The organism is Rhizobium sp. 01T417 (genome assembly GCF_056398905.1).
In genome coordinates this window covers 56,871-112,513 of record NZ_JBFTQH010000004.1, presented here as the reverse complement: position 1 = coordinate 112,513, position 55,643 = coordinate 56,871, and the positions used below count along the sequence as shown (strand labels likewise).

Annotated in this window: 58 protein-coding genes and 2 pseudogenes (2 of these 60 cut by a window edge); 30 read left to right on the top strand and 30 right to left on the bottom strand. The window is 59.4% G+C overall.

What is annotated here, in order from left to right; translation table 11 throughout:
- The 6 genes from AC1DPR_RS06075 to AC1DPR_RS06050 all read right to left on the bottom strand — a co-directional run.
- Nucleotides 1-1,065: the 5' portion of a Na(+)/H(+) antiporter subunit D gene (locus AC1DPR_RS06075; protein WP_477815891.1), read on the bottom strand. 693 nt of this gene lie to the left of the window's left edge; 1,065 of the gene's 1,758 nt are visible here — the first part of the coding sequence; the start codon lies at nt 1,063-1,065; its stop codon lies off the left edge, out of view.
- Entirely contained in the window at nt 1,058-1,312 is a 255-nt protein-coding gene (locus tag AC1DPR_RS06070; protein ID WP_025658423.1) for a hypothetical protein, read from the bottom strand. The genes AC1DPR_RS06075 and AC1DPR_RS06070 overlap by 8 nt, the downstream gene beginning before the upstream one ends.
- Nucleotides 1,309-2,772, bottom strand: coding sequence for a monovalent cation/H+ antiporter subunit D family protein (locus tag AC1DPR_RS06065; RefSeq protein WP_477815890.1), 1,464 nt, complete (start codon nt 2,770-2,772; stop codon nt 1,309-1,311). The genes AC1DPR_RS06070 and AC1DPR_RS06065 overlap by 4 nt, the downstream gene beginning before the upstream one ends.
- Before the next feature lie 4 nt (nt 2,773-2,776).
- Nucleotides 2,777-3,079, bottom strand: coding sequence for an NADH-quinone oxidoreductase subunit NuoK (gene nuoK, locus AC1DPR_RS06060; protein WP_018855546.1), 303 nt, complete (start codon nt 3,077-3,079; stop codon nt 2,777-2,779).
- Nucleotides 3,079-3,579 (bottom strand): NADH-quinone oxidoreductase subunit J, encoded by a 501-nt coding sequence (locus AC1DPR_RS06055; RefSeq protein ID WP_477815889.1) that lies wholly within the window; start codon nt 3,577-3,579, stop codon nt 3,079-3,081. The genes nuoK and AC1DPR_RS06055 overlap by 1 nt, the downstream gene beginning before the upstream one ends.
- A 385-nt stretch (nt 3,580-3,964) precedes the next feature.
- Entirely contained in the window at nt 3,965-5,023 is a 1,059-nt protein-coding gene (locus tag AC1DPR_RS06050) for an AI-2E family transporter (protein ID WP_477815888.1), read from the bottom strand.
- A gap of 229 nt (nt 5,024-5,252) precedes the next feature.
- Here AC1DPR_RS06050 and AC1DPR_RS06045 point away from each other — a divergent pair, with 229 nt between their 5' ends.
- Both AC1DPR_RS06045 and AC1DPR_RS06040 read left to right on the top strand, forming a co-directional pair.
- Entirely contained in the window at nt 5,253-6,404 is a 1,152-nt protein-coding gene (locus tag AC1DPR_RS06045; RefSeq protein WP_477815887.1) for an alpha/beta hydrolase, read from the top strand.
- A gap of 442 nt (nt 6,405-6,846) precedes the next feature.
- Complete coding sequence (locus tag AC1DPR_RS06040) at nt 6,847-7,158, top strand: hypothetical protein (protein WP_018855542.1); 312 nt, start codon at nt 6,847-6,849, stop codon at nt 7,156-7,158.
- A gap of 36 nt (nt 7,159-7,194) precedes the next feature.
- Here the strand turns inward: AC1DPR_RS06040 and AC1DPR_RS06035 are convergent, their stop codons facing one another.
- The 6 genes from AC1DPR_RS06035 to AC1DPR_RS06010 form a co-directional block, all read right to left on the bottom strand.
- Nucleotides 7,195-7,533 carry a DUF2147 domain-containing protein gene (locus AC1DPR_RS06035; protein ID WP_018855541.1) on the bottom strand — a complete coding sequence of 113 codons (339 nt, stop codon included), beginning with the start codon at nt 7,531-7,533 and terminating at the stop codon, nt 7,195-7,197.
- A 169-nt stretch (nt 7,534-7,702) separates the two neighbouring features.
- Nucleotides 7,703-9,706 (bottom strand): aldo/keto reductase, encoded by a 2,004-nt coding sequence (locus tag AC1DPR_RS06030; protein ID WP_477815886.1) that lies wholly within the window; start codon nt 9,704-9,706, stop codon nt 7,703-7,705.
- A 44-nt stretch (nt 9,707-9,750) separates the two neighbouring features.
- On the bottom strand, nt 9,751-10,836 hold the full coding sequence (locus AC1DPR_RS06025; protein ID WP_477815885.1) for an ABC transporter ATP-binding protein: 1,086 nt from the start codon (nt 10,834-10,836) through the stop codon (nt 9,751-9,753).
- A 14-nt stretch (nt 10,837-10,850) separates the two neighbouring features.
- Nucleotides 10,851-11,687, bottom strand: a complete 837-nt coding sequence (locus AC1DPR_RS06020) for a carbohydrate ABC transporter permease (protein ID WP_018855538.1) — start codon at nt 11,685-11,687, stop codon at nt 10,851-10,853.
- A complete protein-coding gene (locus AC1DPR_RS06015) occupies nt 11,684-12,544 on the bottom strand; it encodes a carbohydrate ABC transporter permease (protein ID WP_477815884.1) in 861 nt (286 codons plus the stop codon). Before AC1DPR_RS06015 ends, AC1DPR_RS06020 begins: the two co-directional genes overlap by 4 nt.
- A 76-nt stretch (nt 12,545-12,620) precedes the next feature.
- Nucleotides 12,621-13,898: an ABC transporter substrate-binding protein gene (locus AC1DPR_RS06010; protein ID WP_477815883.1), complete on the bottom strand. Its 1,278-nt coding sequence runs from the start codon at nt 13,896-13,898 to the stop codon at nt 12,621-12,623.
- Between the two features lie 86 nt (nt 13,899-13,984).
- Between AC1DPR_RS06010 and AC1DPR_RS06005 the strand changes: the two genes are divergently transcribed.
- A complete protein-coding gene (locus tag AC1DPR_RS06005) occupies nt 13,985-14,893 on the top strand; it encodes a helix-turn-helix domain-containing protein (RefSeq protein ID WP_018855535.1) in 909 nt (302 codons plus the stop codon).
- A gap of 9 nt (nt 14,894-14,902) precedes the next feature.
- Here the strand turns inward: AC1DPR_RS06005 and AC1DPR_RS06000 are convergent, their stop codons facing one another.
- Nucleotides 14,903-15,811, bottom strand: a complete 909-nt coding sequence (locus tag AC1DPR_RS06000) for a LysR family transcriptional regulator (protein WP_025658411.1) — start codon at nt 15,809-15,811, stop codon at nt 14,903-14,905.
- A 117-nt stretch (nt 15,812-15,928) separates the two neighbouring features.
- On the opposite strand from AC1DPR_RS06000, the gene AC1DPR_RS05995 reads away from it, so the two are divergent.
- From AC1DPR_RS05995 to AC1DPR_RS05980, 4 genes are all read left to right on the top strand, one after another.
- Nucleotides 15,929-17,764, top strand: a complete 1,836-nt coding sequence (locus AC1DPR_RS05995; RefSeq protein WP_026371556.1) for an IlvD/Edd family dehydratase — start codon at nt 15,929-15,931, stop codon at nt 17,762-17,764.
- A gap of 250 nt (nt 17,765-18,014) precedes the next feature.
- Nucleotides 18,015-19,175 carry a fumarylacetoacetate hydrolase family protein gene (locus AC1DPR_RS05990; protein ID WP_477815882.1) on the top strand — a complete coding sequence of 387 codons (1,161 nt, stop codon included), beginning with the start codon at nt 18,015-18,017 and terminating at the stop codon, nt 19,173-19,175.
- Nucleotides 19,176-19,296: 121 nt separating this feature from the next.
- The gene (locus AC1DPR_RS05985) at nt 19,297-19,575 is read left to right on the top strand and encodes a hypothetical protein (RefSeq protein ID WP_018855531.1); all 279 of its coding nucleotides are present in this window, start codon (nt 19,297-19,299) and stop codon (nt 19,573-19,575) included.
- Between the two features lie 224 nt (nt 19,576-19,799).
- A complete protein-coding gene (locus AC1DPR_RS05980) occupies nt 19,800-20,246 on the top strand; it encodes a helix-turn-helix domain-containing protein (RefSeq protein ID WP_477816022.1) in 447 nt (148 codons plus the stop codon).
- Between the two features lie 85 nt (nt 20,247-20,331).
- Here AC1DPR_RS05980 and pepT read toward each other — a convergent pair whose 3' ends face one another.
- Entirely contained in the window at nt 20,332-21,564 is a 1,233-nt protein-coding gene (pepT, locus tag AC1DPR_RS05975) for a peptidase T (protein WP_477815881.1), read from the bottom strand.
- A 219-nt stretch (nt 21,565-21,783) separates the two neighbouring features.
- Here pepT and AC1DPR_RS05970 point away from each other — a divergent pair, with 219 nt between their 5' ends.
- Nucleotides 21,784-22,035, top strand: coding sequence for a YMGG-like glycine zipper-containing protein (locus tag AC1DPR_RS05970; RefSeq protein WP_018855528.1), 252 nt, complete (start codon nt 21,784-21,786; stop codon nt 22,033-22,035).
- A gap of 57 nt (nt 22,036-22,092) precedes the next feature.
- On the opposite strand, the gene AC1DPR_RS05965 is transcribed toward AC1DPR_RS05970, so the two are convergent.
- The 4 genes from AC1DPR_RS05965 to AC1DPR_RS05950 are packed head-to-tail and all read right to left on the bottom strand — an operon-like array spanning nt 22,093 to nt 26,145.
- Complete coding sequence (locus tag AC1DPR_RS05965) at nt 22,093-22,935, bottom strand: ABC transporter permease (protein ID WP_477815880.1); 843 nt, start codon at nt 22,933-22,935, stop codon at nt 22,093-22,095.
- 2 nt (nt 22,936-22,937) lie between these two features.
- Nucleotides 22,938-23,816 (bottom strand): ABC transporter permease, encoded by an 879-nt coding sequence (locus AC1DPR_RS05960; protein ID WP_477815879.1) that lies wholly within the window; start codon nt 23,814-23,816, stop codon nt 22,938-22,940.
- Nucleotides 23,813-24,913 (bottom strand): ABC transporter ATP-binding protein, encoded by a 1,101-nt coding sequence (locus AC1DPR_RS05955; protein WP_037214821.1) that lies wholly within the window; start codon nt 24,911-24,913, stop codon nt 23,813-23,815. The genes AC1DPR_RS05960 and AC1DPR_RS05955 overlap by 4 nt, the downstream gene beginning before the upstream one ends.
- Nucleotides 24,914-24,969: 56 nt before the next feature.
- A complete protein-coding gene (locus tag AC1DPR_RS05950; RefSeq protein ID WP_018855524.1) occupies nt 24,970-26,145 on the bottom strand; it encodes an extracellular solute-binding protein in 1,176 nt (391 codons plus the stop codon).
- Between the two features lie 209 nt (nt 26,146-26,354).
- On the opposite strand from AC1DPR_RS05950, the gene AC1DPR_RS05945 reads away from it, so the two are divergent.
- From AC1DPR_RS05945 to AC1DPR_RS05935, 3 genes are all read left to right on the top strand, one after another.
- Complete coding sequence (locus tag AC1DPR_RS05945) at nt 26,355-27,077, top strand: GntR family transcriptional regulator (RefSeq protein ID WP_477815878.1); 723 nt, start codon at nt 26,355-26,357, stop codon at nt 27,075-27,077.
- Nucleotides 27,078-27,121: 44 nt separating this feature from the next.
- Nucleotides 27,122-28,309 carry a mannonate dehydratase gene (uxuA, locus tag AC1DPR_RS05940; protein WP_477815877.1) on the top strand — a complete coding sequence of 396 codons (1,188 nt, stop codon included), beginning with the start codon at nt 27,122-27,124 and terminating at the stop codon, nt 28,307-28,309.
- 141 nt (nt 28,310-28,450) lie between these two features.
- On the top strand, nt 28,451-28,750 hold the full coding sequence (locus AC1DPR_RS05935) for a hypothetical protein (protein ID WP_477815876.1): 300 nt from the start codon (nt 28,451-28,453) through the stop codon (nt 28,748-28,750).
- Nucleotides 28,751-28,910: 160 nt separating this feature from the next.
- On the opposite strand, the gene AC1DPR_RS05930 is transcribed toward AC1DPR_RS05935, so the two are convergent.
- Nucleotides 28,911-29,108: a hypothetical protein gene (locus tag AC1DPR_RS05930; RefSeq protein WP_018855520.1), complete on the bottom strand. Its 198-nt coding sequence runs from the start codon at nt 29,106-29,108 to the stop codon at nt 28,911-28,913.
- A gap of 464 nt (nt 29,109-29,572) precedes the next feature.
- On the opposite strand from AC1DPR_RS05930, the gene AC1DPR_RS05925 reads away from it, so the two are divergent.
- The 6 genes from AC1DPR_RS05925 to AC1DPR_RS05900 all read left to right on the top strand — a co-directional run bounded on the left by AC1DPR_RS05925 (nt 29,573) and on the right by AC1DPR_RS05900 (nt 34,332).
- On the top strand, nt 29,573-30,016 hold the full coding sequence (locus AC1DPR_RS05925) for a helix-turn-helix domain-containing protein (RefSeq protein ID WP_018855519.1): 444 nt from the start codon (nt 29,573-29,575) through the stop codon (nt 30,014-30,016).
- Between the two features lie 3 nt (nt 30,017-30,019).
- Complete coding sequence (locus tag AC1DPR_RS05920; RefSeq protein WP_477815875.1) at nt 30,020-31,855, top strand: peptide antibiotic resistance protein; 1,836 nt, start codon at nt 30,020-30,022, stop codon at nt 31,853-31,855.
- 20 nt (nt 31,856-31,875) lie between these two features.
- A complete protein-coding gene (locus AC1DPR_RS05915; protein ID WP_477815874.1) occupies nt 31,876-32,097 on the top strand; it encodes a hypothetical protein in 222 nt (73 codons plus the stop codon).
- An 11-nt stretch (nt 32,098-32,108) separates the two neighbouring features.
- Nucleotides 32,109-33,275, top strand: a complete 1,167-nt coding sequence (locus AC1DPR_RS05910; RefSeq protein WP_477816021.1) for a YcaO-like family protein — start codon at nt 32,109-32,111, stop codon at nt 33,273-33,275.
- Nucleotides 33,272-33,973 carry a TfuA-like protein gene (locus AC1DPR_RS05905; RefSeq protein WP_477815873.1) on the top strand — a complete coding sequence of 234 codons (702 nt, stop codon included), beginning with the start codon at nt 33,272-33,274 and terminating at the stop codon, nt 33,971-33,973. Before AC1DPR_RS05910 ends, AC1DPR_RS05905 begins: the two co-directional genes overlap by 4 nt.
- Before the next feature lie 107 nt (nt 33,974-34,080).
- Nucleotides 34,081-34,332 (top strand): hypothetical protein, encoded by a 252-nt coding sequence (locus AC1DPR_RS05900; RefSeq protein WP_113160768.1) that lies wholly within the window; start codon nt 34,081-34,083, stop codon nt 34,330-34,332.
- Between the two features lie 48 nt (nt 34,333-34,380).
- On the opposite strand, the gene AC1DPR_RS05895 is transcribed toward AC1DPR_RS05900, so the two are convergent.
- Nucleotides 34,381-34,827: a GNAT family N-acetyltransferase gene (locus tag AC1DPR_RS05895; RefSeq protein ID WP_477815872.1), complete on the bottom strand. Its 447-nt coding sequence runs from the start codon at nt 34,825-34,827 to the stop codon at nt 34,381-34,383.
- A 109-nt stretch (nt 34,828-34,936) separates the two neighbouring features.
- Here AC1DPR_RS05895 and AC1DPR_RS05890 point away from each other — a divergent pair, with 109 nt between their 5' ends.
- From AC1DPR_RS05890 to AC1DPR_RS05880, 3 genes are all read left to right on the top strand, one after another.
- Nucleotides 34,937-35,254, top strand: a complete 318-nt coding sequence (locus AC1DPR_RS05890) for a hypothetical protein (protein WP_477815871.1) — start codon at nt 34,937-34,939, stop codon at nt 35,252-35,254.
- 228 nt (nt 35,255-35,482) lie between these two features.
- Nucleotides 35,483-35,950, top strand: a complete 468-nt coding sequence (locus AC1DPR_RS05885) for an Lrp/AsnC family transcriptional regulator (RefSeq protein WP_018855511.1) — start codon at nt 35,483-35,485, stop codon at nt 35,948-35,950.
- Between the two features lie 326 nt (nt 35,951-36,276).
- Nucleotides 36,277-36,795, top strand: a complete 519-nt coding sequence (locus AC1DPR_RS05880; RefSeq protein ID WP_477815870.1) for a hypothetical protein — start codon at nt 36,277-36,279, stop codon at nt 36,793-36,795.
- Here the strand turns inward: AC1DPR_RS05880 and AC1DPR_RS05875 are convergent.
- Both AC1DPR_RS05875 and AC1DPR_RS05870 read right to left on the bottom strand, forming a co-directional pair.
- Nucleotides 36,789-37,442 carry a LuxR C-terminal-related transcriptional regulator gene (locus AC1DPR_RS05875; RefSeq protein ID WP_018855509.1) on the bottom strand — a complete coding sequence of 218 codons (654 nt, stop codon included), beginning with the start codon at nt 37,440-37,442 and terminating at the stop codon, nt 36,789-36,791. The genes AC1DPR_RS05880 and AC1DPR_RS05875 overlap by 7 nt on opposite strands.
- Nucleotides 37,439-38,764, bottom strand: a complete 1,326-nt coding sequence (locus AC1DPR_RS05870; RefSeq protein ID WP_477815869.1) for a sensor histidine kinase — start codon at nt 38,762-38,764, stop codon at nt 37,439-37,441. Before AC1DPR_RS05870 ends, AC1DPR_RS05875 begins: the two co-directional genes overlap by 4 nt.
- A 407-nt stretch (nt 38,765-39,171) precedes the next feature.
- Between AC1DPR_RS05870 and AC1DPR_RS05865 the strand changes: the two genes are divergently transcribed.
- From AC1DPR_RS05865 to repC, 4 genes are all read left to right on the top strand, one after another.
- A complete protein-coding gene (locus AC1DPR_RS05865; protein WP_477815868.1) occupies nt 39,172-39,975 on the top strand; it encodes a hypothetical protein in 804 nt (267 codons plus the stop codon).
- 531 nt (nt 39,976-40,506) lie between these two features.
- Nucleotides 40,507-41,685 carry a plasmid partitioning protein RepA gene (gene repA, locus AC1DPR_RS05860; protein WP_018855506.1) on the top strand — a complete coding sequence of 393 codons (1,179 nt, stop codon included), beginning with the start codon at nt 40,507-40,509 and terminating at the stop codon, nt 41,683-41,685.
- A complete protein-coding gene (repB, locus tag AC1DPR_RS05855; RefSeq protein ID WP_477815867.1) occupies nt 41,682-42,680 on the top strand; it encodes a plasmid partitioning protein RepB in 999 nt (332 codons plus the stop codon). Before repA ends, repB begins: the two co-directional genes overlap by 4 nt.
- 151 nt (nt 42,681-42,831) lie before the next feature.
- Nucleotides 42,832-44,121, top strand: coding sequence for a plasmid replication protein RepC (repC, locus tag AC1DPR_RS05850; protein WP_477815866.1), 1,290 nt, complete (start codon nt 42,832-42,834; stop codon nt 44,119-44,121).
- 196 nt (nt 44,122-44,317) lie between these two features.
- On the opposite strand, the gene AC1DPR_RS05845 is transcribed toward repC, so the two are convergent.
- Nucleotides 44,318-44,578, bottom strand: coding sequence for a hypothetical protein (locus AC1DPR_RS05845; RefSeq protein ID WP_477815865.1), 261 nt, complete (start codon nt 44,576-44,578; stop codon nt 44,318-44,320).
- Nucleotides 44,579-44,952: 374 nt separating this feature from the next.
- Between AC1DPR_RS05845 and AC1DPR_RS05840 the strand changes: the two genes are divergently transcribed.
- Together AC1DPR_RS05840 and AC1DPR_RS05835 are read left to right on the top strand one after the other, a co-directional pair.
- On the top strand, nt 44,953-45,252 hold the full coding sequence (locus AC1DPR_RS05840; RefSeq protein WP_477815864.1) for a hypothetical protein: 300 nt from the start codon (nt 44,953-44,955) through the stop codon (nt 45,250-45,252).
- A 204-nt stretch (nt 45,253-45,456) separates the two neighbouring features.
- Nucleotides 45,457-45,801: pseudogene (locus AC1DPR_RS05835) on the top strand (ISNCY family transposase); the annotation flags it as partial.
- A gap of 64 nt (nt 45,802-45,865) precedes the next feature.
- Here the strand turns inward: AC1DPR_RS05835 and AC1DPR_RS05830 are convergent.
- Together AC1DPR_RS05830 and AC1DPR_RS05825 are read right to left on the bottom strand one after the other, a co-directional pair.
- On the bottom strand, nt 45,866-46,201 hold the full coding sequence (locus AC1DPR_RS05830; protein ID WP_477815863.1) for a helix-turn-helix domain-containing protein: 336 nt from the start codon (nt 46,199-46,201) through the stop codon (nt 45,866-45,868).
- 189 nt (nt 46,202-46,390) lie between these two features.
- Nucleotides 46,391-46,486 (bottom strand): annotated as a pseudogene (locus AC1DPR_RS05825) (ATP dependent DNA ligase); the annotation flags it as partial.
- A 700-nt stretch (nt 46,487-47,186) separates the two neighbouring features.
- Between AC1DPR_RS05825 and hmpA the strand changes: the two are divergent.
- Both hmpA and AC1DPR_RS05815 read left to right on the top strand, forming a co-directional pair.
- Nucleotides 47,187-48,401, top strand: coding sequence for an NO-inducible flavohemoprotein (gene hmpA / locus AC1DPR_RS05820; RefSeq protein ID WP_477815862.1), 1,215 nt, complete (start codon nt 47,187-47,189; stop codon nt 48,399-48,401).
- A 102-nt stretch (nt 48,402-48,503) separates the two neighbouring features.
- Entirely contained in the window at nt 48,504-48,971 is a 468-nt protein-coding gene (locus AC1DPR_RS05815; RefSeq protein ID WP_477815861.1) for an RrF2 family transcriptional regulator, read from the top strand.
- A gap of 25 nt (nt 48,972-48,996) precedes the next feature.
- Here the strand turns inward: AC1DPR_RS05815 and AC1DPR_RS05810 are convergent, their stop codons facing one another.
- The 5 genes from AC1DPR_RS05810 to AC1DPR_RS05790 form a co-directional block, all read right to left on the bottom strand.
- Complete coding sequence (locus AC1DPR_RS05810; RefSeq protein ID WP_477815860.1) at nt 48,997-49,734, bottom strand: ThuA domain-containing protein; 738 nt, start codon at nt 49,732-49,734, stop codon at nt 48,997-48,999.
- A 13-nt stretch (nt 49,735-49,747) separates the two neighbouring features.
- Complete coding sequence (locus AC1DPR_RS05805; protein WP_477815859.1) at nt 49,748-50,833, bottom strand: ABC transporter ATP-binding protein; 1,086 nt, start codon at nt 50,831-50,833, stop codon at nt 49,748-49,750.
- A 19-nt stretch (nt 50,834-50,852) separates the two neighbouring features.
- Complete coding sequence (locus AC1DPR_RS05800) at nt 50,853-51,764, bottom strand: carbohydrate ABC transporter permease (RefSeq protein WP_477815858.1); 912 nt, start codon at nt 51,762-51,764, stop codon at nt 50,853-50,855.
- Nucleotide 51,765: 1 nt separating this feature from the next.
- Nucleotides 51,766-52,653: a carbohydrate ABC transporter permease gene (locus AC1DPR_RS05795; protein ID WP_477815857.1), complete on the bottom strand. Its 888-nt coding sequence runs from the start codon at nt 52,651-52,653 to the stop codon at nt 51,766-51,768.
- 84 nt (nt 52,654-52,737) lie between these two features.
- A complete protein-coding gene (locus AC1DPR_RS05790) occupies nt 52,738-54,030 on the bottom strand; it encodes an ABC transporter substrate-binding protein (protein ID WP_477815856.1) in 1,293 nt (430 codons plus the stop codon).
- A gap of 196 nt (nt 54,031-54,226) precedes the next feature.
- Between AC1DPR_RS05790 and AC1DPR_RS05785 the strand changes: the two genes are divergently transcribed.
- Both AC1DPR_RS05785 and AC1DPR_RS05780 read left to right on the top strand, forming a co-directional pair.
- Nucleotides 54,227-55,234: a Gfo/Idh/MocA family protein gene (locus AC1DPR_RS05785; RefSeq protein ID WP_477815855.1), complete on the top strand. Its 1,008-nt coding sequence runs from the start codon at nt 54,227-54,229 to the stop codon at nt 55,232-55,234.
- Between the two features lie 17 nt (nt 55,235-55,251).
- Nucleotides 55,252-55,643 carry the 5' portion of a LacI family DNA-binding transcriptional regulator gene (locus AC1DPR_RS05780; RefSeq protein WP_062369461.1) on the top strand. The gene runs 598 nt beyond the window's last position, so only the first 392 of its 990 coding nucleotides appear in the window; it begins with the start codon at nt 55,252-55,254; the stop codon falls past the right edge of the window.

The following is a 55,643-nucleotide window of genomic DNA, read 5'->3' as shown; positions in this document are numbered from 1 at the left end:
GAAGCCCGAGAAGAATGGAAATGCCGAGATCGCGAAAGCACCGATCATGTAGAGTGCAACGGTTACCGGCATGCTCTTGTAGAGCCCGCCGAGTTCGGTCAGCTTGCGCCTGCCCGTAACATAGATCACCGCCCCGGCGCCCATGAACAGTAGGGACTTGTAGAGGATGTGCGCGAAGGCATGACTTGTGGCCCCGTTAACCGCCATCTCGGTTCCGATCCCGATGCCGGCCACCATGTAGCCCACTTGACTGACGATGTGATAGGCCAGGAGGCGCCGGCAGTCGTTTTCCAGGACCGCATAGACGACGCCGTAAAGCGCCATCGCGGTGCCAAGCCAGACAAGAAGCTCGGTTCCTGGAAAGGCACGGGCGAGCACATAGACCGCGGTCTTCGTGGTGAAGGCGCTCATGAACACCGCTCCCGTCACGGTCGCCTCGGGATAGGCGTCTGTCAGCCAGGCGTTGAGCGGTGGGACGGCAGCGTTGAGCAGGAACCCTGCAAGGATCAGGTAAGTCCCGGTGCCCATTTCCCCGATCGGTCCGAAGAGGAGCGACCCTGTTGAATGTCCATGGAGAATGATACCGCCAAGCAGGACGACGCCCCCCGTGACATGGACCATGAGGTACCGGAAACCGGCACCGATGGCTCGCTGCCCCCCCTGTGCGAAGACCAGATAGGCCGAAGCAAATGCCATGATTTCCCAGAACAGGTAGAGGGTCAGGTAGTCGCCGGCGAACACCACGCCAAGCGAGCTTCCGACGTAGACGAACGCCGCGACGTGCTGGCCGGGGTGAGACAGGTGCAGGGCGTAGACCGTTCCGATCAGAGCCATGATCGCAAAAACCGTGGCGAAGACGATGCTGAGCTTGTCGACCCTGGCAATCAGGATGTCCTGCCCCAGGAACTGCGTCGCCCCATAGCTGCCCGGCTGCATTGTGACCACTGCAAGCAGGCCCAGCAGCGGGACCAGCACCAGATAGATCCTGCGGATCGGATCCTTAAGGAACGGGATCGGTACCGCACCAAGAACGAACAGCAGGGCGGGATGGGCGAAGTCAATCATAATAGTCCTCGCGCCGCATGAGCCCACCCTGATGGCCGAGGAACTTGGAAACGAAGATCAGCAGTACACAGGATACGAATCCGTAGACGGCCGACCAGCCCGGCAGGCGGTCCCAGAGGTATTCTGCGTGTTCGCGCGGGACCAGAAAGTCCGCGATGACGATCAGAACAAGCGCAAGGTAGAACAGCCGGCGTCGCTGGCTGGCATATCTCTCCTCGCCAAAGAAATCGACCACGCGCTTGATCATCTGACAACTCCTTCCGCCAGAGCGAGGAAATAGTTGGGAAAGACACCCATCGAGACAGACAGGATCGCGGTTGCGACCAACGGGATCGTCATCATCGGAATTTCCCGGACTGTTTCCGGGCTCCCCTCCGCCTCCGTCCTGAAGAAGGCGAGATAGGTCACTGGCAGGAAATAGGCGGCGTTCAGAACCGAACTCACCAAAAGCACGATCAGGAAGGCAACATCCCCCGCCTCCATAGAGCCCAGCGTCAGATACCATTTGCTGACGAAGCCCGCGGTCGGGGGCACCCCGATCATGCTCAGCGACCCGACGAAGAACGCCCCCATCGTCCAGGGCAGCCGGCGGCCGATCCCGGCCATGTCGCTGATGTTGCGCTTCCCCGACGCGCAATAGATCGACCCGGCGCAGAAAAACAGGGTGATCTTGGAGAAGGCGTGCGCCGCAATGTGGATGATGCCGCCGACCATGGCGACCGGCGACAGCAGAACCGCACCGAGCACGATATAGGAGAGTTGGCTGACCGTCGAATAGGCGAGCCTCGCCTTCAGGTCGTCCCGCGTAAGCGCGTAGACAGACGCCATCAGGATCGTGAACGAGACCAGATACGCCGTGGCGATGCCGAGATGCAGACTGCCCATCAGCCCGGTGCCGAAGACATGAAAAACCACCCGCAATACGCAAAAGACGCCCATCTTGACGACGGCCACGGCATGCAGGAGCGCGCTGACAGGTGTCGGCGCCACCATCGCGGCTGGCAGCCAGGCGTGCATCGGCATCACCGCAGCCTTGGCGAAGCCGAAGAGATAGCAGAAATAGACCACCGTCAGCAGCGCTGCAGTGGCATTAACCCCAGCCAGCAGACCACCCGCCACAAAGTCGAGCGATCCCGCAATCGAGTAGGTCAGCGCCAGAGCGGCCAGAAGTGCGCTCTTCGAGGCGCCCATCAGATAGACGAGGTATTTGCGGCTGCCAGTCCATGCCGCTTCGTCCTCGTGGTGATAGACGAGCGGGTAGGTAACGAGGCTGAGCACCTCATAAAAGATCACCAGTGTGAACAGATTGGCCGCGAAGGCGCCGCCGGCGGCGGCCGCAAGGCTGCTGGCGAAGCAGGCGAAGAACCGGGTCTGCGCGTGCTCCTTCAAATGTCGCATATAGCCGATGGAATAGACCGCCGCCGCGATCCATAGCAACGATGAGACGGTGGCAAACACCATGCCGAGCGCGTCGACCCGGAAGGCAAAGTCAATCCCCGGAAGGACCTCGAACAGGCGCAAGTCGATTGTCCCGCCGGAAAGCACTGTTGGCGCCATCGAGGCGACAATCGCAAACATGGCGACCGCGGCGATCGGCGAGACGACGTCGCGGAGTTTCTCGCGGTTGTTCAAAAGGAGAATCGCAAGGGCCGCCAGACCTGGTATGGCGATGGCAAGCAGCGGCCGGATCGATGTCACCGGGTCCAAACCGCTATCCTTTCATCATCGTCACATCGTCGACCTTGAGAGTGGATTTGTTCCTCACAAAGGCGACCAGGATGCCAAGGGCGACTGCAACTTCCGCCGCGGTGATCGCGATTACGAAGATCGCGAAAACCTGGCCGCGGAAATCACCATGCTGGCGCCCAAATGCGATGAAGTTGATGTTGACCGAGTTGAGCAGCAGCTCCAGCGACATCAGCACGACCAGGATATTGCGTCTCAGCAAGACGCCGGCCGCCCCAATCACGAAGACGACCACTCCGAGCAGGATGAACCAGGAGAGCGGAACCATTATCGCTCGTCCTTTCTCGCCAGCACGATGGCGCCGACCAGGGCGGCCAGCAGGATGACGGAGGCTGTTTCAAACGGCAGGAGATAGTCGGCGAAAAGTGCCGTGCTAAGTTGCCTGACCGAGTCGTCGCTTGATATTGCGGGGGGCAACGCAACCGAAAAGCGGCTGCTCCATAGCACCAACGCAAGCATCTCGATCCCAAGCAGGGCCAGCAGCACAAGAGCGGGCAGGTTGGGGCCCGGCAAGAACCGCTGCAACACGGCTTCGCGTACATCGATCATCATGATCACGAACAGGAAGAGGACCATGATCGCGCCGACATAGACGAATATCTGGATGACGGCGGGCAACGGTGCGTCAAGCAGGATAAAGATTGCCGAGATCTGCAGGAAGCAGGCCATCAACGCCAATGCGCTATGAACGGGATTGCGTGCCACGACCACAATGAGGGCCGCAATCACGCACACCGTCGCGAACAGAAGAAAAAACCCCTGACCCATCGACGCGACCCTCCCACGCAAACTGTCACCCAGCGCGAGATGGCCGGATTTGAGATAGTTGCGCACCTCAGGTGCATTTATAAATTGTGCCCTAGTCTCGGATCTTTCACAAGATTATTGTCATGGTGGCAGAAAAGGCGGGCCAACCCGCGCAGCGCGAACAATGCTCAAGGGAACCACTGGCCGGGGAGCCACCGGTTCCGTCACCGGCGCGCTCTGCGTCGCTGCGACTCGCCAGAAAACTCCGTCTTGCCGCTGGCTCAAAACCGAAAGCAGATCATCGCAACTGGTCAAGCGCGGGGTGAGGTTCACGCAACCCATATCTGAGGCTGACGAGCGCGATATTGGTTGCACTTCAGCGAGCCTCTGGAAGGCACTCGATGTGCTACAGATCCTGCTTCATTACGCCGTGATCTGGGTGTGCGTTTGCACCGCCCGACAGCAGCGTCGCGATCCACTTTCCAGATGGCGTGCCTGCGCAATAGACGATGAAGGAGATCAGAATAGGCACGCCGATGAAGGCACCGGAGATGCCCCACATGAAGCTCCAGAAGAAGACTGCGAAAATGACGGCGAAGGGGGATATTGCCAGCGACGCGCCGGTAAGGCGCGGCTCCAGGTAGCTCCCGATGATGAACTGGATCACGTTCAGACTTGCGAAGATCAAGACCACGGATTGCCATTTCTCGAATTGGGCAATGGCAAACAGCGTTGGGAGCGCGGTTGCGACAAACGGTCCGAGGAAGGGGATGTAGTTGAGCGCGAATGCGATCGCGCCCCAAGCGGTCGCAAGTTCAAGCCCCGCACCCAGCGCAAACAGCCAGACCACCAGTCCGGTCAGGATACTGGCAAACGTCCGCACGGTCATGAAGCGACGCAGCTTGGCACCAATCTCGCGATTGGCAGTCAGGATACGCATTCCGTGAGGTTGCGCTTCGGGAGAGACAAGGCGTTTTTTAAAGTCTTCGACCTCGAGGAGGCCGAGCATGACGAAGATGAAGACCAGCAGCGCGAAGCCGGCGAAGCTGTTCAAGCGGCCGGCCATCCCCTGCACGAAACCGACCAGCCAGGCAACGTCGAAACGGTCGGCCAATGGACCAGCGACCGCAAGGCCCCGCTCTTCCAGCCAATTTGTCCAGTCGACATAGACCGCCTGGAAACGGTCAGCATTGACGAACAGCCATTGCGCGAGATTGCCAAACCCCCACGCTACCGCAGACCCGATCGCGATGATAACGGTCATTGTGACGATCAGCGTTATCAGGAGGGCGACGAGCTTGGGAAGCCAGCGCTGCAGGGCGGCCTGGCATGGCCAGACCAGGGCTATGACAAAGAGCGAAAAGATCAGGGGCGCAAAGATCGATTGGGCGACATAAAGCAAAGCAAGCACCAAGATACCGGTTGCTATCGAACCGATCATGCGACCACCGCCCGCTTCCTGCATGCTCGCCCCTTGAATAGTGATAGAGTTTCCGGATGCCGCCCGATGATAGCGGAGCTCGACGGCAAATTGAATACTTCGCGCAGGACTGGAATTTATCTACCGCAACTGCTGCGGATAGCTTAGAACAATAACGTGCTTCGGCTCATGCATGTTGCCACAGGAGCGACCGGACCGCTTGTCTTTGTTGTTGACCCTTTTGATTAGCTTGGCAGAAGATTAGGTCGAGCCCGTGTCCTCAATCCGTTTGTCGGTCATTGTTGTCATCCTGTTGGCTCTCGTCGGTTGTGGCGGACCGCGTGCGGTCCTTGGCCTCCCGGTCGCATCATCATCAGGCGCAAAACCGCGAGCCATCGTTCCGATCTATGTCGCGACCAACCGCGCCCGATCCAATAATCTCTCCCTGCCATACTCGGCTGAGCGGTCGAAAACGTTGAATTTTGCAGAAATCGACGTTGGGATCCCGCAAAACCATGTTGCCGGCCGCGTCGAGAAAAGTGGCAGGACCCCCGATCCGAGAAGACACTTTTCGGCAAGGACCTATCAGCCAATTGCCGGGCGAGAGGACTTCATCCGACGGCTGAATGCGGCGCTGGCGCAGAAGGCGCCCGAAAACCGTGAGATCTTCATCTTCGTCCACGGTTACAACAACAACTTCGCCGACAGCGTCTTTCGAAACGCCCAGATCAGCTACGACTTCGATGTCAAGTCGGTCTCGTTGCATTACGCCTGGCCGTCAGGCGCGTCGGTTCCGCTCTACGTCTTTGATCGTGACAGCGCCCTTGTTGGCCGGCGGGGCCTTGCCGAAACAATCGAGATCGCAGCCGAAACCAATGCGAAGCGAATAATCCTGGTTGGTCATTCCATGGGCGCCTATGTCGTCACCGAGGCACTGCGCGATCTCGCCCTCAGGGGGCGCACCGGTGCATTGAAGCGGCTGGGGGGCGTGGTTCTTGCTGCGCCCGATATCGATGTCGACGTGTTCCTCAGCCAGCTTGACGACATTGGTGACATACCGAAACCGTTTACAATCATCGTCTCGCGCCGTGATCGCGCGCTCGGGTTTTCCCGGCGATTGGCAGGCGGCCGTCCGCGCGTCGGCAGTGGCTCCGAGCTCGCCGTCCTTCAGGCGAGAGAGATCGCGGTCATCGATGCCTCTGCTGTTGATGGCGGCACACACAGCGTCTTTGCGAGTTCACCGACGCTGATGGACATGGTCAACAATGATACTTTGATGCGTGGTCTTATCAGAGATGACGAGCCCCCCGCCGGCCAGACAATGCTTGCCGACGGCGCATCGGTGATCGAAGGCGCTGCATCGCTGATCATTTTTCTGCCAAGCCGCATTCTGGGCGGGATCACACAGGCAGCCGCCAGCCAATAGCGATCGTGCCCGATAGCCGGCGGGATACGCTTGGCAAACGGTTCGCCTGCTTCAGTAACTGCAGGGCCGATCGTTGCCAAATCCGCCGCTGCACGCTGGCCGCAGTGCAAAGTCGGCATTGTGAGCGCCATAGCCGACTGACCCCGTCGTTCTGGGAGCCTCCGAGCTCGTCGAGCACGCCGTTGCGACACCCGCGACGGCAAGCACTATTCCCAGGCACATCATTTTTCGAAGCGTTTTCATTGCATCCACCCCTGCGTAGCCTGCCACCAGTTGTGACAGAAACTAGTTCGCGGCGGGATCGGGGAAACGGCACGTCAGATCAACACTTCGGCATCGAACGCTGCCAAGGGCGTCTTTCTGCAGCCGTAAGGCCGCCCGTCACCAGTTTGGCACGGCGTATGCATGACCTTTGCCGGGGTTCCTTTGTCAGGAGGGAAAAATGACGGCTTTGGTTACCGATATCGTCAGCGCCACTGGTCAGCTTGAAGCAGCGATTCTCGATGCGACCACTGCAGATCCGGATATTCTGGTCTGCTCCAAGTCCATGAGAGAGAAGGCAAAATTTCTCCCGCAGGTTCTGGTGGAGCACTACCCGGAACTCTTCTGGATCGAGAGCGAGCTGCGCGGCGTATTCGAAGCCTGCTCTGATGCTATTGATCGCAAATCAGTCAATCCGTTGGTCGCAAAAGCGGCAATCTCGATCGCGGAGGAATACCGGCAGGTTATCGATGAGGTGAGGCGAAACAACTGACGGCTCACGAGAGCCGGCACCAGTTCGGATTGCCCATCACAATCGCGTCCAGACAAGCGAGACGCAGATCACCTTCATCGTGCAGCCGCGCATACGCACGGTGTCGCCGCTCAGGGTCAGTACGCCAGTGAATGTCTTCTTGCTCTCGGGCTCGATGATGCTGCCGGTGAAATTGCCGTTGCTGCCTTTGAATGATCCTATGCGCCTTCCCGCATTATTGCCGGTTTTCATGGTAATGCAGTAGCCTTGGGCGCATTCGTCGATGGTCGCGGTGGTGCCGACTTGTGTCTTCCAGTTACCCACAACAGGCTCTTGAGCCAGAGCGGTGAAGGTCACGAGCGCCATTGGCGCGGTGATCAGTGCCAGCCTTAGCATGGTTTGCTCCCCTTCTTTGGCAATCAGGGTGAGGCCGTGGGAGGCCTAAAGCGTTCCACTATACGCCCCGATGGCGCCCCGCTCCAGCGCTGCGTGCTCCCCATGCTGTCTCGGCAGGTCATGCGCCCGGGACTGGTGTTAGGCAGACCCGGGCGATTGTGCTGTCGGCTCAGCCTTCCAGCCACCTCACCTGTTCTGGTGTGAGCTTGATGTCGAGCGCCGAGACGCTGTCTTCCAGTTCGGCGATCGTGCGCGGCCCGATCAGGGGAATGACCGGGAATGGCTGGGCGATCACATAGGCGAGCGCGATATGGATCGGGCTGCGGCCGAGCTTGGTTGCCAGCTCGATGGCCTTGTCCCGGCGGTCGAAGTTGCGATCCGAATACCAGCAACGGACGATTTCTTCATCGTCGTGCTTGCCGCGGTCCGCACGGTCGGTAAAGAAGCCTCGGCCCTGGCTCGACCAGGCGAAGTTCGGGATCTGCTTTGCGTTCAGCCATTTCTTCCAGTCGTCGTCGGAGGCCGCCACGCATCCAGCCCAGATCGGATCAAGCATTTCGGCAAGCGAGAAGTTGTTGGATAGGGCAGCCGGCGCCGTCTTGCCGTTCTTGGCCGCATAGGCTGCGGCTTCGTCCATGCGTTCGCGGGTCCAGTTCGACCCGCCGAAGATGCCACGGATTCGGCCGCGCCTTACTTCCGCGTCCATGGCGTCGACAAACTCGCCGACCGGAATATCGGTGTTGTCGCGATGCATGAAGTAGATGTCGACATAATCGGTCTTCAGTCGGTTCAACGACTGATCGAGCTGCTTGCCGATCACATCGGGATAGCAAAGTGGGGAGTGAACGCCCTTCCCGATCAGCACGATCTCGTCGCGCGGAACTTTCCGGCTGGTATGCCAATCACCAAAGATGGCCTCCGTCTTGCCGCCGCCATAGACGAAGGCCGTGTCGAAGACATTGCCGCCTGCCTCGTAGAAGGCGTCGAGGGTCAGCGACGCGGCAGCGAAATTCGGGAAGAACTCGAAGCCGAGAGTGACAACCGAAGCAGGCTTGGAAATGCCGGGGATCTGCCGCTGTGGAATACTGCTGCCACTGCGAACGATACCGCCTGCAAGGTTCGTGGTCCGCCTGTCTGACTTCTCGACCCCATATTCCAGGCCGATCGAGGCGCGCCATTGATCGAGTACGCGCAGGTTTCCGATGGAATCGCTCCAGCCCATGCCGGGTGCTCGGAATTCCTTTTCGCCGGCGCGGATTGCATCGCCAGCTGCGTCTACTTCAAATGAATAGAGCCAGCGGTCTTCCTTGACCTCGACGGTCTGCTGCTCGCTGCCCTTGAAGATCTCGATGCGACCGACGCCGCCCTTGTGACCGGAGGCAAACCAGAAGTCCTTGACCTCGATGCGACCCTCCGAACCGATGATGCGCAGCGTGTTGTCCTGTTGCGCCATGATGGAGCAGGACACTTCGGCGATAACGCCGTTCGGAAATTTCAGGACCGCGGAGGCCCATTCATCGACACCCGACTGACCGAGATGACCGACACCGGAGACCTTGTCCGGTTCGAGGAACGGTTTGCCCTCGGCCGCACCCGCAATCAACCGCGCCATGGAGACCGGATAGCCGCCGACGTCGAGGATGCCACCACCGGCGGTATCATTGGAAAACAGACGATGTTCGGGTTTGAACGAGCCCATGTTGAAACCAAAGCTCGAACGGATGATCCGTACAGTGCCAATGACGCCGCTCTTGACCAGTTCGACGATCTTGGCGGTCTGCGGGTGAACCCGATACATGAAGGCTTCCCCGGCGAAGACGCCAGCCTTTTTGGCTTCATGATAGATCGCATCGGCATCGAAGGCGGAAAGCGCAATTGGCTTCTCGACAAGAACGTGCTTGCCTGACCGGATCGCCTTGATCGCCCATTCAGCATGGCCGGTATGAGGGGTCGCGATATAGATCGCGTCGATCTCTGCATCCGTCAGCAGCGCGTCATAGCCTTTGACAATCCGGGCGCCTGGGAAGTTTTCGACAAGCCCCGGCCTTTCAGGATTGCGGGTGGCGATGGCAACGAGCTTTCCGGTGCGCGAATGCGCGATACCGTCCGCGAAGGTGCGGGCGATCGTACCCGGGCCGATGATGCCCCAACGGATCGATTGGTCTGTACTCATGGGAATTCCTCTTTCATTGAATAGGTCTTGGGATGAGGTGGCAGTCACCGGAGGCGGTTGCCGGCGCTGTCGAACAGGAAGCTGCGGTTGGCGCTCAGACCGACAGTCAGCGTGTTGCGATTGCCGGCCGCCCGCGATTCGGGACGCTCGATGATCAGCTGTTCGCCTGCCGCCGTGGTCGCATAGATGTAGCTGGTATTGCCGAGGTGTTCAGCGACATCGATCGTAACGGTAAGATCCGCATCGCCCTGCCCCGCGTCGACGAAGTGCTCCGGGCGCAACCCAAGCGTTACCGACTGACCAGCCTCGAGCAGGCCTGTCACCGGCATGGTCAGACGAACATTCTTGTCACCGGCGACCGCAACGGTGACGCCCGCGGCATTCCGTTCCAGGATTTCGGCCTTGAGGAAGTTCATTTTCGGCGAACCGACGAAGCCGGCAACGAACTGGTTGGCGGGATCATCATAAAGGTCCAGCGGCGCGCCCACCTGCTCGATGTTGCCGGCCCGCAGGACGACGATCTTGTCGGCGAGCGTCATCGCTTCGGTCTGGTCGTGGGTAACATAGATCATCGTCGTACCGAGCTGCTTGTGCAGTCGTGATATCTCGACACGCATCTGCACCCGCAGTTCGGCATCCAGGTTCGACAGCGGTTCATCGAACAGGAAGACCTGCGGTTCGCGCACGATGGCACGGCCGATGGCGACGCGCTGGCGCTGGCCGCCGGACAGTTGCTTCGGCCGTCGCTGCATCAACTCGTTGATCTGCAGGATGTTGGCCGCGTGCTTGACGCGCTTTTCCGTATCCTGCTTCGGGTTGCCGTTCATGCGCAGGCCGAAGCTCAGATTTTCCTCGACAGTCATGTGCGGGTAGAGCGCGTAGGATTGGAAGACCATGGCGATGCCGCGCTCGGCAGGTTCGACGTCATTGACGACCTTGCCGCCGATATTGATCTCGCCGCCCGTGATATCCTCAAGGCCCGCGATCATGCGAAGCAATGTCGACTTGCCGCAGCCGGAAGGGCCAACGAAGACGACAAATTCGCCGTCCTTCACTTCAAGATTGGCGCCATGGATGATTTCCAGCGCGCCGAAGCGCTTGACGACATTTTTCAACGAAAGTTCCGACATCAGCCGTTCCCCGATTATTTGACTGCGCCGGCCGCGATGCCGGCGATGAAGTGGCGTTGCAGGAACACAAAGACGACCAGGATCGGGGCTGTCAGCATGATCGCACCCGCCATGATGCCTCCCCAGGACACCTTGGTCAGGCCGATCAGCGTTCCAAGGGCCACAGGCGCCGTCATCATTCCGGGCTTGGAGTTGATGAGGAGCGGCCAGAGGTAGTTGTTCCAGGAGTGCAGGAAGAGGATGATGGCGAGCGCTGCCATCGTCGGCCTTGCAAGTGGCAGGGCGATGCGGAGGAAGATTTGCCACTCCTTGACGCCCTCGACACGTGCGGCATCGAAGAGCTCGCCGGGCATCATCGAAAAGGCCTGACGCATGAAAAGAACGCCGAGGGAATTGAAGAGCGGCGGGACGATCAGTGCAATCCACGTGTTGGCCAGCCTGAATTCGCGGGCCACCATGATGAACTGCGGAATGACGACGACGGCAAAGGGCAGTGTGATGGTCCCAAGAATGATGCCAATCACGATTGACCGCCCGACGAAGCGGTAGCGCGCCAGCGCCCAGCCGGCCATCGAAGTGAGAAGCACCGACAGGAACGTATAGATCGCCGCGACGCCGATGGAGATGAACATCGCGCGGAGGAAGTCGGTGTCCGCCTGCAGGTTTTTAAAGTTCTCGACGAAGTTGGTCGACGGCCAGAGAACAATCTCGGGGCTGAAGATGCCGAAATCCGACATCGTGGAGAAGACGAACATCATCCATAGCGGAAACAGCCAGATGATGGCGAGCGGCGTCAGGGCGGCATGAAGAGCGATCTGTCGCAGCAGCAGGGATTGAGACTTCGATCTCATTTGGGTTCCCTTCCGATCCAGAGGTTGAGCAGCGAAATCGCCACCGCCAGAGCTGCCATCGTGTAGGCGACAGCGGAGGCGTATCCGAAATTGAGAGAGCGGAAACCTTCGCGATAAAGCAGAAGGCCAAGCGTTTCGGTTCCACCGCCCGGGCCGCCGCGATTGGTGATCAAGAATGGCTCGGTAAAGAGCTGCATCGTGCCGATGACCGACAGGATGACGCAAAACAGGATGATCGGTTTCAGCAGCGGCAGGGTGATGTGGAAGAACTGCTGCGTCTTGCTGACGCGATCGAGCGTTGCTGCCTCGTAGACGTCGTCTGGAATGGATTGCAGGCCGGCAAGTATGATGATCGCGTTGTAGCCAGCCCAGCGCCAGGTCACTGCGATGATGATCAAGGCCATGGCGGCGTTGGCATTGTCGAACCAGGAGACCGCCGGGAGGCCAACCAAGGTGATGATCTTGTTGATGATCCCGAAATCGAAGCTGAACATCAGGCGGAAGACTGCGGAATAGGCCACTTCGCCGACGACGACGGGTGCGAAAAACGCAAAGCGAAACAGGGGCCGCGCCTTTAGAAGCGGGGAGTTCAGCAGGACCGCCATGACGGTCGCAATCGCGATCATGACCGGTACCTGGATGACCAGGATGATCAGCGTGTTGTAGAGCGCGTTGTAAAAGGCAGGGTCACCAATGAGACGACCCCAGTTAACGCCGGGACTGAATTTCCAGKGGTTGACACGGGTATTCTGAAACGAGGTCAGAAACGAACTGATGATCGGCCATATCCAGAAGGTGGCAAATACCAATAGATAGGGCGCAAGAAAAGCGTAGGCGTTCCGGTTCCGGATCGGCATTCTATTCTCCTCACAGACGAGACGAGCCATCCCTGAGGATGGAGGCCGGGCGCCAAGCGACGCCCGGCACCGTTACTCATTTCGCAAGGGGAAGACCGGTCGCCGTCGCGATCTGTTTTGCGGCGTCGTCAAGCGCGGCCTTCGCATCAGGATAGCCGCCGGCGAAGTACTTGGTCTGCGCTGCCCTGTAGATCGAGTCCGCATCCGTCTGGAACGGCGTCCCGCGGCTTGGAACGATCTTCGGCAGGGTCGAAAGGATATCGGCCCATACCTTCTGGTCGTGCCAGTAGGCCTGTGGTTCGTTGACGAAGGGATCCTGGACTGCGGTCAACAGCGACGGGACGAGACCAAAGGATTTCAGCATCGTCACCTGGCCCTCATTGGTGCCAAGTGCGTAGTTGATGTAGGTCCAGGCTGCTTCCTTGTTCTGGGAATTGGCAGCGATCGCAAGCGACGAGCCGCCGAGATTCGCAGCATGCGGGCCATCGGGCGTCAGGCTTGGCATCATGTAGACGCCCCACTTGCCGGAAAGGTCGGGCGAGCCGGAGCGAATGGTGCCTTCATACCAGCCGCCATACATCTGGCTTGCCACCTTGCCAGCGGTATTGGCCTGGATCTTCTCGTCCCAGATGGCTGCCGTCAGCGTTCCGGCGTCCTTCATCTGCTTGACTTTTTCGAGTGTCGCAACGCAGGCCGGCTGATTGATGGTAATCGTCTGGCCGTCCGTCGAGAAATAGCCGCAGCCCTGCTCGTTGGAAATCATGCGGAACCATTCGCTGTCGCCGTTGAAGTCGGCTTGCGCCATGACGACGCCCGGATTGGCCGCGGAGATCTTCTTGCCAGCCGCAATGAAATCGTCCCAGGACTTGATCGTCGACGGATCAACGCCGGCCTTTTCATAGAAATCCCGGCGATAGAAAACGGCGACCGGACCGGAATCCCACGGCATGGCGTAGGCGACATCACCGACCTCGAGCTCCGTGCGCTTGAAATCCGGGAATTTCGCCTGGATTTCGGGAGTGTAGCCCAACTCTTTCAGATTGGCGAAGCAGTCAGGGAAGCGGCTCCAGAAGATTTCAGCCTCGAAGTTTTCCACGCTGACGATGTCGGGCAGTCCTTCGCCACCGGCGGCGCAGGCGGCCAACATCTTGTCGAAGACCTGCTGGTTGCCGAGATCCTCGACCGTGACCTTGATGTCAGGATGCTGCTTGTTGAAGCCTTCGAGCGTGGACTTCAGCGCCGATGCGGCGATGTTCCAGCTCCAGATGGTCAGATTGCCCGACTGCTGTGCGAAAGCAGAACCGGAAGCAAGAAGTGCGACTGCAGTGGTCGCACCGATGAGTTTGAAGCGCATTGAAAATCCTCCCTTTTCAATTGCCGTCCCTTAGCGAACGCGGCTAGACTATCTACAAGGGAGCCGCTGTCTCCTAAAAAGGGAACATGGACTTGGCGGAAAGTAAGATCGTAAGGCGGGCAGTCTATCAACCGGGAGCGAGCAGCATCGAGGGTTTGCCGACGGCCCTTCAGATGTTTCACAACCATCCACCAGTGATGCTCATGCCTCATTGGCATGTGCAGGTCGAAGTGAATTATATCATGCAGGGTAGCGTGCACTACCGCATGAACGGCCAGAAAATCTCGATGAAGGCGGGCGATATGTGCCTGTTTTGGGGTGGGCAACCGCACCAGATGGACGATTGCTCCGAGGACGCGATCTACGCCGGCGGCCACCTGCCACTGGTCTATTTCTTCCGTATGCGCCTGCCCATCAACATCTCCAGCCGACTGATGAAGGGTGAGATCCTGTTCACCTCGGCAACTGATGCGGCCGACCTCGAGAACTTTCCGCGCTGGGTGCGCTATACCAAATCCGGCGATCCCGCCAAGGCGCAGCACGCCGTCGACGAGATGCTGTTGCGGGTGGAGCGAATCGCACTCGAACCCTATTCAATGATCCCGACCCTCGGGCCGACGGATGCCGACGATATCGAGCAATGCTACCCGCAATCGTCGCGAAGCGTGGCGCGTATGTGCGACTTCATCGCCGTCAACTTCCTGCAGGAAATCGATTCGGTCGATATCGCTCGCGCCGCCGATCTTCATCCGAAATATGCGATGAACCTGTTCAAGAAGACGACAGGCATGACGCTCAGCAAATATGTCAATCTGCTGCGTCTGTCACGGGCACAGGCAATGCTGATGAACGATGAGGCGAACGTCTTGCAGGTCGCGATGGATAGCGGCTTCGGGTCGATCAGCGCCTTCAACAAGTCATTCCGCCATATCGCCGGGATGTCGCCTTCCGATTTTCGTCGCGATGCGCGCATGGTCACGCAGTATGCGCCCTAGTCCATGGCCTCACAGATTTCGTGTCGTGGCAAACACATTGTAGACAAGCTCGGCGGAGGCCGACAGTTCACGTTCCTTGAGCTTGATGAGGCCGAAACCCGGAACGGAGATGTCTCCCTCGATCTGCAGCGCCTTGACGAGACCATGCCTCTCGAGGAGCGCGGCAACAGGCTCGGCGAAGATGCCGAGCCGCTGGCTCTGCAGGATCAACAGCATGGTCAGGAGCGCATCAGAGGTCGAAACGACGCTGGCCGGTACGATGCCATGGCGCCGGATGAAATCATCAATGACCTGCCTGAGAAACGAGCCATGCGGCTGCAGCACCCAGCTCTGGTGCCGGAGGTCGTCCTCGGTGACGACAGGCTTTGCCGAGAGCGGATGATCCACCGCCACGATGACGCGCAGCGTCTCCTGGCCAACAGGCAGATAATCAAACCAGAGTGGGTTCATGCCGCTCGGAATTCGGCAAACGGCAAAGTCGAGCCTCCTGCTCAGCACGTCCTCGAGCAGCACGTCGCTGCTTCCTACAGCGATGCTGATGTCGATTGTCGGATGGGTCTGGAAGATGCGTTTCAGCGCGGGGGCGACATAGTCGGCGGCTGGCGTCATGATCGTGCCGAACGCGACACTGCCGCCCTGCCCGGCTGCAGCGACCACCATTTCGTATTCGGCGCGCTGCGCCTCGGAGATCAACATCTTGGCGTGGCGAACGATCACCTCTCCTTGAGGGGTGGGGATAAGTCCACGGTTGTGTCTCTCGAAGAGCTGGTGTCCGGACATTTGCTCCAACTCGTTCAATGTCCTCGACAGTGCCGGCTGCGAGACGCCGAACATCTCTGCAACGACACCGAGCTTTCCGTGCTCGCTGAGCGCCACGAGCATCTTCAGGTGGCGTAGCCTGAAACCATCCAATCCCATGCTTGCCTCACTTGATATAAGGGATTTGCATATCAAAATGCGAAAGACTGATTATACATTCCTGTATCGATCAGCTAAGTGCATGACAACAACGGCGTCAAAGCAAGGAAATTCATCGTGGTTGAGAAAACACCTTCCCCGAATCAGAACGCAGTTCAAGAGCAGGACGGATCGCGCCAGCTTCGCTCGAAGGCCTGGTTCGACAATCTCGCAAATCCCGACATGACCGCGCTCTACCTCGAGCGCTACATGAACTTCGGTCTCAGCCAGGAAGAGCTGCAGTCGGGTCGCCCGATCATCGGTATCGCGCAGACGGGCTCTGACCTGTCGCCGTGCAATCGTCACCACATCGAACTCGCCAAGCGCGTTCGCGAAGGCATCCGTGACGCTGGCGGTATCGCCATCGAGTTCCCGGTCCACCCGATCCAGGAAACCGGCAAGCGCCCGACGGCGGGCCTCGATCGCAACCTTTCCTATCTCGGTCTCGTCGAGGTTCTCTACGGCTACCCGCTTGACGGCGTCGTTCTGACCATCGGCTGCGATAAGACGACCCCGGCCTGTCTGATGGCCGCGGCAACCGTCAACATTCCCGCGATCGCGCTGTCGGTCGGCCCGATGTTGAACGGCTGGTTCCGCGGCGAACGCACGGGCTCGGGCACGATTGTCTGGAAGGCACGCGAAATGATGGCGCGTGGCGAAATCGACTATCAGGGCTTCGTCAAGCTCGTCGCATCCTCCGCGCCGTCGACCGGATATTGCAACACGATGGGCACGGCAACCACGATGAACTCGCTTGCAGAAGCACTCGGCATGCAGTTGCCGGGCGGCGCCGCCATTCCGGCCCCCTATCGTGACCGCCAGGAAGTTTCCTATGAAACCGGCCTGCGGATCGTCGAAATGGTTCGGGAAGATCTGAAGCCCTCCGACATTCTGACCAAGGAAGCCTTCATCAACGCGATCAAGGTCAACTCCGCGATCGGCGGCTCCACCAATGCTCCGATCCATCTCAACGCACTTGCCCGCCACATCGGCGTCGAGCTCACGGTCGACGATTGGCAGACCTACGGCGAGGAAATCCCGCTGCTCGTCAACCTGCAGCCGGCTGGCGAATATCTCGGCGAGGACTACTATCACGCCGGTGGCGTTCCCGCCGTCATGGGCGAACTGATCAAGCATAACCTCCTCAACACCGGCGCAATGACCGTCAACGGCAAGACTGTTGGCGAGAATTACACCACGGCGACGATCGAAGACGACAAGGTGATTCGCCCGTTCGAGCGTCCGCTTAAGGAGCGCGCCGGGTTCCGCGTCCTGCGCGGCAACCTCTTCTCGTCGGCAATCATGAAGACGAGCGTGATCTCGCCCGAGTTCCGTCAGCGTTATCTCTCCAACCCGAATGATCCGGAAGCCTTTGTTGGCCGCGCTGTCGTCTTTGACGGACCGGAAGATTACCATCACCGCATCGACGATCCGTCACTGGCGATCGACGCTTCGACGGTCCTCTTCATGCGCGGCGCCGGCCCGATCGGCTATCCGGGTGCGGCCGAAGTCGTCAACATGCGCGCTCCGGACTACCTCCTGAAGCAGGGGATCAGTTCCCTGCCCTGCATCGGCGATGGCCGCCAGTCCGGGACGTCCGGATCGCCCTCCATCCTCAACGCTTCGCCAGAAGCGGCAGCCGGCGGTGGGCTTGCGCTCCTCAAGACCGGCGACCAGGTTCGTATCGATCTCAAGAAGGGGAGCGCCAACATCCTCATCAGCGACGAGGAGCTCGCCGAACGCCGCAAGGCGCTCGAGGCAGCCGGGGGCTATGTCTATCCGGAAAGCCAGACACCCTGGCAGGAAATGCAGCGTGCCTGCGTTGGTCAGATGGAAACCGGTGCCGTGCTCGAGCCTGCCGTCAAGTATCAGCGTATCGCTCAGACGAAGGGAATTCCGCGCGATAACCACTAAGTCGTCGGCGCGCGTGCGAGAGCGCGTGGCGCCGAAGACCGTCTGATCGAGTACAATGGGCGCGACGCTGTCTCCGGCATCGCGTCCTTTCGCGTTTCGTCCATTTGCGTTTCCGGAGGTCGAGAATCCTTGGTTTTGACCTTGTCGTCAGGCAGCGATTGTGATCGATTTCCGCGGCCGCTGGGTTGGAGGGCGGCCGGTTCGTTTTTCATTTTGAGCGCGTCCATCGCTCGCGTGACGGAACATGACGATGTCTTATACTCTTCTGGACTCTGCTGCCGCCGGTGGCTTGTTTGTAGGTCGTGCCTGGAACCCTGGTGTCCAAGGGCCGAGCGTCGTGGTGGTTCGGGATGACCAGGTGGTCGATATCACCTCCAAGGCCGTGCCGACGCTGAGCGCACTTCTGGAGCAGGCCGACGCCGCAGCAGTTGCTCGTAATGCACAAGGCCCTGTGCTCGGCACGCTGGAGGAGATCGCTGCCTCGGGCATCGGCACACCCGACCTGTCGCGCGTCCATCTGCTTGCTCCGGCTGACCTTCAGGCTATCAAGGCCTGCGGCGTGACGTTTGCCCAGTCGATGATCGAGCGGGTCATCGAGGAGAAGGCCGCTGGAAACCCGGATCGTGCAGCGGCCATCCGGGAGCGGGTCAGCACGCTCATCGGCGGTAGCCTCAACAACCTGAAGGCCGGGTCGCCTGAAGCTGCCAAGGTCAAGCAGGCGTTGATCGAGGAAGGCATGTGGTCACAATATCTCGAGGTCGGCATCGGGCCCGACGCCGAGGTGTTCACCAAGTCGCCGGTGCTTTCTTCTGTTGGCTGGGGTGCCGATGTTGGTCTGCATCCGATCTCGACCTGGAACAATCCCGAGCCCGAGATCGTGCTTGCCGTGAATAGTCGCGGGGACATCAAGGGTGCAACGCTTGGCAACGACGTCAATCTGCGCGACGTCGAGGGCCGCTCGGCGCTTCTGCTCGGCAAGGCGAAAGATAACAATGCTTCCTGCTCAATCGGCCCGTTCATCCGTCTGTTCGACGAGACCTTTGGCCTCGATGACGTGCGCAGCGCAGAGCTCGACCTCAAGGTTACCGGGACAGACGGTTTCGTCCTGCACGGCAAGAGCTCGATGTCGAAGATCAGCCGCGACCCGACTGACCTCGTCAAGCAGACCTGCGGCGCCCATCATCAGTATCCGGACGGCTTCATGCTGTTTCTGGGAACGCTGTTTGCCCCAACGCAGGATCGCGACGCGCCGAATCAGGGCTTCACCCACAAGGTTGGCGACGTCGTCGAAATTTCTTCGGCGGGTCTCGGCTCGCTCGTCAACACGGTGAGGCTTTCGACCGAGTGCCCGCCCTGGAGCTTCGGGATTGCGGCCCTGATGGCAAGCCTTGCAAGGCGCGATCTGCTGTAGGTTTTGAAGATGTGGTGCGGCAGGCGCCGCTGAAATCTTGCGCCGGACGGGCAGGCTACCTGTTCCGGCGCAACTGATCACATATATGCTTCTGAAACAGGGCCGAAGCGTTGAGGATGCCATGAAGAAGAGAGCTCTTGTACTGGTTGGAGCATTCCTTCTTGCTGCATGCACGGCTGCGAAGGATTTTTCATCGCCCGGCCTCGAGCCGATCCCCGGCAGTGTCACTTATGGCGGCCAGCCACGCACCAAGCTGACGAAATCCCCGCCCGGATCGACGTTCCCCCACAACTTCATAGACCAGTGGGGTCGACAAGTGGATGAAACCTACATGATACAGCCCGACAGGTCGTTGAAGATCGTCCACAGGGAGTTCCGGCCAATTCGCTTCAACCGGTAAGCAATGTTGACACGGGGCTTTAGCGAAGGCCGTAGCCTGGCGGTACTTGTCAGCGAGCCCTCGCCGCATGTTCAGGCTGGAGTCGCATTCTTGTCAGGTGATATTACCCAACTAGGAAGAACTACCAATTGAATTTGGCCCATGCCTAATACACATTTATGGGAGTGCTATACCGGAGATCGAGCGATGATCGCCACGCCGGCCCGGTCATGGAAACGCGTATGATGAATGCAAAGACACCAAATGCCATCGATACCTATGTCGGTTCTCGCGTGAGGATGCGCAGGCAACTCCTAGGTCTCAGTCAGGAAAGGCTAGCCGACCAGATCGGTGTTACGTTCCAGCAGGTGCAGAAATACGAGAAGGGTCTGAACCGGATCGGTGCCAGCCGGCTGCAACGGATCGCCGAGGTCCTGAGTACGTCGCCGAGTTTCTTCTTCCAACAGAACGAATCCGAGCCAATGAGCCTGGTTGAGACGAATGTCGCGGCTGACCCCGTCGCGGAATTCCTGCATTCGAAGGAGGGACTCGCACTTAACCGCGCGTTCCTGAAGATCAGCGATACGCAGCTGCGCGAAAAAATCGTCGCCCTGGTCAAGGCCATGGCGCAGGCGCAGGAAGGGCGTGACGTATCAGGTGAGCGAGGAAAACACGGCGAAACCTTCGCCTGAGCATCAGGCTCATGTGATGTAGGGCCGGTCGGCAAGATGCAATTCCGCCTGTCATCCCCGTGCGTTGTTCGGGCGGTCGGGCAACTCATGCTCGCTCTTCCCAAACCCTTGCAAGCTCAACCAGAGTGGCGACGGCCCTTTCCATGTCCTGCCTGCTGATCCATTCGCTTGGTGAGTGGAAGGCGTGCCCGCCTGCAAATATGTTCGGACACGGCAGTCCCATGAAGGAGAGACGCGAACCGTCGGTTCCGCCTCGAATACTGCCGCGAACCGGCGACATTCCGGCACGGCGGATCGCTTCGATTGCGTTTTCGACAATCTGCGGGTGGCGATCGAGAACCACCTTCATGTTGCGATACTGCTGCTTGACGGCGAAGGTGTAAGACGAGCCCGGATAGTCCTTCATCACCTCCCGCACGATTGCTTCGAGACGATTCTCCTTGTCGGCGAGGCCGCTTTCTTCGAAGTCCCGGACAATGAGGCTGATAGCCGCCTTTTCCATCGATCCGCTCAGACCGGTCGGATGGATGAAGCCTTCTCGTCCGTCGGTCGTTTCCGGTGCGATATTCCTGGGCAACCGATCTATGATCGCGCCGGCGATCTTGATGGCGTTCTCCATCCTTCCCTTGGCAAAGCCTGGATGGATGGCGACGCCTTCGATGGCAATTTCCACGCCGTCGGCCGAGAACGTCTCGTCTTCTATGTGTCCGGCTGTCTCCCCATCCATCGTATAGGCAAACTGCGCAGCAAGCTTGGTCAGGTCGACCTTGTCGACGCCGCGACCGATCTCCTCATCGGGCGTGAAAAGCAGCTTGATCGTTCCGTGCCTGATGTCGGGATTGTCCATCAGGATTTGCGCCGCCGTCATGATTTCGGCGATGCCGGCCTTGTCGTCGGCACCGAGCAGCGTCGTCCCGTCGGTTGTAACGATATCGTTGCCGATCTGGTCTTTGAGCGCCGGATTCTCGGCAACGCGAATGACCTGCTTCTGGTCGCCGGAGAGCTTGATATCGCCACCGCCATAGTTGTGCAGGACTTTTGGCCTCACATTCGTTCCCGTGAAATCTGGTGCCGTGTCCATGTGCGAGCAGAAGCAAATGACCGGGACTGTCTTGTCGGTATTCGACGGAATGGTCGCATAGACATAGCCATGCTCGTCGAGGTGAGCATCGGACACGCCAATCCCCAGCAACTCGTCCACGAGCAATCGACCCAGCTCCTTCTGCTTGGCTGTCGACGGCTGTGTTGGTGATCCCGCATCCGATTGAGTGTCAATAACGACGTAGCGGAGGAAACGATCGAGGACAGTGTCGGTCATGGCGGCTCCGGTTTGTGTTTGGCGACGCACGGGTATAGCCTTCCAGGACAGGTCTTGAATAGTGGCCTTCGACGCCCATGTTCGACCGCACGTTGGCGAAAGACCGGGGTCCTGCCGTCCAGCGAATGCCAGTGTCAGACCTAAGTCCGATGGAACCTTGAGACGTCCGACTTAGTTCCTACGCCGTAACGCAAAAATCTATTATGGTTGGAGTGGAAGATGAGAAAAATTATCCTGGTTGGAGCATTTATGGGCGCGTTGGCCTCGTGCACCGCGACCGAGAAGGGAACGGCGATCGGCGCCGGTTCGGGAGCCATCATCGGCGGTGCAGTCAGCAATAGCTGGGAAGGTGCGGCCATTGGTGCCGTGGCCGGCGGCGTGGCGGGTGCCCTGATTGGACGATCTACCGAGCATCGCGGCTACTGTGTCTATCGTGACCGATATGGCCGCAGGTATGAGGCGCGCTGCTAGGCGCATGCCCGATGACCGCCTCCTCCTCAAGAGGCGGTCATTTCCATCATGTTCTCGCTAGTGGGCACTTTGTTGTTTTGCCCGCGCGACGATCTGCGTCGGGTTGACGAACTGCAGCGCGAGAACCAGCCAGAACAGTGTCGTGACCATGTAGACCACCGCCATCGCATCGATGGACTGGCCCGCCCGGACGCCTGACGCAAAGACGGCATAGTAGAGTGAGACGACGAGTGTTTGGGTCGTGGCGCCGGCAATCAGGAAGGTGAGTTCGAACATCGCGATGGTCCGAACCAGAACCAAAAGCAAGGCAGCCAGCATTCCCGGCAGGAGCAGCGGTAGCAAGATCCGCAGAAAGAGGCTCGTCGTTCCTGCACCGAACACGCGGGCTGCCGCTTCGATACGCGGGTCTATCTGCTCGATGAAGGGGATCATCACCAGGACCACAAAGGGCAGCGAAGGCACGATGTTGATCAGCACGACACCCCAGAATGTGCCGCCTAGGCCGAGCCGATAGAGGACGGTTGCAAGCGGAATACCGTAGGTCAGCGGCGGGATCAGCAACGGCAACAGGAATAGCAGGACGACAAGGCCCTTTCCGGGAAAGTTGCGCCTCGCAAGCGCATAGGCGGTCGTGACGCCCAGAATTCCAGAAATGATGACGACGGTGAAAACGATCTCGAAGGTGACGAGAACGACACTGGAAAGCTGAAATTCCTTCCAGGCACTGAAGTACCAGCGTGTCGTCCAGCCGGCCGGCAGCCATGTGCCAAGCCAGCGCGTCGCAAACGAATTGACAATGACGGCTGCGATGACGGCAAGCAGGTTTAGCACAAAAAGGATGGCTAGCGCCCAAATGGCGAAACGCCAGATCTTCGAGGTGAGGCCCTGATCTCGGATCATGATTAGCCTTTCGTGCCGCCGGCGGGGCCGCGGTAGAAGAGTGAGCGTATGGCGAGAACCGTCAGCACGACAGCGAGCTCCACGGCACCCATGATGAGCGCGATCGCCGAACCGAGTGAATGATCATATTGCTCGAAGGCGGCCTGATAGGCGGCAATGGAGATGACACGCGTCGGCCCTGCCGGCGCACCCAGAAGCACGGCGGAGGGAAAGACAGCGAAGGCCTGGACGAAGGCAAGGCAAAAGGTGACGGCTAGGCCCGGAACCAGAAGCGGCAGGAAGACGCGGAAGAAGCGCTGCCGTGGCCCTGCGCCCAATGTTGCGGCTGCCTGTTCAATCGCGGGATCGATACCGGTGACGTAGGACAGAGTGAGCAGGAAGGCAAACGGAAAGCCGGTGATCAGCAGCGAGGCAAAGACGCCCCAGTAATTGTTCGTCAGCTTCACGGGGGTGTCGAGGATGCCGAGCAGCAGGAACGTATGATTGAACCAGCCACGCGGTCCGAGAAAGGTCAGCAGTCCGTCGGCCACGAAGACCGTGCCAAGGGTGATTGGCAAGACGAGAATGGTCGTCAGCAGGCGCTGTCGGCGCATCAGACGCACGCGCAGGGCAACCGGCACCGCGAATGCGAGGTTGATTATGGTTACCGGCAGGGCCAGCCACATGGTCGCAGCGATCGTTTGGTACTGGAACGGATCGCTGAAGAATTTTGTGTAGTTGGCATACCAGGCGCCCTCTTTCGGCATGAGTGAATCGGCCAGGCCATAGAGGAAGGGGTAGACGAACAGCGCGATCATGAAGATCAGGCCTGGCAGAAGCAGCAGCGTCGTGCCGTCAAGCCCACGAGCGGCAAGTCGAGTTTGCAGCGAGGGCTGGTTCATCCCGCCGCCCCCGAAAAGACCAGGGCCCGACCGGCAACCGGCTGCAGCCTCGTCGATGCGCCGCGGCCCAGCGGCTCGTCCGCCCGGAAATAGAGTTCCGAACCGTCGCCTGCCCGCGCCATGCCGAAAAATGCGCGTCCGCGATATTCCATGCTGCTGACGGTGGCGGCGATCCCCTCGCCGTTGGACGCGACAAGATCCTCCGGGCGGACGGACAGGATGGCTGCATCACCTGCCTTGAGGGGCGAACGCATCGTGCCGACGAGGCGAGCGCCGGCGACCTCGATCTCAGCCTCATCGCCGGACACGCGCGTAATGCGGCCCGGAACACGGGTTCTGAAGCCCATGAAGTCGGCGACATCAACGTTGACAGGCCGCTGGTAGAGATCCTGGGGCGAACCGATCTGCTCGATATGACCCTGGCTCATGACCACGATGCGGTCGGCAAGCGACAGCGCCTCGTCCTGGTCATGCGTGACATAGATGGTGGTGGACCCGATCTGGTCGTGGATGCCGCGAATTTCGGCGCGCATTTCAAGCCGGAGCTTTGCATCAAGATTGGATAGCGGCTCGTCCATCAGGACAATTGGCGGGCGAATGACAATGGCGCGCGCGATCGCGACGCGCTGCTGCTGCCCGCCAGAGAGCTGGCCCGGCAATTTGTCGGCTTGGCTTTCGAGGCGAACCAGGGCCAAGGCATCGCGGACGCGCTGGTCGGCCTCGGGACCCTTTATGCCCTGCATGGCAAGCCCGAAGCCGACGTTCTTTCGGACAGTCATGTGTGGAAACAGGGCGTAGCTCTGGAAAACCATCCCAAAGCCGCGGCGCTCCGGTTCGAGCTGGTCGATGCGCGTGCCACCAAGGCGGATTTCGCCACCGGTCAGTGCAAGCAAGCCGGCAATGCAGTTCAGCGCGGTCGACTTGCCGCAGCCGGATGGACCAAGCAGCGCCACGAACTCGCCGGGCTCGATCGCAAGATCGATGCCATTCAAGGCGTTGAACGCCCCGAAGGCGCGACGCATTCCGTCGAGTTCCAGGCGCGCGTTCTTGCGCGTCGATGCTGCGGCATTCGATACCGAGGTCAAACCAATCTCCATCTGCAGAATGAGGTGGCCGGCCTGGGACGAAATCCCGGCCGGCTGATGTCCTTCGATCAGCCCTTCTTGGCGCCGATCTTCTCGTCCCAAATGCGGAAGGCTTCGACCAACTGCTTCGGCTCCAGCGGAACCTCCAGGGGATTGTTGGCGATCCAGTCGGCATATTCCGGCCGGCCGAATTCCTTGAGGGTGTCCTGGCTTTCCTGCGGCGCCATGTCAATTGTGACGTCCTTGACGGCCGGACCCGGATAGAAGTAGCCGGCGTCGTAGGCGATTGCCTGCTGCTTGGGCTGCAGGACGTAGTTGAGGACGTCGATCAGCACGCCGATCTTCTCGTCGGACACGCCCTTCGGGATCACTGCGTAGTGGGCGTCGGTGACCCAATGGAAGCCATCGAGCTTCTGCACCTTCGCTTCAGCCGGAACGATGCCGAGCGCGCGGGGATTAATGTCCCAGCCGGTCGTCGAGACGACGATGTCGCGGGTCCCCTCGCCAAGCTCCTTCATCACCTGGCCAGTGCCGGTCGGATAGTATTCGATGTGTTCGCCGAGTGCTGCGAGATAGTCCCACGTCTTTGACCAGCCCTTGGCGGGATCACGCGGGTCGCTGTCGCCGAGCAGATAAGGCAAGCCCATGAGGAAGGTGCGGCCGGGGCCGGAATTGGCCGGGCGAGCGTAGATGAAGCGGTTCTTGTTGGCCTTCGCCCAGTCAAGCAGCTCCTGCGCCGACTTTGGCGGCGTGGGCACCTTGTCAGGCATATATTCGATGAGGGGACCGGACGGGTAATAGGTGACGACGACGCCCTGATCCTTGGCAAGGGCCTGCATCTTGAAGGCCTGCGGCTGCAGGATTTGCTCGAGGTTGGGAAGCTCGGACTTGTGCGCTCCGAGATCGATCCAAAGTCCCTGGTCGAGGCCGGCCGAAAGTGCATCCGTGCCCGTCAGAACGAGATCGATATCAACCTTGCCGGCTGCCTGCTGCGCCTTGATCTTGCCAGGGAGTTCCGGCGCCGGTGCCTTTGTGAAGGCGAAGCTGGAGACCCATTCCGGCTTCTCCGCGGCATAGGCCTCGAACATGCCCTGCGTGAGCGCGAGGTTGCCGGCGACATCCGCGATCGTGATGGTGACTGGACTTGCCGGTTTCTTGGCCTGTGCAAAGACCTTCAACGGCAGCATGCTCGCGACGGCCGCGCCTGCGGCGGTGCCGACAAATGTTCTGCGGGTGACTTTCATATTGTTTCTCCTCCTCTTGTTGCCGGGCACCGCAAAACGTGGTGCTGCGCGTCCCCGAACCGATCGTTGCAGGGATCGGCACCTTCTCTTAGATGCGTGAAACATCTGAAATGATTGCCGAAAACACCATTCCTCCAGGTGCAGCTTGGCAGTCGCGATAAATTGATATACTAGTATTCACGAACGAGTCAATGTCAGGGCCGCACGTAATGCAGGCATCAGTTGTTTCCATTCCCGCGACCTTGCCTTCCGGGGCCGAGAGGCCGGCGAAGCTTCGTCGCGTGACGACCGCAGATGCCATCTACGACAGGCTGTACGCCGACATTCTTGCTCTGCGTATGCGACCTGGAATGCAACTGCAGGAAAAGCGCATTGCCGAAGAGTTCAACGTCAGCCGCACCCCTGTGCGTGAGGCGCTGCTTCGACTGTCGGAAGGCGGGCTTGTCGATATCTATCCGCAATCGGGCACCGTCGTGTCGCGCGTGCCCGTCGCGGCCATCCCGGAGGCAGTCGTCGTTCGCAAGTCGCTTGAGGGTACCACGGTGGAACGTGCTGCCGAGATCGCGACAGCTGCCGATGTCAGTCGCCTGGATGGCATCATCTCACGACAGAGATCACTGGCCGCACTCGGCGACCCCTCGGCCTTTCACGAAGAGGATGAGGCGTTCCACGAGGCGATTGCCAGCATCGCTGGATATCCCGGGATCTGGACGATCCTCAAGACGGTCAAGGTGCAGATCGACAGGGCGCGTCGGCTGACGCTGCCGGTTCTTGGCCGGATGGACAATGTCGTGCACGAACACGAACTCATTCGCGATGCGATTGCGGCCCATGATCTTCAAGCGGCGCGCGCGGCAATGATGCATCACCTCAGCGCCGTCATACCCGATGTCGCCGAGCTTCGAACGCAGTATCCAGATTACTTCTGCTGAGCCGATCGGCGGACAACGACAAGACGATCCCAAGGAGGAAGTGCATGCGCCAGGGTTGGAGATGGTTTGGGCCTGAGGCTCCGGTGACACTTGATGAGGTGCGCCAGACCGGAGCGACGAATATTGTTTCGTCCCTGCATCAGGTTCCGATCGGGCGCGCGTGGACTGAGGCTGAAGTGCGTGAGCGACAGGCGATGATCGAAACCACGCCGGCTGGGCGCTCGAGCCTGACATGGTCCGTCGTCGAGAGCATCCCCATTCCCGATGCGGTCAAGCGCAATGGCGGGCGGGCAAAGGCGGAAATCGAGGCCTGGATTGCCAGCCTGGAAGCTGTTGCCGCCTGCGGTATTCCAATTGTTTGCTACAACTTCATGCCCGTCGTCGACTGGACGCGCACCGAACTCGACCATGTGATCGATACCGGCGCCACCGCCATGCGTTTCGATCACGAGAAGTTTGCTGCCTTCGATCTGTTTGTCCTGCAGCGCGCAGGTGCCGAGGAGCAATACAGCGCCGAGGATGCGGCGCGGGCGCGCGAAGTGTTCGACACGATGATCGAAAGCGAAATTGCGGAGATCACCCGGATCATCACATCTGCCCTGCCCGGCTCTACGACCGAGCCATTGACGATCCCGCAGTTCCGCGAAAAACTCGCCGCCTATGCGGGGATCGATGCCCCCAGGCTGCGCCAGCACCTCATTGAATTCCTTCAAGCGGTGACACCGGCTGCCGAAGCGCGAGGCGTGAAGCTCACGCTGCACCCCGACGACCCGCCGCGCTCGCTGTTTGGCCTGCCGCGTATTGCATCTACCGCGGATGACTATGCAGCACTCTTCGATGCCGTGCCCTCTAAGGCAAATGGCATGTGCTATTGCACCGGCAGCCTCGGTGTTCGTGCAGACAACGACCTGGCCGCAATCGCGCGGCGCTTTGCCGCCCGGATCCATTTCGCGCATCTGCGGGCAACCAGGCGCGAGGGCGACGGCCGTACCTTCCATGAGAGCGCCCATCTGGAGGGTGACGTTGATATGGTCGCGGTTCTGAAGGAACTTGTCGCGGAAGACCGGCGACGTCAGGCAGACGAAACGATCGTTTTCCGTTCCGACCATGGTCATCGCATGCTCGACGATCTCAACAAGAACGTGACACCAGGCTACCCGGCAATCGGGCGTCTGCGCGGTCTGGCCGAGCTCCGCGGCATTCTCCATGCGCTTGGGGCGGCGCCGTCGTGACGGTGGCCGCATCACGTTGAGGATCTTTTAAAGCGCTTGTTGCGGTGGTGGAACGGCTTGTCTTCCCGCGCGCGGGATCTCCCGCATCGGGAACAAACTTGGGCGAGGCTCATTTCTCTTCTTGCAGAGAGGAGAAACGACATGACGTACGACCCCAATGATCCCAACCGCAATCCCGACACAGATCACGATCTGCGCGCGCCACCGGTGCGTCGCAGCTCGAGTGCCTGGATCGGATGGGTTGCCGCGATCGCTGTGATCCTCGTTGCGGCGTTTGCTTTCACGGAATGGTTCGACCGGCCGGGTACCGACATGACCCCGACGGCTTCGACGACTGAAACTCAGCCGGTGAAGCCGCCGGTAGCGCCCGCCGCGCCGTCAAGCGAGCCGGCAACGCCAGCCCCGGCCAATCCTTCGACCGGCGGCACGACACCGCAATAAACATGACCGGAATCGGGAGCCTTACCGTTCTTCGGAGGCTTCCCTTTTCCGATCGCACTCGGGTCGGTTGCAGCCGGCCGCGGCTCTCCTGGCCACGGCCTGGTTGGCGACCGATAGGGCGTGTTGTCCGGCTCCCAGGAGCCAGGTGTTCCACGCACCATCAGTGTGTCGCTGCGCGCTTTCTGGACGCGGCAAGGATGTAGTCGTCAGCAATATCGGCGATTGCCATTGCGATTTCCGTCGACGAAAAGCCGTCGAGTTTGTCGCCCTGGATGATCAGATAGACGGCTTGCTCGATCTTCTCCCTGCAGGCGGAAAGCCTGTCGGCGTGACTGATTACTATAGGACGTAGTTCCATTGCCCTCTCCGGTCGTTCTTGATCTGTGTTGAATGCTGACATTGGTTAAGCGGTGCACCTGTTGACAACAGAGACGCTGCCGAAGACGCCCACCCATCGCTCAGTTCAGCGAAATGGCTTTGCCACCAATCATCTCCGCTGGAGCGATCGGCGATCGAAGCTTCAACTTAACCGTGCCTCGACCATAGTCGCAAAAGTTCAAAGCGGCTCGTGAAATCGACGTGACACGACCATAAATTGCATCGCCAAAAATATGTACCGCCCAGGGTCAGTGTTGTGCTGCATCAATACTGTTGTTTGACCGCTTTGACCTTGGTCGCATTTGCGCGCCAGGGATAAATTCGCAACGGCGGTGGAAAAATTTGGGTGATCGGCAATTAGCTTCTTGAAATAATTTACTCTCGGTTGTATTTTTTCAGAGTTCGAAGATAATGCCAGTCTGACACGAGGAAACGGTGGGCGCCATGAAGGCCAAGACTCCAAACGCCATTGATGCCTATGTGGGCGAGCGTGTCAGGTTGAGGCGGAAGCTACTTGGCATGAGCCAGGTTAGCCTTTCAGAATCGCTTGGGATTACCTTTCAACAGCTCCAGAAATACGAAAAAGGTGTCAATCGCATAGGTGCGAGCCGGCTGCAGCGGATTGCGGAGGTCCTTGGCGTGCCTATTGGCTTCTTTTTCGATGAAGAGGGGGCGCATACGGCTGGTCTGCAGTTGAGCGCTGAGACCGATGAAGTTGCGCATTTCATCGCCTCGAAGGAGGGGTTGGCGCTAACGCGCGCCTTTATCGCGATCGAAGATCCGAACATTCGTCGAAAGCTGTTGGCGCTGGCAAGGAGCCTTGGCTCCGCGCAATCGGTCACGGATTCGCATGAGGGCTGGGAACGCGCGGACGAAACACGAGGATAGGCGGTGCTGCACCTCCAGACATTTGGCGAATTGCGGCTGACAGATGATGCGGGCAATGCAGTCGGCTATCCCGCCAAGGCACTGTTGACGATGGCCTATCTCTACACGTGCAAGGGTCATGCGCTCACACGCCAAGAGGTGGCTTCGTTTCTGTGGTCGGATGCCGAAGCCGATCAGGCCGGTCTCAATCTGCGAAAGCTGATTTCCCGTATTCGACAAATCGATGACAGCGTTGCCGCGCCACTTCGGATCACCTCGGCTTCCATCGAACTGCGGGCGGAGCTGCTGACCGTGGATATTGAAATACTCGATGAGGCAAAATCGCCGTTGGACAGGCTGAAAGCGGGTAGCGATCTGCTTCAGCGTGAGTTCGTCGGCAATGTTCGCTCAGCCAGCAAGGCGGTCGACAACTGGATCGCGCGGGAGCAGCGAAGCCATAGGGCCAAGTTGCGCCAGACGCTCCTCGATGCGGGCCCGGCTGCTCAGTGTGCCGACGACTATCGCGTTGTGTCGGGCGCTGCTTTACAGCTCCTGGAACAGGACCCGGCCGATGAGCAGATCCGGGCGATCCTGCGCGGGCTGCCGGGAGTAGCCGACCCGGACGTACTGCCTCGGGGTGAACGCCAAGCGAGAAGCTATTTCGTGTCAGCGGAGGCGCAGAATGCGACCACTGGTGAGGCGGAGCTTCGGGCCGCTTCGAGCCTGCCGCGGCTGGTTCTGCTTCCGCCAACTTCCCAGGGTAACGTCGTGGGTCTGTCGCTTGCCGCCGCGCTGATCGAAGATGTCACGATCGAGCTATGCGGCCTCCGAAACATTTCCATCGTTGCGCCTCACACTGCGGAGCAAATCCGTCGTGACTCCGACAAGGCGGCCATGATTGCCCGCCACTCGATCTCCTATCTACTCGATACAAGGTTTTCGGGCGAAGGCCTCTATGCGCAACTGGTCTATTTCCCGACGGACGAAATCATCTGGGCCGTGCGGTTTCCCATGTCCGCGGCAACGCTGCCAACCCAGCGACGGCTCATGGCCCAGCACTTGTCATTATCCGTCGTGGATGAACTTGCCAGGAATGAGGAAGCCCGGCTTAGCCTGGAGGCGAACCCGCAGGCATATCACTCCTACCTTGTCGGCGCGAGCCTGATGGGCAAGCTGACCTTGCCGCACATTCGCAGGGCGAGGGCGGCCTTCAAGGAGGCGTTGAAATATAACAAGGATTTTTCACCAGCGTTTACCGGCCTGGCGCGGACTTACACCAGCGAATGGCTGGTAACGGCGCAGGGTAACGAGGAGCTCTTGCGCCTTGCTGAACAGAGTGCGTTGAAGGCCATCGAGCGGGACGAAGCTTTCGCCGGCGGTTACCGCGAACTCGGCGTGACAAAACTCTATCTCGGCGACGTCGATCAGAGCGTGGAGGCGCTCAGCCACGCGGAAGAATTGAGCCCTCATTTTGCCGACGTGATCTACAGCCACGCCGACACACTTGTTCACGCCTCGCGTCCCAAGGAGGCATTGGCCAAGATCGAGAAGGCGATCTCGCTCAATCCCATTTCGCCTGACAGCTATCTTTGGTGTGCCGCAGGCGCGAGCTACTTCCTCGAGCGCTACAACGACGCCATTGCCTATGTGGAAGCCATGAAGGACAAGGAGCCGGCTTACCGCATTGCTGCTGCGAGTTGTGCAATGATTGGCGATCGCAGGCGGGCCCAGTTTTATCGGCAGCGTGCGCAAGCGCTGAACCCGGTCTTCGACCTGGAAAAATGGCTTTCTGTCATTCCGTTTAAGGAACAATGGCAGAAGGATCTCTACAGAGAAGGGCTTTTGAAAGCTGGATTTTGACACCAACGAAAGGAAACGTCATGTCAAGGGCAGTAGTATTCGGTATTGCAGGGGATGCGAAACTTTGGATTGCCGACCTCGATGCGGGGACCGTCAAGCCATTCGATGGGGCAACCGGTGATCTGGCGAAGGTCGCGGATCTGCGCAAGGCAGGTGCCTCGGTCGTCAAGAAAGTGGATTTCGCAATTGCGGTTTCTTCGGCGAAAGCGGCGTTCTCCGGTCACGTCGAGCCGAACCCCTGACCAACATAAAGCTGGCCGCCTATTCCGACCGCACGGTTCCACCTTCTGAGACGCTGGCCCGAACCGCGCCATTACTCGCGAACTTTGGTATAACACGCGTGGCGCGCCACACCGGCCTGGACAACATCGGCATCCCGGTGTGGTGCGCTTATGTCCCCAATGGGCGTTCGATCGCGATCGCCCAAGGCAAGGGTCTGACCGACGACGATGCCAAGGCTTCGGCCGTTATGGAAGCGCTTGAGCGCGTCGTTGCCAACAGGCCGGCCATTGCAACGCTTTGCGCCTCTGCGCGCGATCTGCGGGAGGAGGGATTCTCTTTTGACACGCTTGCTTGCTTGATTGGTCGGCATGAGGACGACATTCGGCTCGATGAACAGATTGACTGGGCGCTTGGCAAGGATCTCCTGACCGATCGCGACGTGTATGTTCCCTTTGAGGCGGCACTTCTGGACCGCACCCGCCGCAATCGCTTCTGGATGTCTTCCGATGGGCTTGCCTCGGGCAATACGATGGAAGAGGCCACCCTGCACGGACTCCTTGAGCGTGTCGAACGCGACGCATTTTGCCTCTGGCAGGTTGGCGCCGTTGAGGATCGGCTTTCGCGCTGCATTGATCCCGCAAGCTTCGAAGATCCATGGCTCGGTCACCTCGTTCGAAAGATTGAGGCGGCCGGTCTTGTCGTTCGCCTGTTCGATATGACAAGCGATATAGCTGTGCCCTGCTTCACGACCGTCCTCGGGCCCGCGGAGCGACGGGGCGGCACTATTCGCTTTGTCGAGGTGACGGGAGGAAGCGGTGCGCATCCCTCCCCTGTCCGCGCGGCCATTCGGGCCATAACAGAAGCCGTTCAGTCGAGGATAACATTCATCAGCGGCGCCCGCGACGACCTGTCGCCGGACGAGTTTCAAAGGCCTGTGCCTGCGGAGACCTTGCATGCCCTCGATGCCATCCCAGTCGCCTGGAGCGCTGCTGCGCGGTGCGATGACAAACCGCACCTCAACAGGATCCTCGATGCCTTGCGAGAGCGACAGATCGCGCCAGTAATAGCGCTGCCACTCAGCGACCCCGCCTTGCCCTTCCATGTCGTCAAAGTCTTCGTTCCAAGCCTCGAAAACCCCGAGGGCGCGCGGGCGCGTCGCTTTGGCGCCCGCGCGATCGCAAAGGCGCTGTTCTCATGAAAGTCATCTTTGTTGGGCCGAGTCTCCCGGACGCGGCGACGCTGGCAGGAGATGGGGTCACCGTATATCCGCCCGCCGTTCAAGGTGACGTGTTGGCCGCAGTGCGGAGAGGCGCGCGAGTCATCGGCATCGTCGATGGCGGTTTCGAATACACCGCGCCTGTCTGGCACAAAGAGATCCTTTTTGCACTCTCACGGCAGGTCCGTGTGTTCGGTGGTGCAAGCATGGGGGCGCTTCGCGCGGCGGAATGTAAAGTCTTCGGAATGGTCGGCGTTGGCCGGATCTACGGCGAATATGCCTCGGGAGCGACGGTGGACGACGCCGATGTAGCGCTGCTGCATGGACCCATGGAACTTGCATATCGGGCGTTGACCGTGCCGCTGGTGAATGTCAGGTCGACACTCGATAGGCTGGAGGGCCGGCAGATGCTGACGCATGAACTTCGCGTAGCGCTTGAAGTCGCTGCGGGCGATTTGTTCTTCAAGGAGCGGACTTGGAGGGCGATTGTGGCAAATGCGGACGTTTCCGCCGATCGGCAGGAGCTCCTGTCGTTGCTGCGATCGAACGAAGTCGATCAGAAACGGGCGGACGCTCTTGCTCTGCTGGACGCTGTCCGAGTGGCGGATGATGACTGCGCGACCCCGACTGAGTTGGCGTGGCAATTCAACGAGACCTTTGTCCGCTCGGAAGAGCGATAGATTGGAAACTGCCTCCTGCAATGCAACAATAAAGTGTGTCACGGGGTTTTCACGGGCCTTTTGCGCGCACACTGAATATTCTCCCAACGGTTCGAGGGAGAACAGATATGAGTTCAGCATCGGCAAACGGATCGGTGGTATTAGACGGCAGTGAGCGATCTTCTGAGGACTTGGATGAGCTCGTCGCACTGGCGCGTATGATCGCCTACGCGAAATACGCCGCTGAAGATGCCGATCTGGTGGGGGCTATGGACTACCTTGGTATGGCGCTGAATGAGGTTCTGCGTGAAATTGGCGACGGTCCGCATGAGGGCCTGGCGGACGTGATGGCGTCCAAAGCGGCGACATGCCTGAATTGACATGAATTGAGGGGACGGTGGGGATGGGGCCGGCGCGTTGCGTCGGCCCTATTTCAATTTCTTGGAATAGACGCAGAGCTTTTCGGAGTGTTCATAGTCGTTGCTCTTGTAGTACTCCGCAACGCCGCCCGTGCTGCGCGAGACGAGCCAAACGTGGACATAGCCCATTGTGCGCGCGTCCTCCTCCAATGTGCGCAGGAGGCGGGAGCCGATCCCCGTGCGCTGGTACCGTGGCCTTATCGCTATTTCCGCGACGTGGATCCCGCGTCCCATGACAGAGGTGTGCGGCAGGCCGAAGGCGAAGCCAACGGGTCGCTCGGCATCGAACGCGGCCACCGCCAGGCACATCGGCGTCGTTGTCAGTTCGTCTATGCGTGAGATTGCGTTCTGAAGGCACCACTCCTCGTGCCAGGGCGGCCTCGCGTAGGCTTCAACGATGATGTCAGCATTGAGGAGTGCTTCATCCCGGGTCACGCGTCTATAAATTATCGGCATTCATACACTGTCGCCATCACCGCGCACGACACGCTTCATGGCGCCTTCCTGTTCACTCCACCCCAGAGCGTTAAAGCATAGGCCAAACGACCCGTGTTGTGACTTCATCGTGACACGCGTTTTGCGCGAACTCCGGAGCGACCTGCAAGCCAGCGCTTTGTGCCGGGTCCTGCCCGGCAAAGAAAGGGCGCGTCGTGAAAGACTGAGCGGCTTTTTCCTTTTGACATTTGCTGTTGCTCGCCCGAAACAGCGTATTATGTGGCGCGAGGAGAAACCGCAGATGAACGATAATGTCATTCAATTCCGTCGACGAAAGCCGCCCCGGCCACCCCGACCGGGCCTTCGCAAGCTCGCGATCGCCGCAGCAATTCTTGCGCTGTTCGTTGCCGCATGGGGGTATTTCACCCTGTTCAGCCCGCCGGTCTGACATCGCGTCGCGCTGGTGCCGTTGGCGTTTGACGGTGGCAGCACAGGAGCACGGCCTGACGTGCGGGCCGCATCGTTCGGCAAAACTCCCTCATCCAGGCATTTTATCTGAGACAAGGCGCGCTACTCTTTTAAATCGAGTGGTGCGCAAAACTCGTGCGGGCCGCATAGTTTCGCCCGAAGCGCCTTGTCATGACAACCGCACATATCGCGAAAGCGAGAGATTCCAATGAAATTGCCCGTAATTGACAATATCGATCGAAAGATCCTCCGATTGCTCCAGAGCGAGGGTGATCTCAGCCACGCCGCGCTGGCCGAGCGGGTCGGGGCATCGAGCGCGTCGTGCTGGCGCCGCATCAGGGCGCTGGAGGCGGCGGGCATGCTGGGACGGACTGTCAGGCTCGTGAGCCCCGAAGCCGTTGGTCGTGGGCTGACCGTGTTCTGCCAGGTGCGAATGAAGACGCATGATCCGGCTGCAAGAGATGATTTCGAGCGGTTCGCAGAGAGCCATGAGGAAGTGCTTGAATGCTATTCAATGTCCGGTGATTGGGACTATCTGTTGCGCGTAGCCGTCGCCGATGTCCAGGACTACGAGCGTCTCCTCATGCAGGGTATTCTGACGCACCACGCAGTGGCGACATCGTCGTCGCATTTCGCCTTGAAGCGGGTGAAGTACTCCACTTCGGTTCCAGTCTGAGCCGGTCGCATTTCTCTGGTTACTCCGGCGAGGCCTGTTGTTCCCCTCAGCGATGTTCGGACCTTGGTCCTAGGAGGGCCGGACTAACGTCCGGTGGTGATCAAGGAAAGGTCTGATGTCAACGATTGCGAATTGACGGTCGGGTCGACCCGTGGGCAAAATTGGCAAGGGTTGAGCGGCTAGCATTTGCAATGCCGCGTGGTTTATCTGGGCCCCAGCCCAAGATGGCTGACAGCGCCAGCTGGCTGGACCGCGACCAGGAAAACCATGGAATGCAAGGAATGGTGATGCTCTCACGACGTAGTTTTGTTGTGGCTCTATGCTCGATGTCAATCGGTCTGTCGCTCGCGGCAATGCCGTTCAAGGTCGCGGTTAAGGGCGGCTCGTTCAAGCTCAGCCTCCAGACTGCCGAGGCCGCCAAAGGCGGCAACGGCAATGGAAACAGCGGAGGCAATGGCGGCAACGGCAACGGAAACGGCGGAGGCAACGGAAACGGCGGAGGCAATGGAGGCGGTGGCGGCGGTGGCGGCAACGGGGGAGGAAATGGCAACGGGGGCGGAAACGGCGGTGGCAATGGCAATGGGAATGGCGGGGGAAACGGCAACGGCGGAGGGAATGGTAACGGGAACAGCGGCGGCAAGTCCAATGGTAGCGCCACGACCGGAAAAGGCTCGACGGTTGATGGTGATGCGGACAACGCGTCGATGGAGGTTCGCCACCGCGACGGCATGAGCGAATTCATCCGGAACGGCCGTTACATCATGAAAGACGCCCGTGGACGCACGATCGTCAATCGGCGGGCAACCTCAGCAGATGAGGCGCGCCTTGAATCCTTCATTCACTGATTGCCTCGCCCGTCGGTGGCATCGCGCAGCGCTATAGCCGCTTCCGTTCGGTTGGCAACGCCGAGCTTGGCCATGATCTGCGTCATGTGATGTTTGACGGTCTTTTCGTGCAGATCGAGCTGCCTTGCGACGTGCTTGTTGCTCAAGCCGGAAGCGACCAGCTGCAGGACCTGCAGCTCACGGGCGGTCAACGCCTCCAGAGCCGATGGTGTTTTCGGTGCGGGTGAAGAGCGACTGGAAAGTAGACGCGCAGACAGCGCCGGCGCGACATAGCTTTCACCAGCTGCCACGCTGCGGATAATCTCTGCAAGGGCCCTTGAGCCGACTCCCTTCAGCACATAGCCCTTTGCGCCGCTATTCAATGCCGCCGTGACATCATCGCTGGATTCGGAAACCGTAAGCATGACAATTTTTTGTGATGGTACGGTTGCCAGAATGGGAAGGATCGCGTTCAACCCGCCGCCAGGCATGGAAATGTCCATGAGCAGGACATCGGGCTGGAGTGTTTCGGCGACCCTGATTGCATCGTCCCGCGTGCCTCCTTCCGCGACAATCTGAAATCCATCTATCTCGGACAGGCTCCGGGATACCCCTTCCCTGAACAATGGATGGTCATCTATGACTGCGACACGAATTCCTGCTGTCATGTCTGGGTAATCTCCTCGCTGCTGAGCGACATGCTGACTATGGTGCCTCTAGCGGACGATCGGAGCTGGAAGGTGCCGCCGAGGCTTTCAATCCGCTCTCTTAATCCTGCAAGGCCAAGGCTGGCAGGGCCAACGTCGTCGGGGTCAAAACCGGAGCCACCGTCGGACACCTCGATACAGACGCGGTCACCTTCCATGCGTTGCACGACGCGTTGCTCTTTGCCGCCGCCGTGACGGTAGCCGTTGTTCAAGCCTTCCTGCACAAAGCGGTATACGCAGATCTTGGCCGAAGGCGAAAGATGTTCGGGCGCCTCCGCTACAGACAGTTCAACGCTTGATCCTGTTCGCTGCTCATGCGCGCGCACACTGCGCTCCAGTATCTCCGTTAGGGTTGCGGCCTCGATCTGTGGCAACACCAGCCCATTGCAGATGGTCCTGATCTCATGCATTGCCTCGTCCAGGCTTTCCTTGATGGCTGCAATTTCACCCTCGCGCCGGGATGCCGGTGTTGAGGGATCGATCAGGGCATTGCTGTCCAGGCGCAACGAGGCGAATGCAACGAGTTGGGCTGGGCCGTCATGGAGATCTGCACCAATACGGCGCAGGTGGCTTTCATTGAGTGCTGTTGCGCGTTGGGACGCACGCTGGACGCGCCGACGCAAGGCCTGGTTCTGGGATAGCAGGGCCGAAAGGTCGTCCACGCGGCGCCTTAGAGCATGCCGCTGATCATCGATGGTTCGGCTACCTCTCAATGCGATCGCCGACAACACAATAAAGAATGCAAGCGTGAAGGCGGCGACGGCCATCCAGCTATGCAATCGCGCCTCATTGAGGCTGCGCTCGAAATCGTTGGCTATCTCATAGAATTCGGAGACAGCGACGACCTGCCCGGACCATGGCTGCAGGACGGGATTGTAGATTTCGAGCAGGGGTTTGCCACTCGCCCGCTCGACCTGATCCTCAGCATCGTCCAGACGATTGAACTGGGCGACCATCTTGCCGGAAAAGGCCGCCTTGAGGTCGTCGCTCAACTCGAAGCGCTTTCCTTGCATGCTTTTATCGTTTGAATAGAGAACCGTCCCGTCCGCGCGCCAAAGCCGGAAGGAGATCAGGCGGTTTCCAAGCGCCCCCTGCTCCAGCGTCTCGTCGAGGGCGCGCGATACAGTATCGTCGAGCTCTTGGGCCGTCAGCATGTCGGGCAGGAGGGGGGCAATCACACTGTCGACGTAGAGGGCGGTGGATGCCGCCGAATTGCGGGTCACCGCGTCTTCGATCAGACTGCTCACGAATGCGCCGACCAACACCATCGCCACCAGCGACACGGCGCCTCCTGTGAAAAGGAACTGCCTGGCCAATGATTGCGAATTCCATCGTTTTATGAGTTCACGGGGCCGCACGAGATGTCTCGGGATCGGCCGCCCAAATTTATGGCGGCACTTCGGTTTGTTTGGATTGTAACCTAGCTCCATCCGGCGGTTGGTCAAACGATATCACCTGGCAGCCCCCAGGTTTCGGACCTTTGGTCTTTTGTGGATAGGACCTTGGTCCTATCTGCTGAAGCAAAGGTCTGACCGCCATGGAGCCGGTGCGTGACGCGGGCTATCGTCGTTGTGATTTGGAACGCGGCGTGTCCGCGTCAGGCCGGAATGCCTGCTTCTTGCCCGCCGCGAGGAGCCAGGCTTTCCGGCCGTACGAACAAAGGCAAAGCGGTTTTGAACCGGAGGTTGATATGAGCATTTCCAGCATTCTTGGACGCAGCGTCATTGCGCTGACAATTGCGGTTGTACCCGCCGGTGGCGCCTTTTTGGGTTTGGAGGGTATCGCCTACGCAAAGGGGGGTAACGGGAATGGCAATTCCGGCGGCGGCAACGGCAATGGGGGCGGTAACGGAGGCGGCAACGGGGCCGGCAACGGCAACTCGGGCGGCAACAGGGGCAACGGCGGCGGGGGGAACCACGCGGGCGGCAATTCCGAACACGGGAAGAAATCCGATACCGTTGGCTCACACGGCTCGCATGCAAAGAGTAAGGACGACACCCGGAGAGATCACCCGACGTTGAAGTCGTTCTTCACACACGAGAAGAAGGCGGCAACGACGACCAGGACCAGAACCGCCACAACGACAAGAACGAAGGCTGCCAAATCCGAGTTTGCCCGGCTGAACTCGCTGAACAGGAATTACCACGCCTACTTGCATTCCAACGATCCGCGAATGGCGGCGGTTTCGGCCTATGTGATGGCCTATGCAGAATTCGAGGCCGAGAATGGGCCGGATGCCATCCCTACGGACCCTGCTCTTAGCGACGAAGCGCTTCGCGAAGCACTCTCGAGCTTTACCAAGGGCGGCGAAGTGAGTGACGGGGCTCTCGAGCGAGCAAAGGACATCTTGGGCGTAGGGCCCGCCGTTGGCAAGATCGATCAGGTTCGTGACACTCTTCCAGTGGAGGAGCCTGCGCCGGAGCCCGTCGAAAGCGCGCCTGTGGAGGATGAGGCGCCGCCACCGCCGGTGACGGTCATCGTCGAACAGCCCTGACGCTTTCAGAACTTGGCCACCGCACGGACACAACGCGCCGTGCGGTGGCCCAAAAATGCAGCTTGTACCAGCCACGGGCTCCGCAACCACTACTTAGGTCGAGCCAGGGATGGCTCGGAGGGGCAGCGCCGCCGCTCTTCGCCGCCTGTTCCAAGGTGCATCGGTGCCTTCTGAACCTTTACCTTCTTGATCCGGGGTTGCTTCTGTCGCGCTGAAGGCGTGTCTCTCAGGGCAGTCCCTTTCGCCGTTTGTGAACAACTACAGGCGGAACCGTTCCTTTTCACCTTCTCATGTAACTCGACGGCGGCCGGCCGCGGCACGGCTGGGTGAACCTCGTCCTCCTATGTGCGGCCTCCGTGAGCCGACCACATAAGGGAGCCAGTGACGGGTTTGCCGAATCTCGCGAATCGAGCTAGTTCTGTAACTACGCAAAAAGAGCGAATTATCGCTGTAGAGCGAAACAATTATTGAATTAACTGTTCATCAACCGTATCGGCGCTTAGGCTATTGGAACGAACTGAGGAAAGAATCGTGAATCGCCACTTAAGTAGCCTCGACTTCATGCAGAGCTTTTCCACCAAATTGGAGCTCGCCCTGCAAAATCTTTCGATGGCACAGTATCCACCGGATGCGCGCCGCGAGATGCGGAAATTCTCCTCATCGGAAGTCGCAGCGCTCCTGGATGTCTCGGAAGCCTATATCAGGCAGATCGTTCTGAAGGACAAGGGTCCCTCGCCCGAGACGACCTCAAACGGCCGCCGCATGTACACGCTCGAGCAGATCCTCGAGCTGCGACTGATGCTGGCCGGAAAGGGTCGCAAGAAATGGATGAACCCGCGCCGTGTCGATGGCGAGGAATGCCAGATCATTGCGGTCACCAATTTCAAGGGCGGCTCCAGCAAGACATCCACGACCATTCATCTAGGTCACTACCTGGCGCTCAAGGGCTACCGGGTGTTGGCGGTCGATCTCGACCCGCAGGCGTCGCTTACAAGCCTGCACGGTGCGCTTCCGGATTTCGACCCGCGCGAGGACGAAACGCTCTATGCGGCCATTCGCTTCTCGGATCCCAAGCCGACGAAATCGCTGGTCCACACCACGCATATTGCCGGCTTCGATGTGATCTGCGCCGGGCTCGACCTGACAGAGTTTGAAACGGCTGTCGCTCTCGAGATGCGCAAGAATGGCGGCACGAGCTTCCTTCTGCGGGTATCTCAGGCCCTCGAGCAGGTGGCGGATGACTATGACGTAATCCTGATGGATTCCGCGCCTTCCCTGAACTTCCTTACACTGTCGTCGCTGACCGCTGCCACCGGCGTCATCATACCGGTCCCGGCACACATGCTGGACGTCGATTCGACGGGGAAATTCCTCGAGCTTGCCTCGTCCTACATGCAGATATTGAGCGAGATGGGGAGTTCGGCCCAGTGGGACTTTGCGAAGTTCCTCGTGACGAAATTCGAAGCCAACGATCACCCGCAGGCCAACATGACTGCGTTGATGCGACAGGTCTTTGGCGAAGACCTGCTGTTGAACATGGTCACGAAGTCGACGGCTGTTGCTGATGCATTGACGTGGAAGCAGAGCCTCTATGAGGTGCAGCGTTCGCGCTTCTCGGCACCGAAAACCTATGACCGCGCAATGGAATCGATCAACGCGGCCAATGCCGAGATCGAGAAGTTGCTTTGGGCAGCATGGGGGCGCGAATGAGCCGCAAGGATTCGCGTGGCATGTTTGCCAATGTGCTCGGTCAGCTTGAGCAACCGAGCGCAGCGCCGGCCGCCAAGCCGACAACATCTCCACACCTCCTCAAGGTAGCCGCAGGCGTCAGGCAGATACAGGAAAAGGGCGAGGTTCTCGACAGGCTCCTCAAGGACGGCGACCATATTGTCGAGGTCGACCCCGATGACGTTGCTCCCTCCTCGATTCCCGACCGCTTCGATGGCGCCTATGACGATGCGGCCATTGATGAGATTGCGACGTCCATCAGGGAGCGTGGGCAGATTGTCCCTGGCTTGATCAGGCCGCACAAAGGTGATGGGCTGCCATACCAGATCGTGTTCGGAAGACGGCGTTTGGCTGCCGCCAAGATGCTTGGACTGAAGTTCCGCGCTATTGTCCGCGAACTCAGCGACGAAGAGGCAATCGTCTTCCAAGGTGAAGAAAACGCCAACAGGAATGACCTTTCCTTTATCGAGAAGTGTGCATTCGCACTGTCACAGGAGCAGGCGGGATATCGGCGCGACGTAATCTGCGCGTCGCTGGCGACAGGAAAGTCGCACGTGTCGGAGATGCTGCGGATTGCAACGGCTATCCCCCGGGATGTTCTGTTGGCGATCGGGTCGTCGCCGGAGATCGGCCGTCGTAGATGGATCGAGTTTTCGGATGCCTTTGCCAAGCGCCAGGACGGGGTGGTGCGCGTCAAGCAATCACTGAGCGAGGACAAGCTCGTCGCCGGGAAAGATCGCTTCGCTGTCGCATTAGGTGCGCTGAAGGCGGAGGAAGCGCCGGCTGCCGCACGGCCTTCCGTCACCGAAATACGTGCAAATGGCTTTCTTCTGGCGACCGTAAGCTACGCGAAGACCGGCCCGAAGATGAGCTTCACCAAGGCTGTTCCGGATAGTTTCGTAGACTTTTTGAACGATCGTATGGAGGCGCTTCACAGCGAATTCGTGCAGTCAATACAACGCAAAAGCAAAGGATAACGCCGCAAAAGAAAAAAGCTCCCGAACGTTGCCGTAACGGAAGCCCTTCTCATAGGTTAGCAGCTAGAGAATCGCATTTCCGGGAATCCCTGTCAAGTGTGGGCACCAATCTGGTGAGTGGATTTCTTTTGCCTTCAACAAGGTGAAGGTGATGGAAACAGGAAGTGTGACGACGCCCTTTGGGCAGCGTCCGATGACGCTTGGCATGCTCGCGAGCCAGAAGGCAGCAAGCGAGCTTCAGGCTGATCAATCGGTCGACAAGTGGAAAATCTACAGGTCCCTGTGTGCAGCCAAGCCCTTGCTTGGAGTGACGGATCGCGCGCTTGCCGTCCTCAATGCACTGCTCAGCTTTTATCCGAAGAACGTCCTGTCGGAGGAAAACGGCCTGGTGGTCTTTCCGTCAAACGAACAGCTTTCGCTGCGCTCACACGGCATGGCGGAGCAGACGATCCGCCGCCACCTGGCGGTCCTGGTCGAAGCGGGGTTGATCATCCGCAAGGATAGCCCAAATGGCAAACGCTATGCCCGCAGGGCGAAAGAGGGTGAGGTCGCAGAGGCATTCGGCTTTTCATTGGCGCCGCTCATCGTGCGTGCCGAGGAGATCGAACGCCTCGCATCGGAAGTGGCGGCCGAGCGGCTACATATGCAGCGACTGCGTGAGCAACTCAGCCTTTGCCGCCGGGACGTGGCCAAGCTCATTGAGACCGCGATGGAGGAGCAGCTGGCAGGAGATTGGGAAACCGCGTTCGCCTATTTCAGGGAGCTGGTAGGCTCCATACCACGCACGGCGACGGCCGAGCAGCTTTCAACTGCACTCGAAACGATGGAAACGCTGAGAGACGACATCACTAGCAGACTGGAAACATTACTAAAAGCAAAGAAAACGAGCGGCAATCACGATCAAAATGAGCGTCACATACATAATTCAAACCCCGACTCTACTTTTGATCTTGAACCAGCTTTCGAACCGAAGCAGGGGGCAAACTCGGAATTCATGATTGAGCCGAAAACCGTGGCGTCGAGGCGGAAACAGAAAAGTGACGCTGGACGCATAGCCAGGGTTCAGAGCCAGGCGGCCAACGATCGCCCGGACCTGAAATCCTTCCCCCTCGGGCTGGTCCTCCAGGCTTGCCCCGACATGGTGAGCTACGGCCCGGGTGGTTCGATTGCAAATTGGCGGGACTTGATGGCGGCTGCGATCGTTGTGCGGGGAATGCTCGGTGTAAGCGAGTCGGCCTATGAGGAGGCTGCTGCCACGATGGGACCGGAGAACGCCGCCACGGTCATGGCGTGCATCCTCGAACGTGGCGGGCATATCAACTCCGCCGGTGGTTATCTGCGAGACCTGACCCGTCGCGCCGAACGAGGTGAATTCTCGATCGGTCCGATGTTGATGTCGCTGGTGCGATCACGCGGCGGCGGAACACGGCGGGCGGGATAGCACGTTCATGCAAGCCTGACATTGTTTCGCGGGGGGAGCTGTTTCGGAAAAGAAAGCGGGTGGCTGGGGTAGAAATCCGTTCGAGGAAGAGGATTGGGCCGGTCGGAAACAACGGCGTGGGAGCGGGAAAAAGTGGGGGTAAGAAATTTTGGGTAAGCAGGTGCCTTTTCTGAAGGGGCATTACTTGGCTCCGCAATTAAAGATGATCATCCCGGTCGAGCTTGTTGGCATCGACGGCGTGTCGCAGCGTTGCGACATTGCCAAGGTCGACCGGTCTCTCGATGGGGCCCGTCTCAACGATTTTGGCCTCTCCCTCGAAGAAGCCAAGGAGATCCAGCGGCGCCGACAACAGGAACTGACGCAGTTTCAGACGGATCAAGCCGGCCAGCGAGATCGGAAGTGCCAAGACTGTAACCGCCGTCGGTCGGTGCAGGATAGTAGGTACCGTACGATCCATTCGCTCTTTGGCTCTTGCCAAGTGCGTGTGCCGCGGCGGTGCCGCTGTGCATGGGAAGCGTCGAGACCCTGTTGAATGGCCGAGCTACCCCCGAGTTGGAGTGCATCCAAGCCGAACTGGGCTCCCGGTTGTCATTTCGAGAAGCAGCCCGTGTACTTGATAAATTTGCGGCGGCCACGCGGCCTCATAATCATCGAACGCGAGCAACCGGCTGGGTGAGGTTACCGATCAGATCGAAAAGTGGGATGTCGCAGGCCCCTATCGTATCAGTCGCGGCGGCAAGTCTCCCGTTTCCGTTTTCATTGATGGCGCCTATATTCGCGCGGTTCCCGGTTATCAAAGGCGGCATTTCGAGATCGCGATGGAACGCGTTGTTGCGCAAGGCCGAGCACCGCGTCAGTTTGCCGGTGCGCCGAATCACGCATATTCTCGATTGGTTTCATCTATCGATGCGGCTGCGACACATTGAGCAGGCCTGGGAGGGCATCAGGCATCTGCAAAATCTGGATGTCTATCTGCAAAGCGTTGCGGTCAATGTGCCCAGGCTTCGGCATCTCCTCTGCAGCGGGTATGTCAGAGAGGCAAGCGAAGCCGTAAAGCAGATGCTCGCCCAATTGGATCAGCATCCCGGATTTCGCGACACCCCGGCAAACTCAGGCGCCTATACGAGCTGATCAACAATCTTGGTACTATCTGGGGCAGAACGCAGCTTCGATCGTCAACTACTGTCGGCGATACTGGTCCGGTCAGCCGATATCAGTTCGCCGGCTGAAAGTGCCGCCAATAGCCTCGTTAATGCCCGTATGAATAAGAAGCGGCAAATGCGTTGGACACCGATCGGCGCTCATCGGGTTCTTCAAGTCGGAGCCGCCGTCGCGGACGGCCGTCTCAAACAGGCAAAGCTCGACCTCCAGCCTAACACCCAGCTTTTTCCCGCTCCCTCGATTCACAGACCTGAAGTCGTCGAGAGCAAGCGTTTGGACGACATGCTTTCGATCGTCGCTGAGCTGCAGGTTGGACGTGAACTGCAGCGGAGTAAGAGCGGCCCGCAACGCACCGGTCAGACGGATCATATGTCTGGGATACCGGATGGTAGCCAGGGCAACGGTTATCAGAAGCGTGGCCGCAAGCCCGGTCGGCGGACAGACTTCATGAACGATCCGGGGGGCATTGCTAGACGGCAGGAGGCGCTGGCGCGGATGGGGCTGCAGAATGCCGCGGACGCGATTGCTCCTCGCCAATCCGATCGGGCGCGTGCGACCATGCAGATCGATATGCACCTCGAAGTCAGCCAGCGTGGGGCGATCCGGTTGGCCGCTTAAGATGAACGTGCTTGGGCAGATCGGCACGGTCCAATACCTGTCCGACACTGTCGTTGCTGATGTCGGCGATTTGCCCCAGACCTTCGAGCAGACCGAGGGCCTGAAGGACGCCAGCATAGATGCCGATGCTGACATTGGTGTCGCCGGCTTCGACCCTTTGCAGGGTTGAGCGGGATGTGAAAGCACGCTGCGCCACGACCGCCATAGGCAGCTTGCGACGGCGGCGGGCGTCGTGGATATCCGCGCCGAGCTTCCGCAGGGCGCGGCGCACGGCCGTTGGAGGGTTATGGGGAGTAGGCATTTGAAACCTTCGCGCTACAGATTAGAAGGATATGTAGCACGAAGATTACAATTTTTTCGGACGGTGATTGGAATCTGTCGTGGCGTTTCCCGGCAGTGGAGACTACCTGGGTGAGGTTGGTGGACGTCTCACCCTAATTTACAAACTGCCTGCAAGTTGATCGCCGACCACATAAACCGCTGCATTATCCTACACCTCGCGTAGCCCCTTGTAGGACGCGTGTCTCAGCTTGCCGTCATGCGTCCAGGCGCGATACTCCATTTAGGCAATTAGCGTCGGCTGGACCCATAGGAGGTTCTTTCGAAGCCCGTCTTATTTCACCGGCGGCGTCTTGCGCTTTATGCGATCGAGTGCCTTACGGCGTGATCAAATTGGCATGGTTCGCGATCGTCCTTCATCCGCAGACTGCCGCGCATAGAATGTGCGAAGACCTGGGCGGTGTCGACGGCAAGTGCCCCTGAGAGGAAAAGGGCGACATGCAACGCAAATCGCCTCGCCGAGTCTAACGCGGCGTGTCGACCGCCGCCCCGATTGCGATCAGGCCCTTGGCAAGGGCTTCCGGGGAACACTGGCTGCTAGGCCAGTCGAAGAACTGGATGCTTGCAAGTCGCGAGGTTCTGCTTGAGGCAAGCAGAGGAACGCGTCACTGTCAGGCGAGATTGGGAGGAGATACGGGCACTCGTCTGGATTCGGAAAAAAATTGAGCAACCGCTTCATGGGCGAGGCAGTTGCCACCCGGCCCTGCCCGTGGTCTCGGGCATTCGTTGGGGCGGAAGTGGCAAGTTCCTTTGTCCTCTGGATGACCGAGCCGTGTCGTCATCGGTTCCGCGCTCCCCGTTTCGTTCCACCAGGCAGTGTGGGGCCGGGCTGCGTCCGAGCTTTGCAGCGCGACTGCGACCGAACGGCACAGGCGTATAAACATATATTGCCAATATATCTTATGATGGTTACGTGACCTGTGTCGACGGAACAAATTTTGGAGACCATGATGACGCAAACATTGACCGAGGCCACGAAGGCAATTGTCCGCGCAACAGCGCCTGCCCTCGCAAGTCACGGGACCGAAATCACGGCGGCCATGTATAAGCGGCTGTTTGAGAATGCCGAGGTCCGCAACCTGTTCAACCAGTCGAACCAGGGAGAAGGCGGGCGCCAGACGAAGGCGTTGGCGCAGGCGATCCTCGCTTACGCCCAGAACATTGACAACCTGGCCGTACTCACCTCCGCTGTTGAACGGATCGCCCAAAAACACGTCGGCCTGCACATCCGGCCCGAGCATTATCCCCATGTAGCGACGGCCCTCCTGAATGCGATCAAGGATGTCCTCGGCGAGGCGGCGACGGTTGAAATCCTCAATGGATGGGGCGAGGCCTTCTGGTTTCTGGCCAATATTCTGATCGAACGTGAAGGACAGATTTATAATAGTCTTCAAGCGTCCGAAGGCGGCTGGAATGGATGGAGGCAGTTTGCCGTCGTGTCAAAGCGCCGGGAGAGCGACATCATCACATCGTTCGTGCTGCGACCGGTTGATGGCGGGGCGGTGATCAGTCATCGGCCTGGTCAGTATCTGACATTTCGGTTCGATATTCCGGGTCTTCCTCCCCAGCATCGAAACTACAGCATTTCTTCGGCGCCCAATGCCGAGAGCTACCGCATCTCGGTCAAGCGAGAGACGCATGGGCTGGTATCAAGGTTCCTTCATGATCAGGTTGAGGAAGGCGCGGTCATCGAGGTTGCCCCTCCTACGGGAGATTTCCATTTGCCGACTGGGCAGGAAAGGCCCGTCGTGTTGCTGAGCGGCGGTGTCGGTCTGACGCCGATGGTGAGCATGCTGGAGACCATTGCAAGCGATGGACGCGACGTTCCCGTTCATTACGTACATGGTGCCGAGAACGGTCGTGTCCATGCGATGGGATCGCACGTCCGCGATATTGCCAAGGACCGGGAGCATCTCAAGACGACAATTTTCTACGGAAGCCCGCATGCGCAGGATCAGAGGGGCGTTCACTTCGACCACGATGGCCTCATCACGGTTGAATGGCTGGCAAGGAACACGCCGATCGCAGAGGCCGACTTCTATCTCTGCGGCCCGCGGCCCTTTCTCGCCGTCTTTGTGAACGGGCTCGCAAAGGCCGGTGTCCCGCAGGATCGTATTCACTACGAGTTCTTCGGTCCGGCCGACGAACTCGCTGCTGCGTAGGTTTTCGGAAATGCAAGGCGACCGGCGACGGCCGCCTTGCTATTTGATATACGTTACCGATATCTTTTATGCGATTGCGCCGATTTTTCCGGGAGGATGGTGATGCGTTTGACCGTTTACTCCGACTACGCGTTGCGGCTCATGATGTATCTTGCGCTCAAGGGAGAGCGGCTGTCGACGATTGCGGAAATCGCCGACGCTTATGATATTTCAAAGGCGCATCTGATGAAGATCACCCACGAACTCGGGCAAAAGGGCCTGATCGACACTGTACGAGGTCGTCACGGCGGCATGCGGCTCGCACGTGCCGTCGAACAGATCGGCGTCGGTGAGATCGTGCGGGCCTGCGAACCCGACTTTGCGATCGTGCCGTGCATGGAAAATGGTACGGAGATAGTCTGTGTCGTGCAGCCTGCGTGCGTATTGAAGAGGGCGCTCGCTTCGGCGGCTGCGGCATTTCTCGATGTGCTCGATGGCTACACGCTTGCCGACCTGACGCGACCAGCCGTGCCATTGCGTCGTCTGCTTGCACTGCCGGAGCCGGGCACCCACGCATGGCATCCGGCATAAAGGAGACGGTAGCGGAGCCGATGGCTTAGGTCGGGCGGCCGTGAATGGGTTCGGCGCGATGCCAGTTCTCCAGAATGCGGCCATCGGTATGTGTCTGCTTGGCCCAGCGGATGCCGTTTGAGATGACCTTGTGGACGGTCCTGTCGTGGTAGATCGGGTAAGTCTCGTGTCCAGGGCTGAAGAAGAAGATGCGACCGCGACCGCGCTGAAAGGTACAGCCGCTGCGAAAGACTTCGCCACCTGAATACCAGGAGATGAAGACAAGCTCGTCGGGCTGCGGAATGTCGAAGGGTTCGCCATACATCTCCGAGGCATTGACCTCGAAATAGGGAGGCAGTCCTTCGGCGATCGGGTGCGCGGGATTGACCACCCAGACCCGCTCGAGATCACCTTGCGGCGTTTCGCGCCAGGAGAGATTGGCGTTGGTGCCCATCAACCGGCGGAACAGCTTGGAATGATGGCCGGAATGCAGGACGAGGAGGCCCATTCCCTTGAGCACCCGCTGCTGCACACGGTCGATCAGGCCATCACTCACTTCCTCATGTGCCATATGTCCCCACCATAGCAGGACGTCGGTGTCATTGAGCAGGGACTCCGGTAGACCTTCATGCGGATCGTCGAGTGTGCCGCGGCGGATCTCGAAATCTGGATTGGCGATGCCGGCCGCGATCGCGCCGTCGATGCGATCGGGGTAGAGCTCCTGGACCTCCTTATGCAGTTGTTCGTGGCGGCCTTCGTTCCAAATAGTGACCTTGATTGTCATGGTATCCTCGATGTTAGGAAGCTTGAGCCGGACGGATGACCCGGCCGGCGGAATCGAACAGGTGGCAGGCGGAAGGATCGGCCGCGAGCGATACGCGGTCGCCTGGTCTGAGCGCGATGTCACCTTCAGCGCGGACAACGATTGCGTGTTCCGGTGTGCCGACAGTCATGTAGGTTTCGACGCCGAGACGTTCGACAATCATGACTTCTGCCGAAAGATCGCTCTGCTTGCCTCCTGCGATCTTCAGGTGCTCCGGCCGGATGCCGAGCGTTACCGGACCCGGCGGGACAACCCCGCTGGGGTCGGGCAGATCGAGCGATAGACCGAGCGGGCCCTGGGCATGCAGGATGCCGGCGACCGGCCTCGTGATTGACATCGGAATGGTGTTCATCTTCGGAGAGCCGATGAAGGTGGCGACGAACTCGTTGTCCGGCAGATGGTAAAGCGCCATCGGCGCCCCCTGCTGGGCAACCACACCCTTGTTGAGGACGACGATGCGGTCGGCCATGGTCATGGCCTCAACCTGATCATGGGTCACATAGACGACCGTTGCCTTAAGTTCGCGATGCAGGCGCTGCAGTTCGGCTCGCATCTGGACACGCAACGCGGAATCAAGATTGGACAAGGGTTCGTCGAAAAGGATCAGCGACGGCTTCTTGATGATGGCGCGGCCGATCGCGACGCGCTGCCGCTGACCGCCGGACAGGGCGGCCGGACGACGCTCGAGATAGTCTGTCAGCTGCAGGATCTCGGCGACAGCTTCGACCTGCCGGCGGATTTCCGCTGCCGGTACCTTCTTCAGGCTGAGCGAAAAGCCGATATTCTCGGCAACAGTCATATGCGGATAGAGCGCGTAGGACTGGAAGACCATGGCAATGCCGCGTTTGTCGGGTGCAACATCGTTGATGCGCTTGCCATTGAGAATGAGATCGCCGTCGTCGATTCCCTCAAGTCCGGCGATCATTCGCAGCAAGGTGGATTTGCCGCAGCCCGATGGGCCCACGAATACCGCGAATTCGCCGTCTTCGACGGTGATATCGACACCCTTGATGACCTCCAAGGCACCGTAGAATTTGCGAACGTTCCTGAGATTGATCATCGTTGAGCTCTTTCTGGGGTCAGCCTTTGACGCCGCCGGCAAATGTCTGCACGAGGAAGCGGCGCGCAAAGCCGAAGGCGATCACGGCGGGCAGGAGATAGATGAAGGCGAGCGCGGCCAGCAGGCCGTAGTCGATCTCATTGATGCGGAGGAATGCGCGGAACAGTCCAAGCGGAAGTGTCTGCAATTCCGGTGAAGAGAGGAGGATCAGCGGCAGCAGGAAATCGCCCCAGGCCGACATGAAAGCAAAGAGCCCTGCGGCAGCAAGCCCCGGCAGTGCCAGCGGGATGAGCACGCGGCGGATGCGCTGCACGAGGGTTGCTCCGTCCATCAGTGCCGCCTCCTCATAGTCGCGCGGAAGGCTGTCGAAGAAGGTCTTCATGATCCACAGCGCCAGTGGCAACTGCATCGTCGCAAGAACAAGGATCAGGCCGAGATAGCCGTCGATGAAACCGGTCCAGCGCATGATTGGGCGGGCGTATTCTCCGAAGATCGGTCGCAGGATCGCACCTTGGGCATTGTTCAAGGTCAGCAGGAACTTGTAGAGCGGAACGACAAGCGCCGTCGGTGGCAGGACGCGGATCAATAGGATGGCGTAAAGAAAGGGCAGCTTCCACCACGCCCTGGTGCGCGAGAGAGCATAGCCACCGAGACCGGCCAAGACCATAACCAGCACGGTTGCGCCGCCAACCACGAAAAGCGAGTTGAACAGCCATTTTGCGCCGTCTTCCTTAGTGAAGACACGCAGGTAGTTGGCGAAGGTCCATTGCTCGGGCCAGCGAAGGAACAGTTGGGCGTTGCCATCGAAGGATGCGAGAAGCACCCAGAAGAAGGGAACGGCGCAGAAGATCGAGATCAGCGACAGCGTTGCATAGGCAAGCAGATCCGACCGGGTCTTGTTGGCATTCTCGCTCGGGGAAATCACAGCCATGTCAAACCTCAACCTTCATGGCTCTGACATAGCCGATGCCAAGCACCAACGAGATCAGCAGTGCGACGACGGCCACCGCCGCGCCATAGCCGAGCTGGAACGCAGTGAAGGACTGGTTGTAGATATAGATGCTGATCAGCTCCGTCGCTCCGCCCGGACCGCCACGCGTCAGCGCATAGACGAGACCGAAGACCGCGATGGTCGAAACGGCCGAAATCAGCATATAGAGCAGGATTGTCGGCATCATCAGAGGCAGCGTGATGCGGCGAAACATCTGCGAAGGGGTTGCGCCATCCATCCTGGCAGCTTCGTAGATCTCGTCAGGGATGGTGCTGAGACCAGCGGTCAATAGGATCATCGCCGTGGCAATCCCGCGCCAGGTGTTGACGACGATGATCATCGAAAGCGGAAAAACCTGCAGCCAGTCGGCCGGTGTCACACCGAAGAAGCTGACGATCCGGCTGAGCGTTGCCTGCTCTCCTCCAGCCAGCATGGAGATCCACATGAAGCCGGCAACCACCTCGGGCGCTGCATTCGGCAGAAGGATGATCGAGGAGAAGAGCCGCCGAAAATGGATGCGGCGACGAAGCGCCATCGCCGAAACCAGACCGAGCACGAACTGGCCGATCACCGCCGAGCCGACGACAAACAAGAAGGTGACAATGAGGGCGTTCCAGAATTTCGCGTCGTTGAACAGCCTCGTATAATTGCGAATGCCGACAAAGCGCGGCCGCAGCGCGGCGGCACCCGTCAAGGCTTCATTGGTGAAGCTCAGGTAGACGGAGTAAAGCGCGGGATAGATCACGAAGGCCAGAAGCAGCGCAAGTGACGGCAACAGGATCAGAAGAAGCTGCCGTTCGGCGCGCTTTTCGTGGGCGTTTCTGGCCATGGAAAGCTCGATAGCTCGTTCGAAAGGAAGTTTGGAGACGCGGGCAGGCCCGCGTCTCCGTCATATCGTTCGGTAAGTTCCTGCTTACTTTACCGCATCGTCTCCCAGCGTTTCCTTGACGTAGTCGACAAGGATCTTCTGGGCACCGGCAGCGTCGGTTTCCTTGCGCAGCAGCGCTTCGGTGGCGCGCGCGACACCTTCGGCAACCGTGCCGAAGCCGGAAGCCTGTTTGAGGAAAGTGCCATTTTCCGCTGCGGCGTGGATCGCAACAAGCTCGGTCAGCTTCTGGAAGTCGGCATTCTTGGCCGCATCCTTGCTGGACGGGATGTTGCCGATGCGGGCGGCATAGGAAACCTGCGTCTCGACCGAACCGATATCCATCAGCGCCTTCTTCGCAAGTTCTACATTGGCCGACTTGGCGTTGACGGCCCATGGAGCTGCGAGGTTGGCAAGAACATACTGGCCGCTCGTTTGTCCCGGGACCGTCCAGGTTCCGACAACCTTTGTGACCTCGGGAATCGGGTTCTTGCTTTCGCGACCCCAGTCGAAGATGTAGCACCAGGAACCACAGGTCGTTGCAGCAAGTTTGCCGGCCGGGAACATCTGGTACTTCGGCACGACCCAGGGCTCCGGTCCAAGCAGCGGCTGCGTCGGCATCAGGTCATTGTCGATCAATTGCTTGTAGACGTTAAAGACATCCTTGACGCCCTCGCCGTTCAGGTCGAGCTTGCCCTCGGCATCGACGAGCTGCGGCGTCTTTGAGCCGACGATGAGGTGCTGGAAACCCTCGTCGAACGCACCACTTCCCCAGGACACGCCAGCCGGAAAGAGCAGGCCGTATGCGCCAGTCTTCTTCTTGATTTCAGCTGCGCGATCGAGAAGGTCCTTCCAGCTCTTCGGCTGTTCCGTCGAAATGCCGGCTTTGTCAAGAACATCCTTGCGATAGTAGATTTCCTGGATGCCAAGCATGAATGGCATCACGTAGGTTTCGCCATCCGGGCTGACTGCCAGCTTCTTGGCGACGTCGTAGAAATTAGCATAGCCGTCCCAAGCCTTGATTTCCTTGGTCACCGGCGCCAGGTAGCCTGCCGCGACCATATCGGCAACGGCGGCCGTTGACGGGATGGAGAAGAGATCCGGCGCGTTGCCGGCGCCAAGTTCGGTCAGCAGCTTCGTCAGATAGTCCTTGTCAGGGGCCGGGTATTCGATGACCTCGACGGTGACGCCATACTTCTTCTCGATCTGCTCGACCGTCGACTTCATGGCGTCGATGCCAGCCTGACCGTGATTGGCAATTCGGATTGTTTCGGCATGTGCCAGCGTCGAAACGGCGCTGAGCAGAATGGCGCACAGGCCACCAAAGACCGTCTTCTTCAACGGAAGTCCTCCCTTTTGGTACGCGGCGCCCTCCAGCACCACTGCGAAAATGTACACGCAATCCAATCGCTGGCAAGACGGTTTTTGCGTGGTTTCGGACAGGGAAGCTAATGTATTGAATCAACACGATTTAATAGGCCTTGTTTCAATGTTTGGTTTGTGTAACCGTATACACACTGAACTTGGGAGGGTCTTCATGTCACGGAAATTGCGGCTTGGCGTCATCGGCGCAGGCCTGAAAGCGGCCGAGTACGCGGCGAGCTGGGCTCGCATGCCCGAGATCGAATTTGTTGCGCTTGCCGATACGGTCCCTTCCTCCCGCCAGCGTCTGATTGACGTTTGCATGGCTGCTGGGGCATCGGCGCCGAAGTGCTTCGAGGACTATCGCGAGATGCTGGCTTCCTGCCGGGACGAGCTGGACATCATCTACGTTTCCACGCCGCATGCATTTCACGGCGAGCAGGCAACGGCTGTCGCGCGAGCAGGGCTCGACCTCTTCCTTGAAAAGCCGATGGTGACGACGGTTGCAGAAGCTGAGCGACTGATTGCGGCCCAGAAGAAAAGCGGAGTAACGATCGTAACAGCGTTTCAGGGGGGGCTTTCGCCCCTGGTGATCGATACCCGCAAACGGGCGATTGCCGGCGAATTCGGCGATCTTATCGCGATATCGGGAATGATCTGGGAAAGCTGGTCCGACAACTATCRGGGCCATTGGAAGCAGCAGCCGAAGATCTCGGGCGGCGGCTTCATGTTCGACACTGGCGCGCACATGATGAACACCGTTTGCCTCCTCGCCAATTCCGATTTCGAGAGCGTCTCGGCCTACATGAACAATCGTGGCAAGGAGGTCGACATCGCGACAGCGGTTTCGGCGCGCCTCAAGAACGGTGCGCTGGCCACTCTGACGGCGGCCGGAGAAGGTCCTCCTGGCTGCGCCTCCCACATCACCTTCTTCTATTCGAAGGCGATTGTTCGCATCGACGCCTGGGGCGGATGGCGCGAGATCACCCACGGGCGAACCAGTGGGCCGCGCGAGGAAGCGGAAATTCTTGGCAATCCGATGAAAAACTTCCTCGCCATTCGCGAAGGGACGATGGAAAATACTGGCTCCGTCGAGATGGGCCTGCGATTCGCGAGGCTCTGGGATGCAATCAAGGAATCGGCCGCGGCAGACGGGACACCTGTCAGGATAGCCGCGCCATAGGCGTGTGGAATGTCTCAATGAACAAGCGGCGGATCACCTCGAGGGAACTGGCGAAGCTCGCCGGGGTATCCTCCGCCACGATCTCGCGCGCTTTTTCTCCCGATTCCAGGATCGGAAACGCGACCCGTGACCGCATCCTGGCGGTCGCTCGCGAGTATGGCTACCAGCCGAATGCAATCGCCCGCTCGCTCAACAATCAGCGTTCACGGCTGGTGGCACTGGTGGTCAACGCGATCGGAAATCCGTGTGAAGCCGAGGAGCAGCAGCTTCTCGTTCATCGTCTGCAGGACCGCCAGCTTCTACCGATCATCCTGTGCTGTGCCGACCACGACGACAGGCTGCAACTCATGCGGCTCGCCTCCACCTATCAGGTGGATCACGTCGTCGTCTTCTCCGACATGGTGTCGAT

Excerpts from the sequence above, each read along its gene's own strand:
- AC1DPR_RS06070 (WP_025658423.1), bottom strand. The coding sequence starts at position 1,312 with ATGATCAAGCGCGTGGTCGATTTCTTTGGCGAGGAGAGATATGCCAGC.
- nuoK (WP_018855546.1), bottom strand. The coding sequence starts at position 3,079 with ATGGTTCCGCTCTCCTGGTTCATCCTGCTCGGAGTGGTCGTCTTCGTG.
- AC1DPR_RS06055 (WP_477815889.1), bottom strand. The coding sequence starts at position 3,579 with ATGGGTCAGGGGTTTTTTCTTCTGTTCGCGACGGTGTGCGTGATTGCG.
- AC1DPR_RS06050 (WP_477815888.1), bottom strand. The coding sequence starts at position 5,023 with ATGCAGGAAGCGGGCGGTGGTCGCATGATCGGTTCGATAGCAACCGGT.
- AC1DPR_RS06040 (WP_018855542.1), top strand. The coding sequence starts at position 6,847 with ATGACGGCTTTGGTTACCGATATCGTCAGCGCCACTGGTCAGCTTGAA.
- AC1DPR_RS06035 (WP_018855541.1), bottom strand. The coding sequence starts at position 7,533 with ATGCTAAGGCTGGCACTGATCACCGCGCCAATGGCGCTCGTGACCTTC.
- AC1DPR_RS06030 (WP_477815886.1), bottom strand. The coding sequence starts at position 9,706 with ATGAGTACAGACCAATCGATCCGTTGGGGCATCATCGGCCCGGGTACG.
- AC1DPR_RS06025 (WP_477815885.1), bottom strand. The coding sequence starts at position 10,836 with ATGTCGGAACTTTCGTTGAAAAATGTCGTCAAGCGCTTCGGCGCGCTG.
- AC1DPR_RS06020 (WP_018855538.1), bottom strand. The coding sequence starts at position 11,687 with ATGAGATCGAAGTCTCAATCCCTGCTGCTGCGACAGATCGCTCTTCAT.
- AC1DPR_RS06010 (WP_477815883.1), bottom strand. The coding sequence starts at position 13,898 with ATGCGCTTCAAACTCATCGGTGCGACCACTGCAGTCGCACTTCTTGCT.
- AC1DPR_RS06005 (WP_018855535.1), top strand. The coding sequence starts at position 13,985 with ATGGACTTGGCGGAAAGTAAGATCGTAAGGCGGGCAGTCTATCAACCG.
- AC1DPR_RS06000 (WP_025658411.1), bottom strand. The coding sequence starts at position 15,811 with ATGGGATTGGATGGTTTCAGGCTACGCCACCTGAAGATGCTCGTGGCG.
- AC1DPR_RS05990 (WP_477815882.1), top strand. The coding sequence starts at position 18,015 with ATGTCTTATACTCTTCTGGACTCTGCTGCCGCCGGTGGCTTGTTTGTA.
- AC1DPR_RS05985 (WP_018855531.1), top strand. The coding sequence starts at position 19,297 with ATGAAGAAGAGAGCTCTTGTACTGGTTGGAGCATTCCTTCTTGCTGCA.
- AC1DPR_RS05980 (WP_477816022.1), top strand. The coding sequence starts at position 19,800 with ATGAATGCAAAGACACCAAATGCCATCGATACCTATGTCGGTTCTCGC.
- pepT (WP_477815881.1), bottom strand. The coding sequence starts at position 21,564 with ATGACCGACACTGTCCTCGATCGTTTCCTCCGCTACGTCGTTATTGAC.
- AC1DPR_RS05970 (WP_018855528.1), top strand. The coding sequence starts at position 21,784 with ATGAGAAAAATTATCCTGGTTGGAGCATTTATGGGCGCGTTGGCCTCG.
- AC1DPR_RS05965 (WP_477815880.1), bottom strand. The coding sequence starts at position 22,935 with ATGATCCGAGATCAGGGCCTCACCTCGAAGATCTGGCGTTTCGCCATT.
- AC1DPR_RS05960 (WP_477815879.1), bottom strand. The coding sequence starts at position 23,816 with ATGAACCAGCCCTCGCTGCAAACTCGACTTGCCGCTCGTGGGCTTGAC.
- AC1DPR_RS05955 (WP_037214821.1), bottom strand. The coding sequence starts at position 24,913 with ATGGAGATTGGTTTGACCTCGGTATCGAATGCCGCAGCATCGACGCGC.
- AC1DPR_RS05950 (WP_018855524.1), bottom strand. The coding sequence starts at position 26,145 with ATGAAAGTCACCCGCAGAACATTTGTCGGCACCGCCGCAGGCGCGGCC.
- AC1DPR_RS05945 (WP_477815878.1), top strand. The coding sequence starts at position 26,355 with ATGCAGGCATCAGTTGTTTCCATTCCCGCGACCTTGCCTTCCGGGGCC.
- uxuA (WP_477815877.1), top strand. The coding sequence starts at position 27,122 with ATGCGCCAGGGTTGGAGATGGTTTGGGCCTGAGGCTCCGGTGACACTT.
- AC1DPR_RS05935 (WP_477815876.1), top strand. The coding sequence starts at position 28,451 with ATGACGTACGACCCCAATGATCCCAACCGCAATCCCGACACAGATCAC.
- AC1DPR_RS05930 (WP_018855520.1), bottom strand. The coding sequence starts at position 29,108 with ATGGAACTACGTCCTATAGTAATCAGTCACGCCGACAGGCTTTCCGCC.
- AC1DPR_RS05925 (WP_018855519.1), top strand. The coding sequence starts at position 29,573 with ATGAAGGCCAAGACTCCAAACGCCATTGATGCCTATGTGGGCGAGCGT.
- AC1DPR_RS05915 (WP_477815874.1), top strand. The coding sequence starts at position 31,876 with ATGTCAAGGGCAGTAGTATTCGGTATTGCAGGGGATGCGAAACTTTGG.
- AC1DPR_RS05905 (WP_477815873.1), top strand. The coding sequence starts at position 33,272 with ATGAAAGTCATCTTTGTTGGGCCGAGTCTCCCGGACGCGGCGACGCTG.
- AC1DPR_RS05900 (WP_113160768.1), top strand. The coding sequence starts at position 34,081 with ATGAGTTCAGCATCGGCAAACGGATCGGTGGTATTAGACGGCAGTGAG.
- AC1DPR_RS05895 (WP_477815872.1), bottom strand. The coding sequence starts at position 34,827 with ATGCCGATAATTTATAGACGCGTGACCCGGGATGAAGCACTCCTCAAT.
- AC1DPR_RS05885 (WP_018855511.1), top strand. The coding sequence starts at position 35,483 with ATGAAATTGCCCGTAATTGACAATATCGATCGAAAGATCCTCCGATTG.
- AC1DPR_RS05880 (WP_477815870.1), top strand. The coding sequence starts at position 36,277 with ATGTCAATCGGTCTGTCGCTCGCGGCAATGCCGTTCAAGGTCGCGGTT.
- AC1DPR_RS05875 (WP_018855509.1), bottom strand. The coding sequence starts at position 37,442 with ATGACAGCAGGAATTCGTGTCGCAGTCATAGATGACCATCCATTGTTC.
- AC1DPR_RS05865 (WP_477815868.1), top strand. The coding sequence starts at position 39,172 with ATGAGCATTTCCAGCATTCTTGGACGCAGCGTCATTGCGCTGACAATT.
- repB (WP_477815867.1), top strand. The coding sequence starts at position 41,682 with ATGAGCCGCAAGGATTCGCGTGGCATGTTTGCCAATGTGCTCGGTCAG.
- repC (WP_477815866.1), top strand. The coding sequence starts at position 42,832 with ATGGAAACAGGAAGTGTGACGACGCCCTTTGGGCAGCGTCCGATGACG.
- AC1DPR_RS05845 (WP_477815865.1), bottom strand. The coding sequence starts at position 44,578 with ATGGATCGTACGGTACCTACTATCCTGCACCGACCGACGGCGGTTACA.
- AC1DPR_RS05830 (WP_477815863.1), bottom strand. The coding sequence starts at position 46,201 with ATGCCTACTCCCCATAACCCTCCAACGGCCGTGCGCCGCGCCCTGCGG.
- hmpA (WP_477815862.1), top strand. The coding sequence starts at position 47,187 with ATGATGACGCAAACATTGACCGAGGCCACGAAGGCAATTGTCCGCGCA.
- AC1DPR_RS05815 (WP_477815861.1), top strand. The coding sequence starts at position 48,504 with ATGCGTTTGACCGTTTACTCCGACTACGCGTTGCGGCTCATGATGTAT.
- AC1DPR_RS05810 (WP_477815860.1), bottom strand. The coding sequence starts at position 49,734 with ATGACAATCAAGGTCACTATTTGGAACGAAGGCCGCCACGAACAACTG.
- AC1DPR_RS05805 (WP_477815859.1), bottom strand. The coding sequence starts at position 50,833 with ATGATCAATCTCAGGAACGTTCGCAAATTCTACGGTGCCTTGGAGGTC.
- AC1DPR_RS05800 (WP_477815858.1), bottom strand. The coding sequence starts at position 51,764 with ATGGCTGTGATTTCCCCGAGCGAGAATGCCAACAAGACCCGGTCGGAT.
- AC1DPR_RS05795 (WP_477815857.1), bottom strand. The coding sequence starts at position 52,653 with ATGGCCAGAAACGCCCACGAAAAGCGCGCCGAACGGCAGCTTCTTCTG.